Origin of the sequence: Pseudocoprococcus catus, from assembly GCF_019734885.1 — a bacterium.
GTDB lineage: Bacteria > Bacillota > Clostridia > Lachnospirales > Lachnospiraceae > Coprococcus_A > Coprococcus_A catus.
Genome location: NZ_JAAXCM010000031.1, coordinates 1 through 57671, shown reverse-complemented (window position 1 = coordinate 57671; position 57671 = coordinate 1). Strand labels below are relative to the sequence as shown.

The window sequence follows — 57671 nt, the reverse complement described above, 5'->3', positions numbered from 1 at the left end:
GGAGATTCTTTACCAGACAGCCATGGATTATGCCGGACTGACTGGTAAAGAAACCGTTGTAGATGCCTACTGCGGTATCGGAACCATTGGCATCATCGCCGCTGACAAAGCCAAATCCGTTATTGGTGTTGAATTAAATCCAGCCTCTGTGAAAGACGCCAGAAACAATGCCCGTCACAACAATATCGGCAACATTACCTTCTATCAAAATGATGCTGAACGCTTCTTAAACGAAATGCAGGAACAGAATGCCAAGGCAGATGTGATCTTCATGGACCCTCCGAGAGCCGGTTCCACACAATCTTTCATGGCCTCTGCCATCTCCCTGAATCCGGACCGCATTGTTTATATTTCCTGTAATCCGGAAACACTGGCAAGGGATCTGGAATTTTTTAAGAAACATCAGTACACCGCTGAGAAAATTCAGCCCGTGGATATGTTCCCATTCACAACACATATGGAAACCGTGTGCCTCTTAACCTGCAGAAAGCATCTAACAAAAGCTTCATACTAAACAGCAAAATCCCCGAAGGAATTCCTCCGGGGATTTCGTTATTATTGATATATCGTTTATTATTTTGCTGCTGTTTCAACAGTTTCTGTTTCGGAAACCGCTGTTTCAGATGCAGTTGTAGTTTCGCTGGTTGCTGCACTCTCTGTAGCTGCTGCAGTATCTGTCTCAGAAGCTGTCTCTGCTGCAGCCTTTGTCTCATGCAGGTAAGCAACGTGATGTCTGCTGTCCTTAACTTCCAGGTCTGCTGTCAGATTAGACATGTAATCATTCAGCTTGTTGGATGTGATGGTATCTTTGATGTTCACATACCATTCTTCTTTATTATCTCCTACAAAGTAAATGATATGATAGCCATAATCGGATTCTACAATACCTGTATCACCAGGCTTACGGGAAGCATCGAAAATCCAGTCATTGAAGTTTGTAACCATCTGACCTTCTTTAACAGCTTCGTAAAGACCACCATTTGTGTTGGAGCCGGAATCATCACTGTATGTGTTTGCCAGCTCTGCAAAGCTGTCTTCTGTTGCATCACCGTTCTTCCAGTCATCCAGAATCTGCTCAGCTTTAATCTTTGCTGCTGCTTTTGCATCTTCCTTAGCCTGTTCCTGTGCCTCTGCAGATTCAGTCTCTGCTGTTTCTGTTTCACCAGCTGCAGCTGTTTCCGTTTCTGCTGTCTCAGCAGTATCTGTTGAAGCTGTATCTGCACTGATCAGAATCTGTCGAACATCAACGGTCTTTGTATGATCAAGGTATCTGTCTTTGAAGTAAACAACATAATATGCATTATTGGCAGTATCTTCGATCACAGTTGTATCTCCTGCCTGACGATCCGCATCAAATAACCAGTTGGCAACATCTGTCGGACTGATAGAGGATTTCTTCTTGTCTGTATTCAGAGAATCAACGGTTGTATCAGATGCATACTTATCATAAACTTTCTCGAAAGAAGCTTCATCCTTGATCTTGGAAAGCATCTCATCAGCTTTTGCTTTGGCAGCTGCCATTGCTGCTTTCTTCGCTTCTTCTTCAGCCTTGGCTGCGGCTTCGCTTTCTTCCGCACTCATTGTCTCAGATTCCGTTTCTGTCTGAGTTTCTGTCACTGCAGTTTCAGAAGTGCTCTCTGCGGCTGTTTCAGAAATACTTTCAGCAGCTGTTTCTGTCTGGGCCTCTGTTTCAGTCTCAGTCTCTTCTTCCGGCATATCTGCTTCAATCTTGCAGACTCTGTAATCTACAGAATCATAATTGTCCTTGTTCTCATCATAGTAAGTATTGATCTCGTCATCTGTGACTTCGATATCGTCCTTGACATCATTGTAATAAGCAGATGCAAGACCGCTCATCTCTACATATGGTTTGATACCTTCAAGTGTTGCATCACTGCCAAATACAGACTTGCAATATTCATCTTCACTGACTCCCTGCTGCTGGGCATAGGATTTAATGGAAGTGACCATATCGTCATAATCAGAAGATGCATCATACTCAAAACCTTTTTCATTGGCTTCATCTGTCAGTGCGTAAACATTCTTCAGCTGATTGACTGCCTGCTGCTGGAAATAATCATCCCATGTCATTGTATCTGAATACTGCTGCTGATCCAGCGGTTTGGATGTATCCAGACCAAAGTAAGACAGATAACTGCCATATGTGGAAGCAAATGAATTCAGGCTGCTGTAATAATAATAGTCAAATTCAGCTTTCTGAATTTCATGACTGCCTACAGTGATATATGGGCCATGTTTTTCCTGGTAATTGTCATAAAATTTCCATGCTGCGATACATACACAGATGACAACTGCAAGAATACAGCCTGTTTTGATAATCTTCTTCTCTTTCTTAGCCTTACGTTCTTCCTCCTGACGACGCTGCATCTTCAGGTCATACTTTGTCATTTTCTTCTCCGGCTTTGTGTTGTCTGCCGGACTATTGGATTTGTTGTTCTTTTCAGACATATCAACTGCCGCGATGCCCACCGTTCTGGCAGGTACCGCGTCGCTCCTTCCTACTATTAATTTCTAATATTCTTCATAGCTTACTTCTGTCCAGGCCAGCGACAGATTGCTGTTGTCACTGGCGGCATCCTCAAATACCCACATAAGTCTGGAACCATAAGAAGTATTCTCCATACATTCACGATTAATGATCGTGACATGTGTCTCTTCCGTTATATCTGTCAATGCATCATAAAATCCTTCCAGATCATTGCCATAATATTCCGGAAAATCAAACACATCAAATAGGTACTCCTGTGCTGAGGATTCCAAAGCCATATACTTTCCATTTAATGTAATCTCTTTCATCGTCCTGTTCTCCCCTCATTCCGCTATACGGCGTACAGCGCATTAATGGTAATAGAAAACACCCGGGCCGCAGCATCCGGCACCCGGACACAAACATCCGCAAGCCGCATTCAGACATAAAATCTTGCAGCACCAGTCTGAGACATTGATGGTCGGCATGCCATAAGACTGTCCCATATCCTGATACCACTGACCGCCTGATTCCAGCTGACTGAGCAGCTGCCGATACTGCATGTTGTTCGGATCCATCTCCACTGCTTTCCTGGCATGCTCTTTGGCATTGATATTGCTTCCCATCCTTGCATTGGCAAGGGCGCTCAGATAATACCACTGGGCATTGCGGTTGGCAATACTGTCAAGGACATGCAGTGCTTCCGTATAACTTCCGGCATTGATATAATTGGCTGCTGCCCGGAATTTCAAGGAATCCTCATCCTGATACTGGTTCTGCTGATTCTGCTGCTGGCTGCCATAACCGCCATAACCACTGCCATAGCCGCCGAATCCACCGAAACTGCCCCAGAAATCCTGTCCGCCGGCTGAACCACCATAACCGCCGTAGCCCGCGCTGCTCTGTCCTGAAGTTCCACGCTCACGTTCATTGATAATCTGATTGTAAGCAGCCTGAACCTCTTTAAACTTCGCTTCTGCAGCTTCTTTGTTCGGATTATTAATATTCGCATCCGGATGATACTTCCTGCTCAGCTTTCGATATGCTTTTTTAATTTCGTCATTACTGGCATCTCTGCTTACACCAAGTACCTGATAAGGATCTGTCATTCGTTTTCTCCTGCCTTATTTCTTTTATTATAAACTGAGGCAAATTTTGCCCATACACCGGAATAGAGGATATTCCGAAGTATACCTACATCCTGGATGATCGGCAGACGTTCAAAGGCTTTGCAGCATTCCGCCATCTGCATCATCAACATACTCTGACATTCACTGTCAAAGTTCTCATCATCTTTCATCTTTATCAATGGATTGTAGTTCCCGGACTTCTCATCCTTCTCTACATCCTCATAAGCATCCATGAGATAGATAAACTTGCCAAGGAAGAACCCCATCTGTCTGAGATCTGATGACCATGCATCCTCTCTGCAGACAAATACCTCTGCTAACATCTTTCCTGTCAGACAGGCTGCTTCCTCAACATTATCTGAGTGTTTCTTTTCGCACCGGGCAAGGGCTTTCATATAGTCCGCCACTGCCTTGTGCTGTCTTGGATACTTTGCTTTAATTGCTTCATATTGCTTCGAAAGCAGCTGTGCAGCTGCATAGCGAGAAATCCTTCTCTCATCCTGCCAGTCATCCAGTAAATTGTAGTATGCCAGCAGAACATTCATATCTGCACAGTAGGATGAAAAGTCATTCCATCTCTCTGTATGCTGCTTCATAGGATGAACAAGACATCTTCCCGTCTTCTCATGAAGCGGATGTTCATAAACACCATTTAAAAGAATAACAAGAAATGTCATATCATATGTCAGAGTCAGCTGACCGGCCCGTCCGTGACGTCCATGAAGTGCATGGCACAAACCGCAGTAATAAGCGTCATATGCTGCTGATTCTTTAACTTTTAATTCTGACCGATTAACTGTGATATATCCAAACATTTGATTCCTTCCATTGCTGACGGTATTTGATTCCTGTTCATTCCATACTAATTCCAAATAAACAAAATAGCAATTAAATGATTATTATTTTTTTATAAAACTCTGGGAAACAGTTGATGCAGGTATAAAGGCAGGCACACCAGACCTGCCGGTGTGCCCGTGTCAATTCATCTTTAAATTATGACAGTCTTGCCATAAATGCTTCGTTATTAATAATCGCACGTTTGTGGATACCTGTGCCTACAAGGCCTTTCTCATCGTAGACATTCACTTCAAATACAAGCTTCTTGCCATTCACTTCTTTTAAAAGGCTTTCGCATCTGACAGTCATGCCCACTGGTGTTGCTGCAATGTGTTTGATATCAACGGCTACACCAACTGTACCTTCACCTTCTGCAAGATATGGCTGAACGCTTTCTGCACATGTGCCTTCCATCAATGCGATCATGCTTGGTGTCGCATAAACCGGAAGTAAACCACTGCCTACCTTGCTTGCTGTCACTTCATCTGTTACAACAATGCTTTTCTCATTCTTAATTCCTGCTTCCATTTGTAAAGCCTCCTTATGATATTGTCTGCAGATCAGATTATTCGTAATCGTCCTCTTCACTGCTCATATCTTCTTTGGCTTCTGATTCATCAGCATCTTCGTCATCTTCCGCATCCTCATCAGAATCTTCCTTCTCATCTTCAAAGATATCTTCATCATCCACATCAAGAGCAATGTCATAAACATCATTGCCGATTGAAGGCTTATCATCTTCATCATCCGCATCTTCACCGCTTGAAAGGATCTTCACATCACCATTCATCAGTTCATCAACTGCAACTGATAAAGGTTTCTTGTTCTTGTAATCAGGGACAGCAGATTCTGCACCTGCAATAATCTGTCTTGCACGCTTAGCTGCTGCAATAACGATTGAATATCTGCTGCTGACGATTGGCTGTTCGCCTTCTTTTACTTCACTGTTCACAGCATTCATTAATTCCGTATAAGATGGATGTAACATGTATCATTCTCCTTTTCTATATGCCTGCAGGTCTCTCTGCAGTTCCTGAATCTTCGCGCCATTAAACTGGGTTCTCTGGTGTTCTGCATCAATCAGCCGGTGGATTGCTTCCACACAGTTCTCCACTTCATCATTGATCACAACATAATCATACTGATTAATCTTCTCTGCCTCAACACCGGCTGTCGCCAGTCTTGATGCGATCACTTCTTCTGTCTCAGTCTGGCGGCCGCGAAGTCTTCTTTCAAGTTCTTCAATCGACGGTGGTGTCAGAAAAATCAAAATTGCTTCCGGCATTGCTTTCTTTACCGCAAATGCCCCCTGCTGCTCAATCTCAAGGATGACATCATATCCGGCAGCCAGATTCTCTTCCACATACTGACGGGGTGTGCCATAAGAATGTGCAACATACTGCGCATACTCCAGAAAAGCATCGTCTTCAATCATCTGTCGGAACTCTTCATCACTCTTGAAAAAATAATGTACACCGTGCTGCTCACCATTTCTCGGACTGCGTGTCGTTGCAGAAATGGACAGTTTATATTTCTCAGGGTACTTCTCAAGAAGTCTGTGAACAACAGTTCCTTTGCCTGCCCCTGAAAAACCAGAGATAATCGTCAAAATACCTCTCTTCTGATCACTCATCTTCCTCATCCTTTTCCGTATCTATTGTTTGTTCCTGTATCTCCCGGCCCTGGTACCGCCCGGCAATCGTCTCCGGCTGCAGTGCCGACAGCACAACATGATCATCTGTCATGATGATCACTGCCCGGGTCCTGCGTCCCTGCGTTGCATCAATCGCCCGGCCTTCATCCTTTGCGTTCTGCACGATCCGCTTACTGGGTGCAGAATCAGGGCTGATAATGGCCACGATCTTGGATGCATTGACCATATTGCCAAAACCGATATTGATCAATCTGCTCATCGCATTCTCCCTGACTATTCAATATTCTGAATCTGTTCTCTAACCTTCTCAATATCAGTCTTCAGATCAATCGCCGTATTGGAAATCAGAAGATCATTGGCCTTGGATAAAATTGTATTGGCCTCCCTGTTCATCTCCTGAGCGATAAAATCAAGCTTACGTCCGACACTTCCGCCATTGATCAGGGTTGTCCTTGTAGCTTCAATATGACTCTTCAGTCGGACAATCTCCTCGTCCACACACAATTTATCTGCATAAATGGTTGTCTCCATGGCGATCCTGCCCTCATCCACATTCGTATCACCCAGCAATTCTCTGACTTTCTCTTCCAGACGTGCCCGGTAATCCGCAATGATCTGAGGTGAACGTTCTTCAATGTAGGCAACATATTCCAACATACCGTCCAGTTTTGCGATCAGATCCTTCTTCAGCTGCTCGCCTTCTCTGCTTCTCGTCTCCACAAGCCCTTCACAGGCTTTGATAATAGCCTGTTCAAGGAAATGCCACAGCTCATCTTCATCTACAGCCTGCTCCTCAAGGGTAAGAACCTCCGGATAACGTGAAAGTGCAGAAGCCCGGACATCATTATCAATTCCAAAATCTTCTGACATCTGACGAAGAGCATTCATATACTCCGCCGCCAGTTCTTTGTTGTATTTCAGATAGCTTCTGTTCTCAGTATAATCTTCATAAGTAATGAAAACATCAACCTTACCTCTCTGAATATACTTCTTCAACAGAGTACGGATCGCTGATTCAAAGAAGCCAAGCTTCTTCGGCATCTTGATGGTGATATCACAGTATCTGTGATTCACGGACTTCATCTCCACAATGACCTTTCTGTCTTTATCGGCAATCTCACATCGCCCAAAACCAGTCATACTCTTTAACATCTGGTTCACCTGCTCTCATGATATTGCATATGCCATCCTCTTTCTCCGTAGGTTCGGATGGATATATATGGACATATACACTTTATTATAAAACACAAAAAAATACAAGTCAACACAAAAAGCATACCCTCTCTGTACTTTCTGTAAAAGTTCCTTGCCCCGTTCTCTTTAAATATGATATGATATTATCTGAATTGAAAAGAAAGGAAGTACATCAATATGGCTTTAGATGGACTTGTTATATCCAATATCGCATATGAACTCTCGGAGACACTGACGGGAGGACGTATTAATAAAATTTATCAGCCGGAACCGGATGCTCTGATTCTCGGCATTAAGAATAATCGTACCAATTACAAACTGCTGATTTCTGCCAGTGCCTCTCTGCCACTGATTTATCTGACAGATGATACGCCGGCCAATCCGGCTGTAGCGCCGAACTTCTGCATGCTGCTGCGCAAACATATCAACGGCGGCAAAATTCTTTCCATTACCCAGCCCGGACTGGAACGTATCCTGCATTTTCATATTGAACATCTCAATGAGATGGGGGATATCTGTGAGAAAGTACTTATTGTAGAATTGATGGGCAAACACAGCAATATCATTTTCTGTCAACCTGATATGACAATCATTGACAGCATCAAGCATATTTCTGCCAATGTTAGTTCTGTCCGGGAAGTTCTCCCGGGAAGACCGTATTTTATCGCCGAAACACAGCACAAACTGAATCCTCTGGAAATTAATGAAGAAACTTTTATTGGTGAAGTGCTCTCGCAGCCTCTGTCGGTAGGCAAAGCGATTTACACAATGATCACCGGCATCAGTCCGCTCATTGCCGAGGAGCTCTGTTTCCGGGCTTCCATTGATTCCGGTGCCAGCACCAAAGCTTTATCCGAGCTGGAACAGCTACATCTTTACCGAACATTTGAGAAATTAAAAGAAGATATCATTGAGCATCGCTATCAGCCGAACATCGTTTCTGACGAAGGCACGCCGACGGAATTTTCTTCTACACAGCTGACCTGTTACGGTGAACTGCAGGAAGAAGACTTTGACAGCATTTCCGAAGTCCTCCGATATTATTATGCCGCCCGCAATGCGGCTACAAGAATCCGCCAGCGTTCTTCCGACCTTCGACGGATTGTGGCAACAGCCCTTGAGAGATGCCGCAAGAAATATGCCCTTCAGGCCAAACAGCTGAAGGACACCGAGAAGAAGGATAAATACCGGATTTACGGTGAAATGTTAAACACCTACGGCTACAGTCTGGAACCCGGCGCCAAAAGTCTGAAGTGTGTCAACTACTATACCAACGAAGAAATCCAGGTGCCTTTGGATCCACAGTTAAGTGCCCATGAAAACTCTGTCAAATATTTTGACCGCTATGCCAAGTTGAAACGGACATGGGAAGCCCTCTCCGTCCAGATTCAGGAAACAAAAGATGAGCTGGAACATCTGGATTCCATCAGCACAGCCCTTGATATCGCCGTCTCAGAAGATGATTTGATTCAGCTCAAAGAAGAACTGATTCAGTTTGGCTATATCAAACGCCATTATTCCGGCAAAAAGGGCAACAAAAAAGTCCGCATCAACAGCAAACCATTCCACTATATCTCATCAGATGGCTTCCATATGTATGTGGGCAAGAATAACTTCCAGAACGAAGAATTGACCTTCAAATTCGCCACAGGCAACGACTGGTGGTTCCATGCCAAAGGCATCCCGGGCTCCCACGTCATCGTCAAGAGTGAAGGACAGGAGCTCCCGGACCGCACCTTCGAAGAAGCCGGCCGACTGGCCGCTTACTACTCCAAAGGCCGTGACGCGGAAAAAGTCGAAATCGACTACGTCCAGAAAAAACAGGTCAAAAAAACCCCCGGCGGGAAACCAGGCTTTGTTATCTACCATACGAACTATTCATTGCTGATCGACCCGGATATCCGAAACATTCAGCAGGTCAAATAAACCGGCCTTTGACGTTGGACTTCGCGATGGCTATGTAAAATCAGGCACGTTCGCACTGCCCGGCATTGGCAGTGGTACATAAAGTGGTACAAAACACCACTTAAGTACCAGCCATGCCGGAAGCACCTGATTTTACATAGCCATCGCGAAGTCCAACTGTGTATTGGGGCCACTTCTATTATATTTAAAATGCTGAAGATTTCGAATAGGGATTTTAAGAAGCATTTACTAATTAATAGAAAAAGTCCGTCCTCTATTAACTGTTGAAACGCCCCATCATCCAAATCAAGGTGCTTCTATCACGGCCAGTACTTAGGCGTTGTCCTTTAACGCCTTATGTACTGTTGCCAGGTGCTGAAGGTTCAGTGAACCTTCGTTAGCACCGACCGGAGTGGAACGAAGACATAGGCAGTGCGAACGTGCCTGATTTGGACGATGGGGCAGTCAATATTTAATAGAGGACGGACTTTTACCTTTACTGGGCTACGGCATGGCCTTTCTGATAGATCACGTCTACGACTTCTGAAACATATTTCTCACATGTTGCATCGTCCGGTGCTTCTACCATGACACGGATAACCGGTTCTGTACCGCTCTCACGGACAAGGATACGGCCTTCGCTGCCGAGTTTTTCTGTAACAGCATCAACAGCAGCCATGACATCTTTGTCTTCTCTGGCTGTCTTCTTATCTCTAACGCGGACATTCTTCAGCAGCTGAGGATAGATCTTCACAGGTTCTGCCAGCTTACTGAGTGACTGCTTCTCTTCCAGCATCACTTCCATCACCTTGATGGCTGTCAGAATACCGTCACCGGTTGAAGCATATTTGCTGAAAATGATATGACCAGACTGCTCACCGCCGATACGGTGGCCGTTCTGCTGCATATTCTCATAAACGTATTTGTCACCCACATTGGTTTTCTCATAGTTGATACCTGCTTTGTCAAAAGCCTTATAAAGGCCGAGATTTGACATAATAGTTGTAACAACCGTGTTGTTTGTCAACTTGCCGTGTTCTTTCATATAATGGCCGCAGATATAGAGGATCAGATCACCATCAATGACATTGCCATTCTCATCCACAGCAATACATCTGTCTGCATCGCCGTCGAAAGCAAAACCGACATCCAGCTGTTTCTCTTTGACAAAATCCTGAAGAACATGGATATGAGTGGAACCGCAGCCTGTATTGATATTGAATCCATCCGGATGATTATTGATCACATAGGTCTTAGCACCCAATGCATCAAAAACACTCTTGGCAATCATCCACGCACTGCCGTTTGAACAGTCAAGGCCTACGCGCATGCCTCTGTAGGAACGTGTTGCCAGTGTGATGAGATAACCGATATAACGATTTCTTCCTGCTGCATAATCGACTGTGCAGCCAATCTTCTCACCATAAGCCAGCGGTACTTCACCGGATTCACCATCAAGATATGCTTCAATCTCTGCAATGACATCTTCTGCCATCTTCTCACCACGGTCATTGATGAGCTTGATACCATTGTCATAATATGGATTATGGCTGGCCGAGATCATAATACCGCAGTCAAAATCTTCTTCTGTACGAACCACATAAGCCACACTCGGTGTTGTGGTTACGTGAAGCAGATAAACATCTGCACCTGATGCAGTCAGCCCTGCAACCAACGCATATTCAAACATATAACTGCTTCTTCTTGTATCCTTGCCGATGACAACTTTACAGGATTTATCCTTTGCCGCACCGTAATACCAACCGATAAAACGACCTACTTTGAAAGCATGTTCAACGGTCAACTGTTTATTGGCTTCACCTCTGAAGCCATCTGTGCCAAAATATTTACCCATTATGAATTTCTCCTTAACTTCACAACATCTATAATTGTTCAAGACAATTACGAAAATCTAAATATATACAGGTTTATTATAACGCGTTCTGATGATTAATGCAAACAGCTACCATCATCTGACGCATCTAAAACATGTTTATCTGGTAAAATATTTTTCTTTGATAATATCAACAGGCATGTCCTGTCCTGTCCAGATCTTGAAAGCTGCAGCCCCCTGATACAGCAGCATATACAGACCATTAAATGTCGGGCAGCCTTTTTCAGATGCCAGCTTCAAGAGCTTTGTCTGTTCCGGATTATAAATAACATCAGAAACAATTAAAGACTCTCTGAAAACGTCCGTATTCTTAATGAGACACGCGTCCACATTTGGCGCCATGCCGACAGAAGTACCGTTGGTCAGGATATCGCTGGCCGCAATGCTGTCATAAAGTGCCTGCTCATCTGCCAGATCGTGCAATGTCACCTTACAGGATGTCTTCGCTGTGATATTGGCTGTCAGCTTTTCAAGTCGTCCATAGAACTGATCCTTAATATTGAACACCCGAATTTCTTTCAGGCCATCCAGGGCAGCCTGAACACAGATGGCTGTAGCTGCACCGCCGCCGCCAAGAAGTGTCATGGTCTTGCCTGTCAGATCATATCCGGCATCTCTTGCAGCTTCCATATAACCGATACCATCTGTTGTATGGCCTGTCAGCACACCATTGTCATTAACAACCGTATTCACTGCTCCGATCAGTTCCGCTGCAGGCGACAATTTGTCACAATAGGTACACATCAGATTCTTGTCAGGCATTGTCAGATTAAATCCGCGGACACCAAGAACCTTCAGACCTTCTACCGCTGTCTTCAGATTATCTGTACCCACATCAAAAGCAAGATAAGCATAATCCAGTCCCAGCTGTCTGAATGACTCATTGTGCATCATCGGTGAAATACTGTGTGCCACAGGGCTTCCAAGGAGTCCTGTTAATACGGTATGTCCTGTAATTCTGTCTTTCATTTTCTACCTCCAATATCAGACCAGATCCACATGCCGGCAGCGTTGAATTTCCTATCTGCCGCGTGAAAAAAAAGGAGTACGCCAAAACCTGAAAATGTCAGGTCAATGGCGATACTCCCGTCTGTATTCCTACATAAATTCTTCTGAGAACGAGATGAAACACGCTCCGCAAGTTTCACTCGTTATCGCAATATGTCTGCACTCCGTTTCGGTCGTTGCAGAACAAGCGCCACTGGCGCTTAACAACGTCAAAGCCACATGCAGGCATGGGCTTTGACTTATTATTCGCGTAAATTAAACTCTCTTCAGATATTCGCCTGTTCTTGTATCAATCTGGATCTTGTCACCGATCTCAACAAACAGAGGAACATTGATCTGAGCACCAGTTTCAACTGTACATGGCTTTGTAGCACCTGTAGATGTGTTGCCCTTGAAACCTGGTTCTGTCTCTGTTACTTCAAGCTCTACGAAAAGAGGTGGCTCAAGGTCGAAGATCTTGCCTTTGTAAGACATGATCTTAACTGTCATCTCTTCCTTGACAAATTTCATTCTGTCTTCAACTTCTTCATGCGGCATAGCGAACTGGTCGAATGTCTCCTGATCCATAAAGTTGTAAGCTTCACCATCATCGTACAGATACTGTACTTCTTTTCTCTCGATGTAGGCTGTCTCAAATTTTGCTGTAGGGTTGAAAGATTCCTCTCTGATACCACCGTTCATAATTCTCTTATATTTTGTTCTTACAAACGCAGCGCCCTTGCCTGGCTTAACATGCTGGAACTCGATAACCTGACATACATCGTTATCATATTCAAATGTTACGCCATTTCTAAAATCACCTGCAGTAATTGTAGCCATTTAAAAATCCTCCTTAAAATACTCAATTAAATATAGTATATAAAATTATAGCACTTTTTTCAACTATTTTTTCATGGTTTTCTTATAAAAATAAAGAATAACCCATTCCAATCGACGTTTGAGGACAATCTGGATCTCCTCTTTCGGGTTGATGGGCTTCACAAGTATACTGTGAATTCCGACTCTTCTTGCTCCCCAGACATCCGTAAAAAGCTGATCACCGATAAAAACCGTATTGTTTTTGTCAGTGCCTATTTTTTGCATTGCACGCTCATAGCCTTTTTTCCCGGGCTTCCCCGCCTTAAAAATATAAGAAACGCCGATTTTTTCATTAAACATTTTTACTCGGGGTTCTTTGTTATTTGATAATAAACAACAGGAAAAACCTATCTCTTTCAGGTGCCGAAAAAGTGCAATGGCCCGTTCATCTGCCGGCGCGCCATGAGGAACCAATGTATTGTCAATATCAAAGATCAGTCCTCTGCATCCCTCTTTATAAAGTTTTTCATAATCAATGACATAGGCCGAATCCAGCCATTCGTCCGGATAAAATTGTTCTATCATGGTCCATCCTCTGTTTTGCCCTTTGCTTTTTTGGGAAAAGCACTATTTTTCTCCGGGTGCATAAAATAAATAGAAAGCCAGCTAAAGGAGCATTGCCATGCAGTCATTCCCCCAGCCCCTCTCTGCTGCGCAGGAAGCCTCTTACCTCAGGCAATATCAAAACGGTGATATGCATGCCCGTGATATACTCATAGAAAGAAATCTCCGCCTTGTGGCGCATATTGTCAAAAAATATATCCATTCCGGAAAAGAAACGGATGAATTAATCTCTATTGGAATCATTGGGCTTGTCAAGGCCGTCAACACCTATAATTTTGATAAAGGTAGCCGCCTGGCTACTTATGCCGCCCGATGTATCGACAATGAACTGCTGATGCTCATGCGCGGTGACAAAAAGCGTTCCCGGGAGGTCTCTCTCTACGATCCTATCGGAACTGACAAGGAGGGCAACGAGATCACTCTTCTCAGCATTATTGAACACAACAATGAAGATGTTGTCGAACAGCTGGCCCGCAAACAGTCTCTTCAAAAACTGTCAAAGATCATCTCAGAGGTTCTCACTCCCAGGGAATACTTTGTCGTTATCCGGCGTTATGGGCTCTTCGGTCACTCTGAATCCACACAGCGTGAACTGGCCAGTCAGCTGAATATCTCCCGCAGCTATGTCTCCCGCATCGAAAAAAAGGCTCTTGAAAAGCTCCGGCATCATTTAGATTAATCGTCTGTTTTTTCAGCTCTTCGAAGCAGATCCTGATCACTCAATTCAATGCCAAGATCCACATAGATTCTCTGTTTTGGATGCGGGCAGCTTTCCATATCGCTGCCTTCTTCATCACAGATACGCAGTACATTCACAGACAGATCTCTTCCATCCGGCTTCATAACTTCTATTGTCTCCCCAACGGAAAACTTATTGCGCTGTTCAATCCCATACAGGCCTTCACTGTTCTGACCGTTAATAATACCCAGATACGTATATTCTTTGACATAAGTATTGCTGTCATAAATCTGTGTTTCGTGGGTCGGCTTGCCGAAAAAGAAGCCTGTTGTAAACTGTCTGTACGTACATTTTGCAATCTGTTCACGATAATAAGGCAGATTCTCTCTGTAAAGCTTTTCATCTTTAAGATAATCATCAATTGCCTTACGATAAGTACGTGCTACAACCGCCACATAGAGTGCGGTTTTCATACGTCCTTCAATTTTAAAGCTATCAATGCCGGCTTCAATCAGCTCCGGAATATGATCGATCATACAGAGATCCTTTGAATTGAAGATATAGGTGCCTCTTTCATTCTCATACACCGGCAGGTATTCTCCCGGTCTGGATTCTTCCATCACCGCATATTTCCATCTGCAAGGATGGGTACAGGCTCCCTGATTGGCATCTCTTCCTGTAAAATAATTGCTGAGCAGGCATCTGCCTGAGTAGGAAATACACATCGCGCCATGGACAAATGTCTCTATCTCCAGATCATCCGGAATGTGCTTTCTGATATCCGCAATTTCATCCATGGATAACTCTCTGGCAGTTACGACTCTTCTGGCACCCTGCCGGTACCAGAAATTGTAAGTGCCGTAATTCGTATTGTTGGCCTGTGTACTGATGTGTACATCAATTTCAGGAACAATTTCCCTTGCAATATCAAAAACTCCCGGATCAGAGATGATCAATGCATCCGGTTTGATGTCCTTTAACTCTTTAAAGTATTCCCTGACACCATCCAAATCCTGATTATGTGCCAAAATATTGGATGTTACATAGACTTTCACTCCATGAGCATGGGCAAAATCAATGCCCTCTTTCATATCTTCCAGTGAAAAATTCTTGGATTTTGCTCTCAGGCTGAAAACTTCACCGCCGATATATACGGCATCCGCACCAAAAATGACCGCTGTCTTTAACACTTCAAGACTGCTGGCCGGTACTAATAATTCCGGTATTCTCATTGTCAACTTTATCTCCTCTATTCTGTCAGTTTCGTGCTGATGGTCACGCCATCACCCACGGTTAATACAGCTGTTTCAAATTCTTTCATATGCTTTAACTGCCACAGATAATCCCGCATTCTGCTGTAAATGGTACGATTACGTCTTGTTACCGCAAAACGTGATTCAATAATATCTCCATCCTGAAGAACATTATCCGAAACAAGAAGGCCGCCTTTTTTCAGCAGTCTCAGGACTTCCGGAAGGAAATGGATATACTGTCCCTTGGCTGCATCCATAAAAACGAAGTCATATCCCGGTTCAAGACCGGCCATTACTTCCAGTGCATCCCCTTCAATCAGTGTAATGCAGTCTTCTTTGCCGGCCCGACGGATATTCTCTCTGGCAATCGGAATTCTCTTTTCATATTTTTCAACTGTTGTGATCGTCGCCCCGGGTTCAAGACACTCACTCATTAAAATGGCGGAATATCCGACTGCGGTACCAATTTCAAGAATTCTCTGCGGTCTGTTCATACGCAGCAAAATTTTCAGTAAACATCCCGTCTCCTGTCGGATGATCGGGACTCTGTCAGCCCTTGCCTCCCTGCCGATGGCCTCAATGATTTCTGATTCTCCACTATTCAAAGAATGCAGATAGGCTGTCAGTCTTTCATTGACTATCATTATTCTTACCTCAATTTCTCAATTTCTTGCAAGGCAATACAAAGAGCTGTTGCGGAACCGGAGAATTTCCCCGGCTCTGCCACAGCCCTGACCTATTCTGTTGATGTTTCTGCAGTGCCTGCTCCTGCCATAACCGCAAGCATCTGATCCATCGTCATCGATGGACTCAGCTCGTAATTACCAGGCTTAAGCATGCCTTTGTACTGAGACAGTCCAACATGTATTATAAATGCATATTTGTACTTAATAAGGCCTTTCTTTTCAAGAATAGCTGCAATTTCATCGGTACTGGCACCGTCGCTGATCTGAACAGGTACAATTTCCTCGGAGGATGCCGCAACGGGTCTGTCTCCAAAAACTTCATATGCGAAGTCATAGGACCAAGTGATCACACGAACTGCCAAAAGGATCACAAGAATATAAATGATAACATTTAATGCAACGCCAAATGTACCTACGAATAATTTCTTTATCATAACGCTCTCCATTTTACGGAAAATGTCTTTATCTTCTGCATCTCCGGACTGTAATTAAATAATCGGAAGAAAAACTATACTTCCATGATGATCGGAAGGATCATAGGATTTCTCTTTGTCTGCTTCCAGAGGAAATCTCCAAGAGAATCTCTGATCACATTCTTGATCTTGCTCCAATCAGAGATATTGTGGCTGAGACAATCATCCAGGGCATCGCTGACAACTCTTCTGGCATCTTCCATCAGTGATTCGGATTCTCGTACATAAACAAACCCTCTTGATACGATATCCGGACCTGCAAGCAGCTGATTGCTATACCGCTCAAGGGTCAGTACAACGATGAGCAGACCATTCTGAGACAACATCTGTCTGTCTCTTAATACAATATTGCCTACGTCGCCGACACCAAGACCATCCACCATCACACAGCCGTGCGGTACCTGACCGGTAATCTCTGCCTTCTCCTGACCAATCGTCAGTACATCGCCGGACTGCATCAGCATAATATGGTCTTTCTCTACACCCATGGTCTCAGCCAGCTTCGCACCGGCTTTCAGATGTTTGTATTCGCCATGAACCGGAATTGCATATTTCGGCTTTGTCAGTGCATAGATCAGTTTGAGCTCTTCCTGGCAGGCATGACCTGATACATGCGTATCCTGGAAAATGACTTCCGCACCTTTACGGTACAGTTCATTGATAACGTTGGTTACTGCCTTCTCATTGCCCGGAATAGGATTGGAACTGAATACAATGGTATCTCCCGGTTTGATAGAAACCTTGCGGTGTGTATTGGCTGCCATTCTTGACAAAGCCGCCATTGTCTCGCCCTGGCTTCCTGTTGTGATCAGAACAAGCTTATCATCGGGATAATTGCGCATTGTGTCAATATCAATCAATGTATTGTCCGGAATTTTAATATAACCAAGTTCTGAGGCAATGGTAATGATATTCACCATGCTGCGGCCTTCAACAATAACCTTGCGGCCATGCTCATAGGCTGCATTGATAATCTGCTGTACACGGTCCACATTGGATGCAAATGTTGCGATGATAATACGGCTGTTCTTATGATCATCAAAAATACGGCTGATGGTCTTGCCCACTGTTCTCTCAGACTGTGTAAATCCGGGACGCTCTGCATTGGTGCTCTCACAGAGAAGTGCCAGTACACCCTTCTTGCCAAGTTCTGCAAAACGGATCAGGTCGATCATCTCACCAAATACCGGTGTGTAGTCGATCTTAAAGTCACCGGTATGCACAATAATACCTGCCGGTGTATAGATTGCCAGTGCCGCAGCATCTGCGATACTATGATTGGTTTTAATAAATTCAATTCTGAAGCATCCAAGATTGATAGACTGTCCATGTCTGACAACTTTTCTCTTGGTCGTCTTCATCATATTATGTTCTTTTAACTTGTGTTCGATAATACCCATTGTCAGTTTTGTCGCATAGACCGGTGCATTGACACTCTGAAGAACATACGGCAGCGCGCCGATATGGTCTTCATGTCCATGGGTGATCACAAAACCTTTTACTTTCTCTATATTATCTTTCAGATAAGTCACATCCGGGATCACAAGGTCAATACCCAGCATGTCCTCATCCGGAAAGGATAATCCACAGTCAATAACAATAATACTGTCTTCGTATTCGATACAGGTAATATTCATACCTATATGTTCAAGTCCCCCTAAAGGGATGATTTTGATCTTTTCATTTGATACGCCTTTATTTGCTTTCAAAAAACTGCACCTCCGTTAAATCACAGGATTCATACAATATTTCAAAAGAAACAAGACTTGCATCTATTCTGATTTTGCTCCGTCCTTCTTGCGGCATTCCGCACAGTGTCCATAAAGCTTCACTTCATGATTACTGACAACAAATCCCATCGTCTGCTCAATCTTCTGTTCAAGATTATCCAGCAGATCTTCCTGAAATGCAAAAACTTTTCCACAGCTGACACAGATCATATGATGATGGTGATGATGGCTCTTCTGATCCTGATCACCAATCTCATACCGTACATAACCGTCATCCAAATTCAATTTGTCGATGAGGTTCATTTCTGACAGCAGCTGAATATTACGATAGACCGTAGCCAAGCCGATATCCGGCCAGTCCTTTTTCACAAGGTCATAGATTTCCTCAGCCGTCAAATGACACTCCGGCTGAGACAGAAGCACTCTTAATATAGCCATTCGCTGTGAGGTTGTCTTAAGTCCCCTCTCCTTCAGCAGCTTCCTGAACTCCTTTAATTGTTCCTCTATCATGCTTCTTCTGCCTTTCTCCTACTCTGCAATGTCTTGTAACGATCGAAATACATGTATCAATCATTCATACTTTAAATCAATGTCGTCCAGCATCTGTTCGAACACTTTGGAAATGACTTCCAGTTCTGTGCTGTCCTCAACAAACTCATAATAAGCATCTTCGGTCTCAGCCCCGGTTTCCTTCAGAATATAGGCATCTGCCTCATCTTCCTCAGAATCTGTGACCAGCAGATAATTCACATTATTGATCATTGTCTGTTCAATAACCATTAATTCAATATCTTCATCATCGTCTGTTGTTAATGTAATTGTTTTAGTTGACATGTTTCTACTCTCCCCCATATTACACACAAATCGCATGTTGCGTTAATCTTCCGATTCCTTCTGCTGCGCCGAAAAGCTCTGATAATCCAGATATCCCTGCAGGATAAAGGCCGCAGCCATCTTGTCAATATAAGTTTTCCGGTCTTCGCGACGTACATTTCCTTCCATCAATACTCTCTCTGATGCCACAGTACTCATTCGCTCATCCCACAAAACGACTTCAAGTCCTGTTCTGCGCTCAAGCGCTTCCTTAAAAGCCAGCGTCTTCTGAACACGTTCTCCTTCTGTGTCGTTCATATTCTTCGGATAACCAAGCACAATCTTTTCTGCTTCATATTCCCGGATCAAAGCCTCAATACGGGCGTAAGTTTTACGGAGTTTGTTCTCATCCTTGCGAGTAATCGTCTCCAGCCCCTGAGCTGTAAAGCCAAGAGGATCACTTACTGCCACGCCAACAGTCTTTGAGCCATAATCTAACCCTATAATTCTCTGATTCATCATGTTTACTTCAGGTTCACTTCAATATAGTTCTTAAGAAGTTCTTCGAGAAGTTCATCTCTTTCAACCTTCATGATCAGGTATCTTGCATTCTTGTAGCTTGTCACATATGTCGGATCTCCGGACATAATATAACCAACGATCTGGTTCACCGGATTATACCCCTTCTCTGTAAGTGCTATATAGACTGCTTCAAGAATGTCTTTGACCGCAATATCGGTCTCATTGTTCACTTTAAAATATTGTGTATTCTTGTTATCTGCCATTCAATCACATCCCTTCTGTCAGATGGCTGATTATCCAAGGTTACTACTATCTTAATATATATATTCCAAGAATTCAATCAATTCTTTTACAAAACACAAATTCTTCATTTAATTTGCTGTTAATAGTGCCTTTTATCACCATGTTTGGTACTAATCCATCCGATTCGAAGGCACATCGAATATAATTCTTGCTGTGACCGGTCATATATTTTGTCCCGTTAATCTCCGCCTCTTCTTCAATCAAAACAATCTGTTCCTGATCTTCGCAGGCTTCAATGAAATCGTTCTTCATTTTTTCACCCAGCGTGATCAGCTTTTCACTGCGCTCTGTCTGGATCTGAGGATTGATCTGGTCCGGCATGTCTGCCGCCTTCGTTCCGTGTCGCTTGGAATACTTAAATATATGCATATCCGAAAAATGTACTTTGGCAAGAAATTCTTCTGTCCGGGCAAACTCCTCTTCTGTCTCTCCCGGAAAACCAACAATCACATCCGTCGTTAAAGCAGGTCTGTCAAAATACTGTCTCAGCAGCTCGCATTTCTCAAGGTACAGATCCGTTGTATAATGTCTGTTCATCCGTTTCAGAGTAGCATCACAGCCGCTCTGGAGTGACAGGTGAAAATGCGGGCAGATCTGCGGCACTATGCTCAACCGCTTTACAAAATTCTCTGTGATGATTCGCGGTTCCAGAGACCCGAGGCGGATTCTCTCCAAACCATCGATCCCGGATATCGCCTCGATCAAATCAATTAATGCACTGTTCTTAAAGGGACCGTAGTCTTCCTGTGTATCCGATGTATGTTCAAAGTCAAGGCCATAAGAACTGATATGGATACCCGTCAGAACGATCTCCTTATAGCCGTTAGCTGTCAGTGCCTGAACCTCCTGAAGGATGTCTTCCATACTTCTGCTGCGGACGCGTCCTCGTGCATACGGGATAATGCAGTAGGAACAAAACTGATTGCATCCATCCTGGATCTTAATATAGGCACGGGTATGTTCAGATACCGTTTCAATGTGCATTGCCTCATATTCATGATCATGGGCAATATCTGCCACATAAGCATCCCTGTTTTCCGTCTGCCTGTTGTCGCGGATATACTGTTCAACAATTTGTACAACCTGACTTTTCATATTGTTGCCGATGACCAGGTCGATCATTGTATCTTCTTCTAATTGTTCCTTTGCCGCCTGTACATAACAGCCTACAGCAACGATAATGCCTTCCGGATTCTTTTTCTTTGCCCGATGCAACATCTGTCTTGATTTTCTGTCTGCCATATTAGTTACCGTACAGGTATTAATGACATAAACAGACGCCTCCTGAGAAAATTCCTTCACTTCATATCCTTCGGCCTCAAAACTTCCCCGCATGGCATCTGTTTCATATTGATTTACCTTACATCCCAGCGTGCAGAATGCCACTGTTTTCTTCATATTCTTCCTCCGTCTGTTTCATTTTGTAACTGTTCAGAGCAAAGCAAAATTTCAAAAAACAAGTATAAAATGCTTGCATTTTTAAGACTGTTTTTGAAATTTTATTTGGCGGATACGCCACACCGACGAAATGCGTAGCATTTTGGAGGTTGGCTCTGAACAATTACTGCAATTTATAAAATACTCGCCTATTGACTTTTGTCCATTCCGAATGTAGTATAATATTGTAATATAATATTAACCAAAACTAAAGGAGGAACAGCCATGAAAACAGTTCGAGTATGCCTCGATTCCATCGATAAAGTAAAGGGATTTGTCAATGACATCAGCCGATTCAACACAGATTTTGATCTAATCTCCGGTCGTTATGTCATCGATGCCAAGTCAATTATGGGTATCTTCAGCCTTGACCTTTCCAAACCAATCGAACTCACAATCCATGAGAGTGATGAAATGGATGAAATTCTCAAGATTATTCAGCCATACATTGTAGACTAGGCCATCACATAATTCTTCGGACTGCTGATTATCAGCAGTCCTTTTTTGTTTATTCGCAGAGAATCGTCTCTCTCGTCTCAATAGCCGTCTTGAGCAGATCATCAATTACATCCACCAGATGATGTTCTGAACGTTCGATGGCACGGACATTCGGCTTCGTAACCGGATGCTTTGCCACAAATATTGTACAGCAGTCTTCGAACGGCTGAATGGATGTCTCGAAAGCGCCAATCTTCTCTGAAATCTCAACAATATCATTCTTATCAAAGCCAATCACCGGACGATAAACCGGCAGTGTGCAGACAGCATTGGTTGCCCGCAGACTCTGCATAGTCTGACTGGCCACCTGACCGATACTCTCACCGGTGATCAATCCCAAAGAGCCTTCTTCCAGGGCAATATGCTCTGCAATTTTCATCATATAACGACGCATAATGATCGTCAGCTCATCATGCGGGCATTTGTCGTAAATCGCCAGCTGGATATCTGTAAAGTTAATCACATGCAGATTGATCGGTCCGGCATAAGCGGCAACAATCTTCGCAAGGTCAATAACTTTCTGCTTCGCACGTTCACTTGTATATGGCGGTGCATGGAAATAAACCGCATCAATCTTAACACCGCGTTTTGCGATCATATAACCGGCTACAGGGCTGTCAATACCGCCTGATAACAATAATGTAGCCTTTCCATTCGTTCCCACAGGCATACCGCCCGGTCCCGGAATAGAAATGGAATAAATATATGTTCTCTCACGCACTTCAATATTCAGTGCTACATCCGGACTATGGACATCCACTGTCATATCCGGGAATCTGTCCAGCAGATATTCACCCATATCTGCTCCGATCTCCATGGATTTCTTCGGATAACTCTTGTCCGCTCTTCTGGCAAAAACCTTAAAGGATAAATGCTGGTCCGGATAAGTTCTCTCCATATAATCACCAGTTACCTGACACAAATTGCTCCATTCATTGTTGTCACACAAAACAACCGGACAAATGGCAACAATACCAAATACCCTTGAAAGGGCTTTAATCACTTCATCATAATCATAGTCCGTCAGTGCCTCCACATACACGCGGCCCTGTTCCTTTGTTACCTCAAACTGACCGTCTACTTTGCGAAGTGAGAATTTGATCTGATCCATCAGGGCATATTCGAACAGATAACGATTCTTGCCCTTAATGCCGATTTCTCCATACTTGATCAAAAAAGCTTTATACACGTTTGCCTCCTCTTTTTCTTCCGCCAGGCGTATAACGCCTGAGCATCGGCAACAGCCTGCTAAGCTGTGCCATACATTCATCTATTTCTTCTTTTGTTGTATCGAATGAAAAACTAAAGCGTACAGTCGCATCCAGGTATCGTTTTTCAACACCGATCGCCTTTAATGTACCGCTGATTGCCGGATGATTGGATGAGCATGCTGACCCACTGGATACATAGATCTTCGCTTCCTCAAGGGCATGTAAAAGTACCTCCGCACGAATATCCTGAAAGCTGACACTGACCACATGGGGTGCCGCACAGTCCTCCGGATGTTCAGCTGCCGGCTGGTTTAAAGTGCCCCGGCTTCTTCCGCCATTCACAACCGTCCCTTCCAGTTTCTCTATCTCTTCTATAAAATAACTGCGTATCCCGTAAAGATAAGTCAGTTTATTTTCAAAATCTGTATATTCAATTTCTGCAGCTTTCGCCATTCCTGCTACACCGGGTACATTCTCCGTACCGGAGCGCATTCCTTTCTGATGACCGCCGCCAAGAATTAACGGCTGAAGCTTTACTTTGTCCCGTACCCATAAAAATCCGGTGCCCTTCGGGCCATGAATCTTATGACTGCTGACAGATAACATATCAATGCCTATTCTCTTCGGGTGTAAAACAACTTTCCCGAATCCCTGAATCGCATCCACGTGAAATAGTGTGGAAGGATTGCACTCTTTGATGATCGCTGCAGCATCTGCAATAGGTTCAATCGTGCCGATCTCATTGTTCACACACATCATAGACACAAGAATGGTATCCGGTCTGATGGCATCTCTCAGTGCCTGAAGGTCTGCAAGACCATATGCATTCACAGGCAGCCATGTGACCTCAAAACCCATCTGTTCCAAAAACATCATTGGCTGGTATACAGATGCATGTTCCACACGAGTCGTGATCAGATGCCTGCCTGCTCTCTGATTCGCCAGTGCCCCTCCGATAATCGCCAGGTTATTGGATTCTGTTCCGCCCGAAGTAAAAATCAATTCCTTCTCTTCGACTTTCAGAATGCCGGCAAGAATCTCTCTGGCATGACGGATATAACGTTCTGCTTCAACACCCTTCATATGCAGAGAAGAAGGATTGCCGTAGTCTTCTTCCATAATTTTGTTCATCAGCTGTACAACCTCCGGATACACTCTGGTTGTCGCAGCATTATCCATATAAATTTCCATATAAACCTTAATCCTCTTCCAGTTCAAACATCAAAATGGAAAGCATTGTCAGTCCGGCTGTTTCCGTTCTCAGAATTCTGTGCCCAAGGGTAATCGGAACGGCACCTGCCCCTCTGGCTGCTTCAATCTCACTTTCTTCAAATCCGCCTTCAGGTCCTATAAATATACCGATCGAATGCTTGCCGTGAAGTGCACGCACCTGATCTCTTGCATGCTGCATACCCTCTGCCTTCTCATAAGGAATCAATGCCGCATCCAATCCATTGCACATCCTGAGTGCCTTGTCAAAATTCATACACGGTGCAACCTGAGGAATCAGGGCTCTTCCGGCCTGCTTTGCTGCACTTTCAGCAATGCTCTGCCAGCGAAGGCGCTTCTTCTCTTCCTTCTTCGCATCCAGCTTCACAACCGCCCGCTTTGTTGCAACCGGGACAATCTCATAAACACCAAGTTCCACTGCCTTCTGGATGATCAATTCCATCTTATCCGCCTTTGGCAGTCCCTGAAACAGATAAATCTTTGCAGGCAGTTCCACAAAAGAATGCCAGCTGTCAATAATATCCAGACGCACTTCTTCCTTTGTCAATTCTGCAATTTTGCAGAAATAATCCATTCCCTGACCATCGCTGACCGTCACCTCTTCACCCGGTGCCATCCTCAGTACATTCCTGATATGATTGACATCTGTGCCTGTGATCACAATATTCTTATCACTAATCTGATCTGTCCCTACAAAAAATCTAGGCATTCCTGCACTCCCTCCACCTTAAACTGTTCACGTAACCTTATGGCGCTTTTGCCATTATAGCATGAAACGGACTGCATATTCAACCCCGTTTATTTTCTGGCTGTAAATGCAACCCAGTCACCGGAATGTGTCACTTCAAGGATTTCAAAGCCATTAGACAGCAGCGCTTCTCTCACAGCATCTTCCTTTGTATTGATGATGCCGGAGGAAACAAATAATGCCCCCGGCTTCATATTGTCTTTGATCACACCTGAAAGCGGTATAATGACATCTGCAAGGATATTGGCCAGCACAAGATCATACTTCTCATCGCCGCAGGTATGTCTGAAATCCGCATCAGTGATTATATCACCGGCTTTGACATCGTATTTGCTCATATCAATATGGTTGACCTTCGCATTCTCAATAGCAGCTGCAACAGCATTCGGGTCCACATCTGTTGCCATGGCCTCCCCTGCTCCCAGCATCAGGCCGATGATAGATAAAATACCGCTGCCGCAGCCCACATCAAACAGTTTCTGTCCTTTTTGGAGATACTTCTTCATCTGTGTAATGCACAGGCGAGTCGTATGATGCATGCCGGTACCAAAGGCAGTACCCGGATCAAGTTCTACCACAAGGGTATCCTCTGTTGTATCCTCAGGAAGCTTCTCCCATGTCGGTTTGATAATGATCTTGTCATCAACTTTGAACGGTTTCCAGAACTTCTTCCAGTTATTCATCCAATCCACATCTGCCGTTTCGGATTTCTCAATAGATGCCTCACCGATATCCACAAAATCTGCCAGCTCCTTAACCGCTTCTGTTACTTCCTGCAGCGTTTCTGCATGATCTTTCTCCGGCTCGATATAAAATGATACGTAGGCAACACCATCGTCCTCACCCAGATCCGGCAGAATATCAATAAACATTTTCTTCTTATCTTCGTCAGAAAGCGGAATTTTATCCTCAATCTCAATTCCCTCAATACCCATTTCACCTAATGTATAGCTGATCAGATCCACCGCTTCTGTCGTTGTCTTCATACGATATTTATTCCATTTCATATTCTTTGCTCTCCTTTTATATGCAATTATATATTTATACGATCCTATACAAGCTCTATTCTAACGCACAAAAGGGCATTTTGAAATTCCGTTTTACGGAATTCCAAAAGCCCTGTGATATTTTGTTCTGACTTAATCTTCAAAGGTCTCTTTTAATTTCTCTTCGACTTTTTCTTTGAAAGATTTTTTCTTCTTGCCTTCGCTTTCTTCCGGTTTGTATTTGCCCTTCATGGCATCATCAAACTTGCGAAGAAGTTCTTTCTGTTCATTATTCAGTTTCTCAGGCACCTGAACGACCAGTGTCACGTAATGATCACCACGCAGGTTCTTGTTTCTTCTGGAAGGGACACCCCTGCCCTTCAATCTGATACGTGTATCTGTCTGTGTACCAGGACGGATTGTCTGTGTGATCTCGCCATCCAGTGTCTGGATCTTGATATCCCCGCCAAGCGCTGCATCCGCAAACGAAATCGGAACAGTTGAGAAAATATCATAATCCTGACGCTGGAAAATAGGATGACTGTCTACCTGCAGACCGACCAATAAGTCACCTCTTGGCCCGCCGTTCTTACCCGGTTCACCAAAACCTGCGACTCTGACACTGATACCGTTATCAACACCTGCAGGAATTGTCACCTTCAAAGGCTTGCGGATCTTCTTGAAGCCCTGACCTGCACATTTCGGACACTTCTCTTTAACAACTTTACCTGAACCGCCGCATTCCGGACAAGTCTGCACATTACGTACCTGGCCGAAAAGTGACTGCTGTGTATATACAACCTGACCTGATCCATTACACTTCGGACAAGTCTGCGGCTGTGTTCCAGGCTTCGCGCCCGTTCCGTGACATGTTTCACATTCTTCTTTGTAGCCAATCTCGATGTTCTTCTCAACGCCAAAAACCGCTTCCATAAAGCTGATCCGCATGTTGATCTTCACATTGGCACCCTGCATTGGACCATTGTAAGCTCTTCTGCTTCTACTTCCGCCGCCAAAAAGATCGCCAAATATGTCACCGAATATATCGCCCATATCTCCGCCAAAGTCAAATCCGCCAAATCCGCCGGCACCGCCGCCGCCCTGCTCAAAGGCTGCATGGCCAAACTGATCATACTGTCTTCTCTTGTCTGCATCACTTAATACAGCATATGCCTCGGAAGCTTCTTTAAATTTAGCCTCGGCTTCTTTATCTCCAGGATTGGTGTCCGGATGGTATTTCTTCGCTAATTTACGATAGGCCTTCTTCAACTCGGCATCGCTTGCGTTCTTATCTACGCCAAGGACTTCATAATAATCTCTTTTCTCTGCCATCTGAGATTCTCCCTCTATGCTTGGAAATGGCGAAAAGCCAAGTGTTGCCACTTCACTTTTCGCCTTTGTGTTTATTTATTCATTCAGGACTTTCTTACAAGTCTTATCTATTATACGCTAATTTTAGACTTCTGTATAGTCACCATCAACAACATCATCATTGTTGTTCTGGTAGCTCTGCTGACCAGCATCACCCTGAGGACCTGCCTGTGGGCCTGCACCTGCATTAGGGTTCTGAGCTTCATACATCTTTGTGAAGACAGGCTGTGCAACATTCATCAGTCTTTCCTTGCCGGCTTTCAGTTCATCGATTTCAGCATCTGTCATGGATTCGATGTTTGTCTTCTCAATAGCAGCCTTTAAGCTATCGATCTCAGCCTGAACCTTTGCTTTGTCGTCTGCGCTGATCTTGTCGCCAACTTCTTTGAGAGCGTTTTCTGTCTGGAATACCATTGCATCTGCATCGTTTCTTACATCAATGCCCTCTTTACGTTTCTTGTCCTGAGCTTCGTATTCAGCAGCTTCTTTAACAGCCTTATCAATTTCTGCATCGGACAGGTTAGAACCTGCTGTGATTGTGATATGCTGTTCTCTGCCTGTACCAAGGTCTTTGGCAGATACGTTTACGATACCGTTGGCATCAATATCGAATGTAACTTCGATCTGAGGTACACCACGTCTTGCAGGAGCGATACCATCCAACTGGAAACGTCCAAGGCTCTTGTTGTCTTTAGCGAACTGTCTTTCACCCTGTACAACATTGATATCTACAGCAGACTGATTATCTGCAGCTGTTGAGAAGATCTGGCTCTTTCTTGTAGGGATTGTTGTATTTCTCTCGATCAGATGAGTAGCGATACCACCCATTGTCTCGATAGACAGTGTCAGAGGTGTTACATCCAGTAAAAGGATATCTCCGGCACCTGCATCACCTGCAAGCTTACCGCCCTGGATAGAAGCACCGATGGCAACACACTCATCAGGGTTCAGGGATTTGTTCGGCTCTTTGCCTGTTAACTGTCTTACTTTATCCTGTACAGCAGGGATACGTGTAGAACCACCTACAAGAAGTACCTTGCTGATTTCATTCATTTCAAGGCCTGCATCTCTTAATGCATTCTGAACAGGGATAACTGTTCTTTCAACCAGATCATGTGTTAATTCATCGAATTTAGCACGTGTCAGGTTCATATCGAAATGCTTAGGGCCTTCAGCTGTTGCTGTGATGAATGGCAGGTTGATATTCGTTGTTGTTGCGCTTGAAAGCTCTTTCTTAGCTTTTTCAGCTGCTTCACGAAGTCTCTGCATAGCCATCTTATCACCTGAGAGATCTACGCCCTCTGTTCTCTTGAACTCGGAAAGCATGTACTGTGTGATCTTGTTATCAAAATCATCACCGCCAAGTCTTGTATCACCGTTTGTTGCTAATACTTCGATAACGCCATCACCGATTTCAATGATAGATACATCAAATGTACCACCACCAAGGTCGTATACCATGATCTTCTGTTCGTTTTCATTGTCAAGGCCATAAGCAAGTGCTGCTGCTGTAGGCTCGTTGATAATACGTTTTACATCAAGACCTGCGATCTTACCTGCATCCTTTGTTGCCTGTCTCTGAGCATCGTTGAAGTAAGCAGGAACTGTGATAACAGCTTCTGATACCTTTTCACCAAGATAGCTTTCTGCATCTGCTTTCAGTTTCTGAAGAATCATAGCTGAAATTTCCTGTGGGGAATATTTCTTGTCATCAATTGTTACTCTGTAGTCAGAACCCATATGTCTCTTAATAGAAGAGATTGTGTGATCTGCATTTGTAACTGCCTGACGCTTTGCAGGTTCACCGACAAGTCTTTCGCCTGTCTTTGTGAAAGCAACAACAGATGGTGTTGTTCTTGCGCCTTCTGTATTGGCGATAACTACAGGTTTACCACCCTCCATAACTGATACACATGAATTTGTTGTTCCTAAATCGATACCAATGATTTTACTCATAATAATTACCTCCTAAAATAAACTAAAAATCTATATAAATGAAACTTGTTGTCTTATTCTTATTCAGCCACCATAACCATGCTGTGTCTGAGGACTTTGTCCTTGTACTTGTAGCCCTTCTGAAGCTCCTGAATCACGATACCGGATTCATATTCATCACTTGGCTGCTGCATAACCGCATTGTGAAGCATCGGATCAAATTCCTTGCCCTGGGCCTCGATTACTGTTACGCCTTCATCCTCAAGCACCTTGGTCAGCTGCTTGTAGATCATCTCAATACCCTGCGCAAATGAAGATTCCTTATCTGCATCTGTCATAGCTCCGAGACCTCTTTCAAAATTATCAACCACCGGAAGGATCTTCAGAATGAAATCAGAAGCACCAATTTCATAATTCTGTTTCTTCTCCTTGTCAGTACGTTTTCTATAATTATCAAACTCTGCCATCTGGCGAACCAGACGGTCTTTGAGTTCTTCGATCTCTGCGTCTTTCTTATCCTTCTTATCTTTCTTGAAGAACTTTGACTTCTTCTCCGGTGTCTCTTCCGCTGATTCTTTCTCTTCAGCTTCAGGTGTTTCGGAAGTCTCTTTCTCTTCGGCTGCTGCCTCTGTCGTTTCTTCCTTCTCTTCAACCGGCTGTTCTAAATCTTTCTCTTTATTCTGATTCTCTGCCAAAGCCTGTCACCTCTTATTCTTTCTTGTCTTTCTTAAATATTGTATCCAGCTGTGTCATCACTGTCTCCAGATTATTCACAACCTTCTTATAATCCATTCGCTTCGGTCCGATAATACCTATCGTTCCCTGAACGCCTTCTTCCAATTCATAAGTTGCTGTAACGATACTGCAGTCTTTCATGGATTGAACCGGTGATTCCGATCCGATATAAACCTGAATGCCATGCTTATTCTCATCATTCTCACCTGCTGTAATCAGTTCATTGAGACCCTGCTTCTCTTCCAGCGTATATAAAAGCTGTCCTGCCTTCTCTCTGTCTGCCAGCTCCGGATACTTCAGAAGATTCGTCGTACCGCTTGTGTAAATCTCGGTATCATCCTCCTCCTGAATCGCCTCAACAATCGTATCAATCAGATCACCGATAATCTTACGGTGTCCCTGTGCCTGCCGCTTCATTGTCTGAAGCAGTTCCATGTTGATTTCCTGAAGGCTCAGCCCCTGAAGATAAGTGTTCAGCAGAAGATTCAGTTTCACAACTTCCTCTTCTTCAACGAGCTCATCCACAGTCAAAATCTTGTTCTTGATGATGTTGCCTTCCAGCATCATCACCGCCAGAATCTGCTCTTCATTCACCCTTGTCAGCTGAATGAACTTAAGCTTGTTCTTCTGGCTCTGGGGTGCTGTGATCAACGAAGCATAATTCGTATTCGTCGCCAGCAGCTTCACCACCTGTTTCAGAACCTGTTCGAGCTTGTCGACCTTCTGAACCATCATCTCATTCTGTCTCACAACCTCTTCGGACTTAACCTTCATCAGATTGTCAACATAGAAACGATAGCCCTTATCAGAAGGAATACGTCCTGCCGATGTATGCGGCTGTAAAATGTATCCCATCTCTTCCAGATCCGACATCTCATTTCTGATTGTTGCTGAACTGAGCTTCAAATCGGTGAATCTGGAAATAGTTCTCGACCCTACCGGCTCACCTGTTTCCAGATAAGTCTGTATAATCGCATTCAAAATCTTAATCTTACGCTCATCCAGTTCCATCGATTTCTCACTCCCTTTCATTGTTAGCACTCATCGTGTTGGAGTGCTAACATCTTCTGTATACAAAAATATCACCATAGCCACCTTTTGTCAAGTGGAAAATGATGATTTTTTTGTTTTTTTCAAAAATTGTTCTTTTTTATAGAAGAAAATCCGACAAGATCCAATTGCTGACATCCATTCCCGATTCTGTAAATGCCAGTCTGCCCTTTTCTTCATGATAAGTAAGGAAACCCTCCGATACATATTGTCTGATGATATCGCCGTAAATATTCATCATACTCTCTCCGAATTTTTCCTTAAAAGTTTGATCTGATACACCCAAAGTGCAGCGAAGCCCAAGAAACATGGTCTCCTCTATCTGAGCTTTCCTGTCCAAAATCTCTTCCTGACAATAGGCAAAATCCTGCATATACCGCGAGATATCCGAGGTATTTGAAAAGCGTCTTTCGCCCACCATACTGGCTGCCCCCAATCCAAGGCCCAGATAATCCTTCCGGCGCCAGTACATCAGATTATGATGGCATTCAAAACCCTTTCTGGCATAATTGGAGACTTCATATCGTTCATAACCCCGTTCTGCCAGAATCCGCTTTGTCAGATGATACATTTCACGCTCACTGTCCTCATCCGGCAGTGCGGGAAACCCGGTCTTTTCCTTCATCACTAATCCGCTGTCAGTCTCTCTGCTGTCTTCATCCGGCAATGCCGGTATTGCTGCTTTCCCCTGCCGACCGGCTCCACCGTCAGCAATAATGCCCTCCACATCCGCTTCGCCACTCCGATCGTCACCATAAAGCTTCCAGAAAGGTGTGCCCTCTTCAATGATCAGACTGTATGCGGATAAATGTTCCGGTTCCAGTGCTGCCGCTTTTTTCAGTGTATCCAGCCAGGAATCTGTTGTCTGTCCCGGCAGTGCTGACATCAGATCAATATTGATATTCTCAAAACCCGCTTTCCTGGCTGCCTGATAATTATCCAAAAACTGTTTCGCTGTATGAATACGTCCCAGATATTTTAATTCTTCATCATTCATGGACTGCAGGCCGAAGCTGAGTCTGTTAATGCCTGCCGCCCGATAAATCTTGAGGGTTTCAGCATCTGTGGTACCGGGATTGCATTCCATGGTCCACTCACCGGAAGGAGAAACATGAAAGGCCGTTCTGACTGTATCCAGTAATTCTGTCAGCTGCTGTCCTGTCATCAGCGAAGGCGTGCCCCCTCCGATAAATAATGTTTCTATACTATAATCCTGATATTTCTCACCCCTGACTATGATTTCCTTCTTTAATCTCTGCAAATAAGCCTCCCGTCCGGCTTCATCTGATGGAAAAGAGAGAAAATCACAATACCTGCACTTCCGCACACAAAACGGAAAATGCAGGTATAAACCAAGGGGACCTCTGTTCATGTCCGCCATATTATTTTTCATCAAGCTTGAGAACACTCATAAAGGCCTTCTGAGGAATCTCCACATTACCTACCTGACGCATTCTCTTCTTACCTTCCTTCTGTTTCTCAAGGAGCTTACGCTTACGTGAAATATCACCGCCGTAACACTTGGCAAGAACATCCTTTCTCATGGCTCTGACAGTTTCACGGGCAATGATCTTGCTTCCGATAGCCGCCTGGATCGGGATTTCAAAGAGCTGTCTCGGGATCTCTTCCTTCAGCTTCTCGCACATCTTACGGCCGCGCTCATAAGCAGAACCTTCAAAGACAATAAATGACAGGGCATCCACATTCTCTCTGTTAACCAGAATATCCAGTTTGCAGAGTTCTGAACGTTCGTAGCCTTTTAATTCATAATCAAATGAAGCATAACCTCTGGAGCGCGATTTCAATGCATCAAAGAAATCATAGATGATCTCATTCAGCGGCAGCTCATACTTCATCAGTGCTCTTGTTGTTTCAATATATTCCATGCCAAGATAGACGCCGCGGCGTTCCTGACAGAGATCCATGATCGGACCGATAAACTCTGTTGTCACCATGATCTCTGCAGACACAATCGGCTCTTCCATATATTCGATTTCTGAAGGATCCGGCATGTTGGACGGATTCGTCAACTCAATCATCTCACCGTTTGTCTTGTGGATCCTGTAAACAACCGAAGGAGCGGTTGTGACGAGGTCCAGATTGTACTCTCTTTCCAGACGTTCCTGAATGATCTCCAGATGGAGAAGTCCAAGGAAACCGCATCGGAAACCAAAGCCCAGTGCAATGGATGTCTCCGGTTCATAATATAAGGAAGCATCATTCAGCTGAAGCTTCTCCAGGGCATCTCTCAAATCCGGATACTTGGCACCATCTGCCGGATAGAGTCCACAGTAAACCATCGGATTCACCTTCTTGTAGCCTGGAAGCGGTTCTGCACATGGATTCTCCGCATCTGTAATGGTATCACCGACTCTTGTCTCCTTCAGATTCTTAATGCTGGCTGTCATGTAGCCGACCATACCTGCAGACAGTTCATCACATGGAATATACTGGCCTGCACCAAAATAACCAACTTCCACAGTTTCAAATTCTGCACCGGTGGCCATCATCCGTACCTTCGTGCCTTTGGCGATCTTGCCTTCACGCACTCTGAAAAAAACAATGACACCCTTATAAGGATCATAAACCGAGTCAAAGATCAAGGCCTTCAACGGTGCATTCTCATCTCCTGTCGGTGCCGGGATCTTCACAATGATCTGCTCCAGAACATCTTCTATATTAAGACCGTTCTTTGCAGAAATCCTCGGCGCGTCCTCCGCCTCAATACCAATAACATCTTCAATTTCACTGACAACTCTGTCAGGATCCGCACTTGGAAGATCGATCTTGTTGATAACCGGCATAACATCCAGATCGTGATCCAGTGCCAAATAGACATTGGCCAGTGTCTGTGCCTCAACACCCTGCGCTGCATCCACCACAAGGATCGCACCGTCACAGGCTGCCAGGCTTCGTGACACTTCATAATTGAAATCTACATGTCCCGGAGTATCAATCAGGTTATAAATATATTCTTCACCATCTTTGGCTTTGTATACAATACGCACAGCCTGAGACTTGATTGTAATACCACGTTCACGTTCAAGCTCCATGTTGTCAAGTACCTGTGCCTGCATCTCACGGCTGGTCAGAGTACCTGTCTTCTCAATAATACGGTCTGCCAGTGTTGATTTGCCGTGATCGATGTGGGCAATGATACAAAAGTTTCTAATTTTACTCTGATCTATATGCACTTTACATTCCTCCTGCTTTTTCACTGGAATAAGTATAGCATACACAGCCAAAAATGTACAACAGGTTATTTTCCCGAAAGCGGCAGCATTGTTTTTCTGAAGCTGCCTGTACTATTTTCCCGAAAGTACCGCATACAGGATATCTGCCAGCGGTTCCATGGCATTTTTTGCCTCTGCAACAGTATTGTTCTGGGCTCCCACCTCCACTAACAGGGAACGAGGCTTAAAATGTAGATTATATCGATAGGCCCTCAGATAAATATGCCGCACAAGTTCCGGGAAATAGGCTTTTGCTTTCAACTGCAGTTGGAGACTGAAGGCCAGATTGTCCGAGAGATTCGGATTTTGTGCAAAATTATTCTCATTGCCCTCCGAATTTCTGCACATGCCATTCAAAAACATGATCTGTGCGGTCTCTTTTCCATTGATTTCCGTCGCCAGATGAACATGATCCGGCACACCGTCTCTATGTAAATCAATCGTCACTTCTATGGAAGGATTTTCTTCCAGAATGTTCCGGACTGCCACTGCCGCCTGGGAATACGCCATATTCCGGTCCTCCTTGCCATCCTGCATATCATAAACAGACAGATCATGATAAACCGCCACATGATATTTTTCTTCCAATACTTTTTTTAATTGTTCACCCACACCCACAACGGTATCCGAAGTATTGCCCGCTTCACTGTCTGCATACCCCTCCTGTGAATGCGTATGATAGATCAGTATTTTCGGTGCTTCCCCCTGCAGATCAATCGTCATATCTTTTTCTAACAAATCGCCGCCATTGATCAAGGTGCTGTCTGCCGATGTTGTGGGATCCACTGTATAAAAATGTTCCAGCAAAAAGTCCGGATCCATCAGTGCTTTTTCAGAATATATTTCCCCTGTCGGCACCCCGGCAAGGGTTTCCACATATTCAGTGCCTGTCTCACTTTCTGCCGTATTTGTTTTACTCTCCGCCTCTGCCGCCCTGACAGCTTCTGAGTTCTCCCCGGCCATATCCTCCAAAAGTGCCGCTGAATTTTCTTCCGCAACTGCTTCAAGATCTTCCGGTGACGGCACATATTCTGACCGGATCAGTTTGTGCGTTCTCCGCATATGATAAGCCGCCGCCGGATTTGCCTGATCAACAGCTGTCTGAAACATTCTGTATGAAATTCTTTTTCCCATCTCATGCCAATCCCATTGTACATTTCCTCCCAAACCCGACAGCTGTAAAATAATATCAGCTGCCAGTAATCCGATCATGATCCAGGCGCCCATACGTATGAATCCTGTCCTCTTTCTTTTCATATCTTAATACCCGCCCCCTTACTGCCAGCCGGTCACCTGCGTTGTCCACTTCTATACAGTATATTCACCTTCGAATAAATTAGACTCTGTCAAATCTGATGACACAGAGAATTCAACGCTTCCGATATGGTATAACTGATCCGTCTGACAGCTTCGTCAATATCCTTCGGCGTTACAAACAGGTTTGTCATCTGTGGTTCCATCAGTTCCCGCATCAGCATATAGTTTTCTTCATGTGTAAACTGTTCTGTCACCTTCACCGCTTTTTTCAGCATTTCATTCTGATTCAGGACACCCATCAGAGATTCCATCGTATCCGCCACAATCGTTGCCGCATCGATCACTGTCGGCATTCCGATGGCTATAACTGGAATGCCCAGTGTTTTTTGCGTCAGTTCATAACGTTTATTGCCAATCCCCGCACCGGGATGAATACCGGTATCTGTCAGCTGAATCGTGGTCACCAGTCTGCGGATACTTCTGGCTGCCAAAGCATCCACAGCGATCAGCACATCCGGTTGGATCTCCCTCACCAGACCATGCAGGATTTCAGCTGTTTCCATACCGGTTTGCGACATAACCCCCGGAATAACCGCACAGACATTTCCCATATCTTTCACAACCGCCGAATCCCTGCCATACTTTTCAATTAAATGCCGTGTAATAAAAAGATGCTCCACCACAAGGGGTCCCAGAGCATCCGGTGTGATCTCACGATTACCAATGCCCGCCACAAGCACTTTTTTGTCTTTGAAATCCGGTAGCAGTTTTTGCAGCTGACGCATCAACACCTCTGTTGCCGCCTGATGATAATCATCATCTCTATCCGGCAAATGCACCGCCTCAACCGTAATATACCGTCCCATCGGTTTACCGATCACCTTCTCCCCCTCCTCATCCACAATCTTCACATCCATCACCTTGATGCGGTGCTCCGACTCAACCCCCTCATCAAACTCAACCCCCGGCAGCTGCCGGCCATCATGCTCACTGCTGTTGTAAAAGCGCTCCGCATACTCAATCACAAGATCACTGCGCATACTCTCATTCATAAAATCCATACTATTCTCCTATCTGATGCCATATCTCATCATAACTGTCCCGTATACTACTAATTTTTTACACATTTTTGGTTTTTATGCTTGACAAATCTTGTTTTCTCCTATATCATATAGAGGTATGTTTACATTAGACGTCCGTGTCCGGGTTAATGCATAACACATCTATAAAATGATTATCGTTTGGAGGTGTACGAATTGGCTAATATCAAATCTGCAAAGAAGAGAGTCCTTGTTAATCAGACAAAGGCTTTAAGAAACAAAATGATTAAATCAGGTGTTAAGACAGCTGTTAAGAAAGTAGATGCTGCTATCGCTGCTGGTGATAAGGAAGCTGCTAAGGCTGCTTTATTAAGCGCAACAAGCATCATCGACAAGGCAACATCCAAGGGTGTTTACCACAAGAACACTTCTTCCAGAAAGATCGGAAGAATGACAGTTGCTGTTAATAAGATGAACTAATATCTGTAAAGATAAACGCAAGAGAAGTGTACAAACCCTCAGTACACTTCTTTTTTCATATTCAGGTCCAAAAGTCCCCTGCCACCAGATTCCTTCATTTTCAGGATATCCGATGTCAGGGGACTTATTCCTTAGCAGCATATTATGCTCTGCTGTATTTTTGTATCATCATCTCCACCGCAAGACGGTCTGTAATCCTTCCGGTCTTCACTGCTTCTTCCAGTTCCGTACCATCTTCCACCGCCTGTCTGAGTGCCGACAGTTCAAAATGTCTTCCCAGGGAAATATTCCGTTTGACAATAAAGTCACGAATGGCTGTCTTTTCAGCAATAGCCGATGCCGGATAGCCCTGAACAGCAAGATCCCGAATCTCATACAATGTATTAAACTGTTTGATGATCAAATAGAGAATGCGCATCGGCGGCTCCTTCAAAGTCACCAGATCATCGTATAACTGCATTGCCTGCCTCTGGTTCTTCTCGGCCACAGCCCGGATCATGTCAAAAATCTTGTTCTCCACAAATACACAGCAAACTGCATCCACATCTGCCTTCTCGATCACCTGACGCTGTCCAACATAACAGATCAGCTTCTCCATCTCCTGCCGCATGCCATTCATATCATGCTCCACAATCTGAAGAAAGTACTGCAGTGTCTGTTCCTGAATGAGTTTATTCTCCTTTTTCACCATACCGGCCAGCCACAAAATCAGCTGTTTGTCCCCCGGCATGGTCAGATTTGCCGCATATCCCGCAGCCGAAACCGCCTTAAAAAGCTTATTGCGCTTATCGACTTCTGATTCCACAAATAAAATGCAGGTTGTTTCCGGAATCTGTTTCATATACTCTGTCAGCGTATCATGTCCGGATGCCACAAAAAATCCGCTGTTTTCTACAATGATCAATCTGTAGTCACTGAAAAAAGGAACCGTGTCAGCCAGAGCTGTCAATTCCTTTTCATCGATTCCCTTTCCTTCAAAACAAGAAAGGTTCATGGTATCGCCATCGCTGATCATTGCCTGCTTCAGACGATCCCTGTACTGATTGCGCAGATACGCTTCATCGCCATATAATAAATAAACATTCTTAAATGTTTTCTTCTTTAAATGTTCGTTTAAAGTCTTCATAAAAGCCTCCATTTGTCAACTGCTATGAGTGTATCACATTCTTCCGCCTTATTTCAACCATGTCTTAAGAAGAAACCTTCCTTTTTTATATGGCATAATGACTGCTCCCGCATCCATGGTTATCACAATCTGCATATGTGCCGCACTTAGACGTTCCAGAGTTTCCGGTGCCGGATGCCCGTAACGATTTCCTTTCCCACAAGAAATCACTGCCAGTTTCGCATCTGTATTTTTCAAAAACACCTCACTGCTGGAATATTTTGAACCATGATGGGCTACTTTCAGCACATCTGTCCCTTTCAATTTTCCTGGTTCCACTTCATTTTCCACTTCGCCGGTGAGATCCCCGGTCAGAAGAAAAGCCGTTTCACCAGCCTTTATCCGAAGCACCATGGACTGATCATTGATATTATCTGTTTTCACTTCTTTCCCCGGATAAAGGCATTCAAAATTCCAATCTCCGCTTTCCCAGCAGCTGCCCTGACTGACATAGATAACATCCGCACCATTTTCTGTGGCAAGAGCAGCCAGTTCCCGGCTTGTCTCGTCTGTCTTTGAAATTTCTGTCATCACCAGATGACGGATCTTTTTTGCCAGAAGCAATTCGCGGATCCCGGAAATATGATCCGCATCACTGTGGGTGATACAGGCATAATCAACATCTTCCTCTCCATAATAGTTCAAAAAAGGCAGAATTCTGTATTTCCCCACCTCATTGACATTGGAACTGCCGCCATCGACCAACCATGTAGTGCCATTTGTCGTTCTTAGGAATATCCCATCCCCCTGTCCCACATCTATAAAAGCGATCATCGGAGAAAGTTTTCTGTATGGTATAAAAATAAACAGACACATTACAATCAGCAGCAGCCGTCCCTTTTCAGCAATTTCTCCCCTTGTAAAACGTATCCACCATTTATGCTCCGGCAATGACATCAATACAAACCCGATCAGTATCCCATAATAGATGAAAATCCAGGAAACCGGCGGCACACCTGTCCGCCAGACAGCCAAAGGGAACCGAAGCATTTTTTCACAGAGCATTCTATTCATCTGTAAAATGAAGTGGATGCTGCCGCCTCCAAAGGCTGCTGCTGCATTCGAAAACAGACTTAGCGCACCGGATAAAAGTGCCATAGGTACAAAGATATCCATCAGTGGCAGAACAACCAGATTAAGAAAAAAACTGATCAGAGGTATTGTGCCGTAGCTGCCGGCCGTTAACGGAATGGTTCCGATGGTAACAGCTGCAGACGGTCCGATATAACGGATCGCTTTTTCAATCATCTCTCTCCTGCTCATTCTGATCCCCATAGATTTTCTCAAATGCTGCCTTTTATAATTATCCTCCTTGGCAAACTGCCATGGGATACACCGCTCCATGGCAGGCCAAAGCACGCCGATGGACAATACTGCCGCGAAGGAAAACCACACCCCGGACTGCATCAGCGTGAGCGGCTGCGTAACAAAAAGGATCAGTGCAGCCAGACTGATGGCTGATAGAAAATCATAGGAACGTCCGAGATAGACCGCCCCCATCCGGACAATAAACATAATCACTGCCCGCTCTGTGGATGCCCCAAAGCCTGTCAGCAAACCGTAGCTCAGTACAATAAATGCCGACAAGCAGGCACTGCCCTTCAATCCTGCACCTGTTTTCTTCAGTAGTGAAAAAATACCCATACCGATAATAGAAATATGCAGACCGGAAATAGCCAGGATATGCACGATTCCGGCCTGTACATACAACTGCTCCGTCTCCTCATCCATTTCTGACTTATCACCCACCAAAACAGCTTTCACAACCCCCGCATCCTTCTCATCCAGAAACAAACTGTAGCGTTCTGACCAGAAAACCCGCAATTTCTGAAGCAGCCGCCTGTAGGAATGTCCCTTACTCACCACCTCCATCTGATCCGGCCGCATCAGATAGCTGATACCTTTGCCATAATAATAAGATCTCGGATCAAATTGCCCCGGATTCGATGCTCTCTCCGGTTTCTGCAAAATACCTCTGACCTCGATGCCATCTCCAACCTGTACGGCTTCCCGGTCCTTATCCGCATAAACAAGCACTCTTGTTTTGATATCGTCAATCTCAACATTCGATAAAGTCACTGCATAACTTTTTTCTTTTTCTTCACATTGCCAAACAATCCCTCTCAGAACAGCATACTGATTTTCACTTGTATCATCTCTGATCTCCTGCATTGAATGACTGAATATGACAAATCCCGACACGAAAAAAACAGGCAGAAACCAGAACAGCCACATTCCTGTCCATGACTGTCTGACCCTGCCTGTTATCCACATGCAAAAAGCAATTCCTGCTATTCCATAAAAAATATTCTGACCGTCGGCTGCCCATGCAGCCCCCAGCGTATATGCGACCCCAACCCAAACAAGAGGTCTTGGCATATCTCTAATTCTCCCATCTACTGTACTATCAGATCCGGTTTGGCCGTCATCTCATTCATCAGAACAACACCATCCGGCTCTTCTTCTATCAGTTTGCCATCTACAGTTATTCTGACCCGCTCAACATCTTTCAGCTCTGTCAGTGAGTTGACAATACCATACACATTCAAACGAAAATTCTGACCGTCTATTTTGTTCAGAAATTCCTTGCTGAAATCTACACTGCATAAACTGCCGCTCACACTGATACTCTTCAGCTGTGTATCCTTTGATACAACAGATCTGTATTTTTCGGAAGGATATCCCTGCATCAGTGTTCTGACAACAACCTCTGCCTGTGATTCAGAACTCGGATATCGAATCGTCTGATAAGTTCTCACCAGCCCGCTGCCATCTGAAGAGACGTAATAAAGACAGAATCTTGCCTCATCAAGATCCCCCTGACTTCCGCCGACTTCAGAAACATAATCCGAATTCTTCATACGCAGCACATTGCCGGCATCATCCGTCAGCCAACCGCCGTCAATACTGAAAGAAACATAATCGATAATGCCGCCGAACTGTGTCATCGTCTCAACAATTGCCGTCCGCACCAGCATCTCTGTTGCCTTCGGCATCTGAGCGTATTCCTTTGAGAAAAACAGAGATAAGGTTCTGCTGTCTTTGTCATAATTATATTGCTGCACCTTCACTGATGAATTGAAGACTTCTTTGTAATTCTTATCGTCCGGTGTCTTGGAAAGTGCCTCCATACACTCACTGATAATACCATCTTCCGTTGTGGAACTGAGCTGGTACGCAAAGGCCTTAATCCTCGTCTCATCGTTGTTGATATAATAAATATTGTAGCCTGTTCCCGTGTCTGCATCATCTTTGCCAGTCTGATCGGCCGACAAATGATGCATATTCTGACATCCTCCGCTGATCAGCATGACCATCACCAGCAGGAGTACCGCCATCCGGCGTTTTATTTTCCTCATTTCATCTCTCCTTACTGCTTGATATAGGTCAGCGGTATTCTGACAGAGAAAGTTGTTCCCTCGTCCACCTTGCTGGCTACCTTGATGGCACCATGATGCATCTGGATAATGTTCTTGGTAATGGACAGTCCCAGACCTGTTCCGCCGGTTTCTCTCGATCTGGCTTTATCAACTCTGTAGAAGCGTTCAAATATCTTATCCTGGTATTCCTCCGGGATACCAATACCTGAATCATCCACCGTCACATAGAAAAACTTGTGATCCGCATCAAGGGTCACCTGAACCCAACCGCCTGCCACATTGTACTTGATAGCATTCTCCACCAGATTAGACAAAGCCAGCGTCAGCTTCACTTCATCGCATTCTGCTGTCACCGGTCTGTAGCTTTCAAGAACCAGCTCAATATTCCGCTTAGAGGCAATCGGTTTCAGACGCTTCAGAATTGATTCAAGCAGATCATTGATGTTCACCGAAGCAATATTCAGATCCGCCTCCGTCTTATCCATCTTCACCAGCGACAACAGATCGTTAATGATCGTGTTCTCACGGTCAATTTCTTCCCCAATATCCTGCATGAACTCACGATAAAGCTCCACCGGAGCATCCGGCTGCATGTTCAGGGAATCCGCGAGTACCTTCATGGAAGTCAGCGGTGTCTTCAATTCATGGGAGACATTGGATACAAACTCCTGCCGCGAACTCTCCAGTTCCTGTAAACGATTCAGCATGGTATTAAATGCTTCGGATATCTGTTCAACTTCCGAAAAACCCGTCAAATTCACTTTCTCATCAAAAAAGCCATCTGAAATCCTGTTAATAGAATTTGCCATATCTTTAAATGGCTTCGTAAAGCTTCTGGCCATTACAAGGGACATAAAAATAAGAACAAGGCCGATGCCGATGACAACAAATGTCACTGTCTTCGTAATGGTGTCGCAGGTCTCCGTGAGATCTTTGCAGGAAACATAGAAAAGAATCATTCCCCTGATCTCACCCTTGTCATCCTCATTGCCATCTCTGATGACATAGGTCAGCCACACTTCATCCGACGCCTTGTCATAATAAGACTGTTCATTGTTCTGAAGTGCATTCACTACCTGTTCCGACACCAGTTTCTTCCCTGTCAGCATGCCATAGGTATCCATCCGGACATCAAAATCATCATTGGTCACTATGATGCGTCCGTCATAAAGACCTGAAAACTGCTCAATCTCTCCATCGATCACATCCGAATCTCCACCCTCCAGATAATCCGTCTGAAGCATCTCCTCCGCGATCAATGCGCCGTAATTACGCACAAGATCAATTCGATTCGTCCGGATGTGATCCATCATATACTTAATGTAAAAACTCTGTAAAAACAGAATCGGAATGATCGCCAGGGCGATCATTGCAAACAGGAGCTTGACATGCATGCTCCTGAAAATTATTCTGAACTTTTTCTTACTTCTGGAAGAAATAACCAACACCCCATTTTGTATGTATATATTTTGGCTCGCTCGGGCTGGCCTCAATCTTCTCTCTCAGTCTTCTGACATGGACATCCACCGTCCGGACATCCCCCGGATAGTCATAGCCCCATACCAGATTCAGAAGATTCTCCCTGTTGAAAACCTTATTCGGATTCGTGATCAGAAGCTCAAGAAGGTCAAATTCCTTGGCCGTCAGATTCACTTCACGCTCACCGATAAAGACTCTTCTGCTGTCCAGATCAATACGCATATCACCCGAAACAATTGTACGCTCTGCAGGCTGTTCCTGCTTTCTCCCCTTTGTACGGCGGATAATCGCTTTAATACGTGCTTTGATCTCCAAAATATTAAATGGTTTTGTTACATAATCATCCGCACCGTATTCAAGGCCAAGGATCTTGTCCATATCGTCGCCTTTGGCCGTCAGCATAATGATCGGTACATCCGACTTCTCCCTGATCATCTGACACACTTCAAAGCCATTTAATTCAGGAAGCATCACATCCAACAGAATAATGTCATAATCATTCTGCATGGCCAGTTCATAGGCTTCCTTTCCATCATAAGCAGCCGTTACTTCCATCCCATCCTGTTCCAGACTGAATTTGATGCCCTTGACAATCAGTTTCTCATCATCTACAACCAAAACCTTATTCGCCATATCTCACACCTCAATTTACACAAATCAGCGACTGGATCTGTCCGAAAACTCCCTCTTTAATTCCCGGAACATTCCTCAGATCTTCTATAGAAGAAAAATTGCCATTGGCTTCACGGTAGGCTACAATGGCATTGGCCTTCGCCTGACCGATTCCCGGCAGTGTCTGAAGCTGCTCCGCAGTCGCTGTATTAATATTCACAAGTCCATTGGACGTTTTATCTTCTGTATACTGTGCCGAAAGGACAGTCTCTCCCTCTGCCGGAACATAAATCCTCTGTCCGTCTGCCAGCGGATCCGCCAGATTCAACTGCTGCAGATCTGCATCCTCCAGTGCACCGCCGGCCGCCTTAATAGCCTCATAAAGCCTTGTACCGGCTGCCAAAGCATAGACATCCGGCTTTTCGACATGCCCGCAAATATAAACATATATCGTCTCCGGTTCTGTACTCACACTTTCCGTCTCTTTTGTATCCTCTCCCGATACCATACTGGAAGATTCATTCTCTGATTCTGTCTCCTCCGCTGTCTCCCACTGAACATCCGATGCCTTTCTTCCATCATAGAAAAAAAGAACACCTGCTGCAATCACAAAGGCCACCGTCAACATCATCTTAAGATTCTTCAGTTTACGCATATCTCTCCTTCCCCGGAGAGAACAGATATACAAAAGTCACACTTTTAATTGTACAAAATAACCTGTGGGATTACAAGCGTTTTACGACTTTATTTTGATTTTATTTTCGTACCTCCTGCTGCCCCTGCCTGTAAAACTTTATTTCCACTTCACAATGATAATACCGATGATCGACAATCCAAGTCCCAAAAACTTTGACCACTGAAATTCTGTCTTTTCTACCCCAAAAAGGCCAAAAAGTTCAATAAGATACGCCACCGCTATCTGGGAAACAACAATCAGCTGTACCGCTCTGGCCGGGCCCAACCGGTTCATACTGACGATCACCGTGAGGGTGATAAATGCACCGATCACACCGCCAAGAAGCATATATTTCGGACTGACATCCATCAAAGCCGTCACACTGCTCCTGTCTCTGATGAGCCAGGCTGCAATACAGACGGTCAGTGCAGACAGCTGTACCCAGCCTGTACTGACCCACAGACTGGTCTGCTTCGTCACTTCGGTATTCATAACACCCTGAATGCTCATTAAAGCTCCGGATATCAACGCTACAATCCATCCAACCATATCAACAACCGCCTTTTCCTGTTTATAACTGACGATAAGTCCCTGCACATCTTTCATGTGTATCGACTCACTCCTGTTGATATAGTATAGAACATTCAGCCTTTTTTATGTATGCTTTGCTTTATACTTTTGTTAAAATCTCCCCGGTCCACAACAAGATGATAGCCCACAGATGCCATACGATTCTCCATACAGCCTCTGCACTCCGCCGCCTCATCCCCGGTACAGATCTTATTGTCATACAGTTCATACTGTTTGCGGTTGGCCACCGGCGAAAGATTAGGCATCACCACATTGCATCCCGCCAGCATTCCCTGTTCACGCCCAGTGGCCTTAATCGTACCGAGTGCCGTTGTCGCAGGCAAAAGCACATTCGGAAACATTACTCTGAGAACTGAAAGCAGGAAAATCGTCAGATCATAGCTGCCCTTTTCTTCATTGGCAAATGGTGTCTCATGATGGGGCAGAAACGGCCCGATGCCGATCATCTCAGGCTGCAGTTCCTGCAGAAAAATCAAATCCTCTGCCAGACATTCAAATGTCTGACCGGGGGCACCCACCATAAAACCGGCACCCACCTGATACCCCAGCTCTTTGAGGGTATAAAGGCATGCCTTGCGGTTGGCAAGAGACATCTCCTCCGGATGCAGTTTGCGGTAATGGGCCTCATTGGCGGTCTCATGACGGAGCAGATATCTGTCTGCACCGGCTTCCTTTAATCGTTGATAGCTTTCACGTGAACGCTCACCGATGGACAAAGTAATAGCACACTCAGGATAGGCTGCTCTTATACTCCGGACAATATCCTCCATCCTGTCATCATTAAACCAAGGATCCTCGCCGCCCTGAAGTACAAAGGTCCTGTAGCCGAGACGATAACCGCCCTCACAGCAGGATAAAATCTCATCCTTCGTCAGCCTGTACCGCTCCAAATGATGATTATCCCGTCTAATGCCGCAATAATAACAATTATTCTTACAATAATTTGTAAACTCAATCAATCCGCGGATATAAACATCATGCCCGTAATACTTTTCCCGAAGACGCACCGCCTCTTTACGAAGTATTTCCCGATCCTCTGCACTGGTATTTGACAGCAATTCCACAAACTCTTCTTTGGACAAAATTCTATTTTGGATTAATTTTTCAACTAACTTCATATCTAAAACCCCGTTTAATTTCAAAATTCGCTTTTCCTACAAGTATACCATGAAAAGGGCGAAATAACCAGACGAGGGACATGTATACATAAAGGATATGAACATTTCAATCTTTTCTTGAAGTTTGTAAAACTATCCAGGCATCTGCCAGATTGACAAAACCTCCATATTGACTATTAAGTAAACAAGGGTATACTGATTTTTGTAGAAATAAACAGGGAGGATTTACAATGTCACTTTTAACGTCTGCTGTCTCTATGACAAAAGCTATGGTCCGGATTGACAGTACCGACCCGGGTACTTATGAAAAAGCCATGGCTGACTGGATCGAACAGCAATTATCTGATTTACCTAATGTTATCATTACCAGAAAGGAGGTCCTGCCGGGCCGTCCGAATCTGATGGCAGAGATTTCAGGACCCGGGGAGCTTCCGGCTCTGGTTATGATCTGCCATATGGATACCGTCGTCATCGGGGATGGATGGACCATGCCGCCTTTTGAAGCCATTGAAAAGGACGGCAGGATCTATGGCCGCGGTGCCTGCGATATGAAATCCGGTCTGGCCTGCTGCCTGTCCGCTTTTATCATGGCTGCCAGAACACTCCAGACTTCTGGCCAGACTCCAAAAAGGAGCCTCAAACTCATCTGTTCCATAGATGAGGAAGACTTTATGCGCGGTTCAGAAGCCTGCATAAGGTCAGGCTGGATCACTTCCAAAGACTGGGTCATTGATGCAGAACCGACAAATGGCCAGATCCAGATGGCACATAAAGGCCGTACGTGGTATGAAATTGATGTGGAAGGCCATACGGCCCACGCCAGCACACCATGGAAAGGTGCCGATGCTATCGCTGCTATGGCAGAAATTATCAGCACGCTTCGTCAGAACATCCTTGACGCCCCTTCCCATCCGGATATGGGGATTTCAACCGTCACATTCGGTCAGATCACCGGCGGCTATCGTCCTTATGTTGTACCGGATCACTGCAAACTGTGGATCGATATGCGTCTCGTGCCACCTTTAAGCACCGCCAAAACAACGAAATTCGTACAAAGTGCGATCCGACTGGCAGAGGAAAAGGTGACCGGTGTCAAAGCTTCTTACACCATCACCGGTGACCGTCCGCCCATCGAAATGAACCCGGACTCTCCGCTTCTGGCGGAACTAAAAAAAGCCTGCCATCATGTGACAGGCCTGCAGCCGGAAGTCAGCTGCTTTACCGGTTATACAGATACTGCTGTCATCGCAGGACAACTTCATAATCGAAACTGTATGTCCTACGGCCCGGGCTGCCTTGAAGCCGCCCATCAGCCGGACGAATGGGTAGTGATCGATGATATTCTCCGCTGTGAGAAGGTTTATCATCAGCTCATCGCTTCTAATATACTGTAAAATATTGTATAAAAATGAAAGAACGAGATGAAACATGCCTTGTCGGTTTGGTTTCATCTCGTTTTCTCATCATGCGTCTGTTTATTTGGTTCTATTTTGCCGACCTGACGCCGCTATTTGGGATACCAGGCAGTCAGACAGCCTTTCTCATCAAAAGTTACCAGACTGCCTTCATCCAGATGGCGGTCATAAAGCATCTGATCCGACGCCCTGACGATATGTCTCTCGCCATTCTCATCCTCCAGCCAGACACTGTCCATGGCCTCTTCTCCATCCGGTCTGCCTTCGCAGCCATAATCTGCCTCATCAATTCGAACAATTTTATAACGTTTCATTTGTATCACCTCTTGATGTCTAAACTTATATTATCCATACATATGCTGATGCATATATTTTTCTTTTGTGGCCAGTCCGCCCCTTATGTGCCGTTCCGCCTTATTGACATCCAGCACTTTTCTGGTTTCTGATGCCAGAGACGGATTAATCTCTTCCAATCGCTCCGTAACGTCCTTATGTACTGTTGACTTCGATATGCCAAACTGCCTGGCCGTCTGCCGCACCGTTGACTTTGTTTCAATTATGTAACAGGCCAGCTCCACTGCACGCTCCTCGATATAATCTTTCACGGAAATCCTCCGAAGAAGCTGTTTTTACAGTGTATGTCTATTCGAAGGACAAAAGACCATTGATTAGAAGTTCGGTGATTTTTAATCCAAAAGGTATTGACACTTTTAAGATAACCCTTTAGAATATCATCAAGAAACGAAGTTTACTACCGTGTAGCAATATTATTGTTCAGACGGGCTGCTCGTTTCTTTTTTTGTTCTTATCAAATCATAATAAATACAGTTTTCCTTAAGTCCACTACTATGGCCAGAAATTATCAATTACTTTTGAAAATCTATTACTTCATCTCCAGCTCAACAGGACAATGATCAGAACCAAATATCTCCTGATGAATAGATGCCGATACCAGGCGGTCTTTCAATGCCTCTGACACGATAAAATAATCAATGCGCCATCCGGCATTGTTCTTACGTGCATTAAAACGATAAGACCACCAGGAATACTCTCCTGTTTTATCCGGATAAAAATATCTGAAAGTATCGATAAATCCCGCGGAAAGCAGCTCTGTCATCTTGGCACGTTCCTCATCCGAAAAGCCGGCATTCTTTCGGTTCGTCTTTGGATTCTTAAGGTCAATTTCTTCATGTGCAACATTCAGATCACCGCAAAGCACAACCGGTTTCCTCTGCTCAAGCTTCTTCAGATAAGCTCTGACAGCATCTTCCCACTCCATCCGATACGGAAGTCTCGCCAGTCCTTCCTTTGAATTCGGCGTATAAACATTCACAAGATAAAACGACTCATATTCCAAAGTAATCATACGGCCTTCTGTATCATGTTTCTCAATATCCATACCGTAAGTCACATTCAAAGGCTTAATACGGGTAAATACAGCTGTTCCGGAATAGCCTTTCCTTTCCGCATAATTCCAGTACTGCTCATATCCCGGCAGATCAAGTTCAATCTGTCCCGCCTGCAGCTTCGTCTCCTGAAGGCAGAAAATATCCGCATCCAGTTCATTAAAAATATCCGCAAAGCCTTTGCCCACAACCGCGCGAAGGCCATTCACATTCCATGAAATTAACTTCACTTTTGTCTCCTCCTCATCCATCAGTTTTCATTTCACGTCCATTTTATTGTAGTATGTTTTTGGAGGATTGACAAGCCGCCTCTTTTATTCCATCTTTACTTCCATTCAATTTGCACGTCATAATCAGATAACATTCCAGAAATCACCGTTTCTGCATTTTCCCTGGCAATATCCAAAATACCCTTTTCGATCGCTTGGGCTTCCATTTTATCTTTCAAATCCTTTTGTGCATCGTTCAGGTCTTCAACAGTAATCGGATTAAAAATGTTATTTGATTCATCCAGTTTTTCAAATGAATCATTATCAATTTCTATCCCTGTGATCTCTACATCAGGTAATTTGATGATAATCGTATCTTCATCCTGTGATACATCGGCCTTCGTCAAATCCTTGATTCCGGCTTTGACAATGCCGTCGTATTGCACGATAAAACTTTTTTCAGTGAATGGAATCTTCCAGTCTTTAAATGTTTTAGAATCTGCTTTCGTGATCACATCCGTACACAAATAACTTCCGGTATTCAATTCTGCCGCTACTTCAAGTTTCTCTTTTACGACATCGACACTGCTCACAGTTTCATGTCCGACCCCACCAAAAATATTGCCCACGAAATGCTTATAGGCCAAATATCCTCCGCCTGCTATCAGTGCAATAATGATGATTAAAGATAAAATTTTTACAGTTACTCCTTTTAAAACATCCTTCATTTTCATTTCCTCTCTTGTGCTAGTGGTAGTTTCTAATACTACGCCGTTTTCTTTTTTCGATAATTCAATTATAAAATACATCAAGAACCAAATACATCCTACATTCCGTGGATTATGTATTGCTATTCCCCTATCTTTGTGAAACCATTAGAAACTTATCTGCCATATTTCTCACACCATCCATTGCTTTCAAACATTATATCTTCATCCTATATATCTACGATAGCTCCACTTTCCGACTCTTTTCATTTTCTTCTTCCATATGTAATTGACTTAAATCCTCATGGATTCTCTTGATTCTTTTAATTTGTTCAAGATAATTCTGATGATTTTTCTTATCACATGGCAAAGCTTCAATCATCCCGCAATCCTCAATATACTGAACCCATTTCCTTTGCACCTCCAAATTCTGAATTTCTCCCTCAATCACCTTCATTCGTTGTTCAAGGTAGAGGTTTCTTTCCTTCTTCGGCACTGCAAAAATCTCTTTAATTTCCCGCAATTGAAAGCCCATTTCCTTGTACCACAGGATTTCCCAGAGCTTCTTCATATCATTTTCATCATACAAACGATAATTTTCTTTCGAGCGTTTTGCCCTAAGCAAACCTTCATCATCATAGTACTGCAATGCCCGCTTGCTTATACCGGACAATTTACTGACTTCTTCTATTCTTTTCAACACGTTCTTTTCCTCTCCGTAATTTTGAGCATACGCTATAACGCTTACGTGACAGCAAGCCCTTTTACGGAACTCCTTCCTTTTGTATTTCATATAAGAACGTGTAAATTTTGCGATTTGCTATTTTTCAAGCCAGCAGAAAACGCCTGATTCTTGGCAACGCATTTTGAAGGCCGAAAACAAAAACACTCAAAATATTCTTCTTGCCGTATTCGTCTGATATTGATATTCCGAGCATACAAAAAAGGCCGGTTTCCCGACCTTTTATATTAGATAGCAAGCAGACCAGTCAGCATTATGCTTCCTTCATTTTCTCGACCACTACTTTACATCTCTTTTTGTAAAAAGCGATGCCGTAAAACATCATATCATAGCGGCCATCATTTTTCAGGTACTCAAAATACCTTCGATCTCTGATTTGTTTGATTGCTCTTTCACAGGCTTTATCTAACCCTGATGCTTCCTTTGAATACTTAAGTTCAAAGATAATACCATCATCCGGATTTTGCGGTTCAATGATAATATCCGCGAATCCTTCGCCGGCTTCCACATTTGACTTAACCACCCAATCTGTGTTTCCTGTCAGCATTCCTGCTAGGAAAGTGTGATAGGAGTTTTCCTTTTCAGGTGCCTTTGTATCAAAAACACTGATTGTATTACTTAGTGTCCGATTTAAATACTGTTCTATCTCTTCTGCGTTTCCATCCTCAACAGCTTTCCAAAAAGAGGTCATCTGCTCCGCATTATCTGCAATTTTCTGTTTAAACCATTCCTGTATCTGTGAAATGTAAACGGTTCTGACCTCTTTATTGGGAATGACCAGTTTATAGGCTCCTTGTTCTGTCATACCAACCTGTGTCAAATATCCAGTTGTAAACAAAACACTCCAAATGTTATCTATACTCTTATCAATCTCATCGTATGTCAAATCAAGCCGAAGAGACTTTTCAATTGGTTCACCTGCAATCAAGCGTTCAATTTCGTTCTGCGTTGTTCTATTAACTATGGAAACGAATCGTTTAACCAAAGCATTACCACTGCTATTTATCCAATAACATTTTGGTTCAGCTTCCGGTGTATCGCAAAGATCGTCCACCCGATTGATCACATCCCAAGGACAGTAAATATCGGCATCTCCGAAACGATATCCATCGTACCATTCCTTCATCGATGCCAGATGCGTTTCCAACTGGTAATCTTTCAGCATTTTTTCGACTTCATCTTCTGTAAAACCAAACTGTTCATCAAAACGTAAATCCGTTATAGAAAAAATCTTAAAATTGTTCAGACCTGTAAAAATGCTTTCTTTCGAGACACGCAGACAACCGGTCAGAACCGCAAACTGCAAAAATTCGTTTGTTTTAAGAGCTTCTCCAAACAGCGAACGAATCATCACTATCATTTCTCTATAGTAATCGTTTTGATACGCCTTATCCAGGGGCACATCATATTCATCAATAAGGATGATTACCTTCTGCCCATAATGACGGTACAACAGCTCCGACAATGTCTGAAGTGCTGACTCCAGCGTATCTTCGTCCATTACGTATTTTCCGTCCTGCATTCGGATAAGTGCACCATATCTTTGTTTTTCATTATCGGTTAACTTGTCACTGTTTTTCAAAAAGTTGAATCGCTCTGCCTCAAGTGCAATATATTTCAATAATTTGTTTTTTGCTCTTTCAAAGGTCAATCCATCCACACCTTTAAGGGTAAGCGACACAACCGGGAACTTTCCCATATATTCCTCACAAAGATCACTTCTTTGCGAGATGTGAAGTCCCTCAAATAAAGTCTTATCCGTTCCAGTTTCAAAAAAATAACGGAGCATACTCATATTTAAGGTCTTCCCAAAACGGCGAGGCCTTGTAAAAAGATTTACCTTTCCCCAGCTGTCAAGAAGCTGTTCGATTAGTCCTGTCTTATCAATGTAGTAAAAATCCTTTCGGCGAATTTCTCGAAAATCTTCGATTCCAACCGGAAGTTTCAGCTTATCTGCCATATCTCTTCACTCCTTTCTGGAGCTATTCCTCAAATATGAGAATACAACTCGCCTATTGTACTTTGATTTTACCATCTGGTATGATAAATAGCAAGTTGATACCGTAGATGGATCGTATTCAGCACAGAGCATCTTGTGAATTCTGGATGCCAGGTGGATGACCACCTCCTTTGGGGCATGAGAAAAGCCCATCTGCACAGAACAGACAGACGAAAAACAATTTGAAATTTACAATTCTGTCGTTGCTAAGAGGCCGAAAAAGAGCTATACTTAAATTGAGAAATTATGCTCAAAGGAGGACATCAAATGAAAGCACATAAATATTGGTCACTCGGCGCACTTGCCTGTATGGCAGGATGCTTCTACACAGGCTGCAAGAAGCTGATGCAGGCACACAAGTATTTTGCTTGCGGCTCCCTGGTCTGCATGGGCATGGCAATCTACTCCGGTCATAAGATTGCACCGAAGAAGAAAGCTGAAAAGCCTGAAAAAAAATAAGAACAAAAAAGAAGCCCACCAGCGGGCCTTGTAGGGATCTACACGGTACGCCAGTGGGCTAGATATGTTTTATACTGCCTCTGCTGGAATTTGGTTCTGCTGTCATCGCAATGTTGTATTTTTCGCTAAGAACTTTTTTCTTCTCATGCGGAACATTCCATTCTTTTTTCACTGGCTTTTCAGACACCAATAAGCATCCTCGATAAAACTCATAAACTCCGCGCTGGCACTCTCGATCAGGCATCTTCCATCCACGGCTTTCAACTTTTCCATAACCATTTCTGCCAGTGCATCCCCACGCTCTCTCATCGTTACCGCCGCAATCGTGCCCCTACCATAATAAAAAAGAACAGAAGTTTATTTTCCTATTGACTTCTACAACTTCTTATTGTATCATAAGAACACAAGTTCGTGAACTGTTGTTCTTAGTATATAGGAACAGTCGTTCCTTGTCAAGTAGGCTTTACAAAAAATTGCTGTTTCTCACCGGCAACTTTCCCTTTCGGCCAAAAACAGCAAAATATCCCACATGGAGGCATTCCATGAAGAATTGCTCTAAATGTTACGATTAAACATGGAGGTGACTGCTTATGACAAAAGAACGAGTCTATGTAAAGGTATCCTCCGACTTTGATTCTACAGGCTATATGCAGCCGACATCGATCACCTGGTCGGATGGACGTACCTTCCCAATCGAAACAGTGCGGGACTTCCGCCCCGCCGGGACTGCTGACAACGGTTATTCCGGTGACTGTTTCACTGTGCTCATCCAGGGGCAGGAAAAGCACCTGTTCTTTGAGCACCTCGATCCACGCTTCAACGGACGGTTAGGCCGATGGTTCGTCGAGAGAGCCGAACATTAACAGCATTATTATGAGAACGCAGTTAGAAAGGAGGAAATTGCAGGATGCAACTCACCTATCTTGCCATAGATCTTAAAAGCTATTACGCGAGTGCAGAATGTGCCGCTCGACACCTCGACCCGCTTACTACAAATCTGGTCGTGGCAGATTCCTCCCGCACTGAGAAAACTATCTGTCTCGCTGTGTCTCCTTCCCTGAAATCATATGGCATTCCGAGTCGCGCCAGACTGTTCGAGGTCGTGCAGAAGGTCAAAGAGGTCAATGCGAATCGGTTAAGGGAAGCGATACGACTAAGAAAAGCTGTGTATAAGGACGGTAAACCATCCTTTTCCTCTGCCTCCTACAATTCCTTATCCCTTGCCGCCGACCCGTCACTCGAACTCTCTTACCTTGTTGCACCGCCTCGGATGGCATACTATGAAAAGGTGTCACGGCAGATTTACGGCATCTATCTGAAATACATTGCACCAGAGGACATTGTCGTTTACAGTATCGACGAGGTGTTCATCGATGCCACCTCGTACTTATCCCACTACAACATGACCGCACACGACCTTGCCATGACAATGATACGGGAAGTGCTGTATACGACTGGCATCACCGCCACCGCCGGGATCGGTACGAATCTATATCTGGCGAAGCTGGCAATGGACATCACTGCCAAACACGCTGCGCCTGACAAGGACGGAGTCCGCATCGCTGAGCTGGATGAAGAGAGCTTCCGCTATCTCCTCTGGGACCACAAGCCGCTCACAGACTTCTGGATGACTGGTCCCGGCACCGTCAAGCGGCTAGAAAAGCACGGCATCCATACGATGGGCGAGCTGGCCTATTTCAGTACCGTCAATCAGGATATCTTATATAAGGAATTCGGTGTTGATGCTGAACTGCTGATTGACCATGCCTGGGGGCTGGAACCCTGCGGTATGAAAGAAATCAAAGCCTACAAGCCCAACACTAACAGCATCTCCGAGGGACAGGTGCTCTCCTGCCCTTACCCATATGACAAAGCCAGAATCATTGTCATGGAGATGGCTGACAGCCTGGTATTACAATTAACGGACAAAGGACTGGTAACGGATAGCCTGACACTGGATGTGGGCTATGACCGGGAAAACTGCGACAGCGGCAAATACAAAGGTTCGGTACACATCGACCACTACGGCCGCACCGTTCCGAAGGGTGCTCACGGCAGCACGAAGCTGGATAATCCGACCAACCTCGGCAGTATCCTGATCTCTGCCACAACTGAGCTGTTCGAGAGAATAGCTGATAAAACACTGACCGTGAGACGGATCACAATCGCCGCCAACCGTGTGGTCAAAGACGAGGGATTCTTCCAAGTCGACCTATTCACGGACACAACTAAGCTGGAAAAAGAGAAAAAGCTGCAGAATGCGATGCTGGGACTCAAGAAGAAATTCGGCAAGAACGCCGTACTAAAAGGAACCAACTATCTGGACGGAGCCACGATGAGGGAAAGAAACAAGACTATTGGCGGTCATAAAGCCGAGTAGGGAGGGAGAACATGGATTACAAGAACACACCGGAAGGCAGATCCGTCCAAAGTAAGTATGGCCAAATACTCCATGCCTCCCGCCCGGAGCCGCCACATAATCATCCCCGTATGCCGATATCCAATCGAGCTAAAATCTTCTCTCCGTTTGCCGCCTTGCGAGGCTATGAGGATGAGATTGCTTCTGAAGGCAGAGATCATCTCAAAGGAAACAGAATCGAGCTGTCTGAAGAAGGCAAGGAAGTGCTGAGCCAAAAGATCAGCCAGCTTCGGAAGGGACAAGAAATCACAATAAAATATTTCACGGACGGCTACTATGAGAATGCGACCGGAGTACTGGATGCTGTGGATGTGATAAACAAAGAACTACGAATTAACACAGGATTTATAAATGATACCGGCAAAGAGCTGCCGACCATTATTGCATTTGAAGACATATTAGAGATTGGGGTGAATATGACTTGAACTACTACTTTTGCGACGCCTGCCGCTACTGCTTCTCTGCTGAGAAACTACCTGACCGCTGCCCAGACTGCGGAGCACAAATATATAAAGAGAATCCAGCGGTACGCCTAGCAAGTAAAACGGAAATAGCAGAATTGCTTAGAACACGGAAAGAAGAGATAAGAGGGAAAGCTTATGAATAATATTTCTGAAATTACTCGCCAAGACATTTTGGATATTATCAAAGATGGTTTCATTGTTCATCTGGATGAGCCAACCTATGACAACAATGCTGGCAATTACATAACGGAATATCCTGTTAAAATTCCTTATTACGGACGCATAGATGAGATTTCATTTTTGTCAAGAATTTATGACTTAGAAAAAATGCCTTCTAAAGATAGTAGATACAGAAATGCACTCGGAGATATTAGTTGCCATCTTCGGTTTGGTGACTATGACGATGATTGTTGGTTTTTCTCTGATGATCGCTTCAATCTACGACATGGTGATGGCGATGAACCTCTATTGAAATTCTTGTGTGAAATGTTGCACCCCGCGGTACGAAATGAAAAATCAGATTGGAAACGGTATCTTGATAAGTTCAATGAATTACTCCGAACTGATGGGTACGAATTATATCCAGCGCAACATATTTCTGGGAGAGATGTATATAGGGCAAGAAATTATATAGAACCTACTCAACCCTGTTTCCCTGATAGTCTTTTTACCGAGCGCTACAAGAAGCTGATAGTATATGGTCAGGGACAGCCTATTGATAATATTAGCGGTTCTGTAGACTTAAACGCCAAAAAACACATTTGCAAAATCATGTTAGAATTTAGGGAGCCTATGCGCTACCAACCTAATCGTTATGATAGCTGGACAGAAAATACCGATGCTTTAGAACAAGCTGTCCGACGCTTAAATGAACACCTTGAAATTCCCGTGGTGGATCTCCGTGCTTTGAATATTTCCCCATGTTCTGATTATGAAATTTTAGTCGCACATTTTACACCATTCCTATTTGATATAATTGAACTTCAATATGATGAGTTATCCTCCCGAGAAAAAACCGCTTTTCAAGCAGAAATCAATACATCGTTACAAAGCGATAATGTGTCATTTAAGCTCAATGATAGCGGGCTTATAGAACAGTTGGCCGTGCATGAGGTACTAACTTCTGACATTATTGCTTTGAGTGCACAAATTCAAGAGCCGGGATTGAGAGAACTATTTGACCTTGCCATTGAAAAACATATGCAGCCTAACCTTCAATCGCACAAAGATGCGGTTGAAAAACTATGGGATGTATTAGAACGACTAAAGACATACTATGCAGATTTAGACAAAAGGCAATCCGCAGACAAAATAATTGAAGATATGGCCTGCGGTCAAGATGCCTATAAGACATTGTTTTCTGCTGAGTTTAAGGAATTGACTACTATCGGTAACAATTTTCGCATTAGACATCACGAAACAAACAAAATCGACATTGTTGATATACGACACTATGACTATTTTTTTAACCGCTGTCTGGCGCTGATTGCATTGGCACTTCAATATCTACAGTAATATAATTGACTGTGCTATATAAAACGCCGCCTATTGTGAAGTGAACCCCTTTTGTTAGACAAAAATGTAAGTCTAATGAAAGGGGTTATTTCTATGTCTGGAAGAAAAATGTA

At 44.1% G+C, this 57671-nt stretch carries 59 protein-coding genes and 1 pseudogene (1 of these 60 running past the window's edge); 11 read left to right on the top strand and 49 right to left on the bottom strand.

Features of this window, described 5'->3' with window-relative positions:
* Positions 1 to 514: the end of a 23S rRNA (uracil(1939)-C(5))-methyltransferase RlmD gene (gene rlmD, locus HED67_RS08255; RefSeq protein ID WP_221718028.1), read on the top strand. Its footprint begins 854 nt before the window's first position; 514 of the gene's 1368 nt are visible here — the last part of the coding sequence; its start codon lies off the left edge, out of view; the stop codon is at positions 512 to 514.
* Positions 515 to 573: 59 nt separating this feature from the next.
* On the opposite strand, the gene HED67_RS08250 is transcribed toward rlmD, so the two are convergent.
* From HED67_RS08250 to HED67_RS08210, 9 genes and pseudogenes are all read right to left on the bottom strand, one after another.
* Entirely contained in the window at positions 574 to 2469 is a 1896-nt protein-coding gene (locus HED67_RS08250; RefSeq protein ID WP_221718027.1) for a peptidylprolyl isomerase, read from the bottom strand.
* A 63-nt stretch (positions 2470 to 2532) separates the two neighbouring features.
* Positions 2533 to 2817, bottom strand: a complete 285-nt coding sequence (locus HED67_RS08245; protein ID WP_178438808.1) for a barstar family protein — start codon at positions 2815 to 2817, stop codon at positions 2533 to 2535.
* A 42-nt stretch (positions 2818 to 2859) separates the two neighbouring features.
* Positions 2860 to 3597: a DnaJ domain-containing protein gene (locus HED67_RS08240; protein WP_178438805.1), complete on the bottom strand. Its 738-nt coding sequence runs from the start codon at positions 3595 to 3597 to the stop codon at positions 2860 to 2862.
* A complete protein-coding gene (locus HED67_RS08235; protein WP_178438801.1) occupies positions 3594 to 4433 on the bottom strand; it encodes a DUF5685 family protein in 840 nt (279 codons plus the stop codon). The genes HED67_RS08240 and HED67_RS08235 overlap by 4 nt, the downstream gene beginning before the upstream one ends.
* Before the next feature lie 178 nt (positions 4434 to 4611).
* Positions 4612 to 4983 (bottom strand): thioesterase family protein, encoded by a 372-nt coding sequence (locus HED67_RS08230; protein WP_178438798.1) that lies wholly within the window; start codon positions 4981 to 4983, stop codon positions 4612 to 4614.
* A 208-nt stretch (positions 4984 to 5191) separates the two neighbouring features.
* Positions 5192 to 5443: pseudogene (gene rpoZ, locus HED67_RS17535) on the bottom strand (DNA-directed RNA polymerase subunit omega); the annotation flags it as partial.
* Positions 5444 to 5446: 3 nt separating this feature from the next.
* On the bottom strand, positions 5447 to 6088 hold the full coding sequence (gene gmk, locus HED67_RS08220; RefSeq protein WP_178438792.1) for a guanylate kinase: 642 nt from the start codon (positions 6086 to 6088) through the stop codon (positions 5447 to 5449).
* Entirely contained in the window at positions 6081 to 6368 is a 288-nt protein-coding gene (locus tag HED67_RS08215) for a DUF370 domain-containing protein (protein ID WP_178438789.1), read from the bottom strand. The genes gmk and HED67_RS08215 overlap by 8 nt, the downstream gene beginning before the upstream one ends.
* 14 nt (positions 6369 to 6382) lie before the next feature.
* The gene (locus tag HED67_RS08210; protein WP_221718026.1) at positions 6383 to 7261 is read right to left on the bottom strand and encodes a YicC/YloC family endoribonuclease; all 879 of its coding nucleotides are present in this window, start codon (positions 7259 to 7261) and stop codon (positions 6383 to 6385) included.
* 219 nt (positions 7262 to 7480) lie between these two features.
* Here HED67_RS08210 and HED67_RS08205 point away from each other — a divergent pair, with 219 nt between their 5' ends.
* Positions 7481 to 9229, top strand: coding sequence for an Rqc2 family fibronectin-binding protein (locus HED67_RS08205; RefSeq protein ID WP_221718025.1), 1749 nt, complete (start codon positions 7481 to 7483; stop codon positions 9227 to 9229).
* 475 nt (positions 9230 to 9704) lie between these two features.
* On the opposite strand, the gene glmM is transcribed toward HED67_RS08205, so the two are convergent.
* The 4 genes from glmM to HED67_RS08185 form a co-directional block, all read right to left on the bottom strand.
* Positions 9705 to 11063, bottom strand: coding sequence for a phosphoglucosamine mutase (gene glmM / locus HED67_RS08200; RefSeq protein WP_221718024.1), 1359 nt, complete (start codon positions 11061 to 11063; stop codon positions 9705 to 9707).
* Between the two features lie 138 nt (positions 11064 to 11201).
* Positions 11202 to 12071 (bottom strand): shikimate dehydrogenase, encoded by an 870-nt coding sequence (aroE, locus tag HED67_RS08195; RefSeq protein WP_215631501.1) that lies wholly within the window; start codon positions 12069 to 12071, stop codon positions 11202 to 11204.
* A gap of 294 nt (positions 12072 to 12365) precedes the next feature.
* Positions 12366 to 12929 carry an elongation factor P gene (efp, locus tag HED67_RS08190; protein WP_015514585.1) on the bottom strand — a complete coding sequence of 188 codons (564 nt, stop codon included), beginning with the start codon at positions 12927 to 12929 and terminating at the stop codon, positions 12366 to 12368.
* Between the two features lie 63 nt (positions 12930 to 12992).
* Entirely contained in the window at positions 12993 to 13493 is a 501-nt protein-coding gene (locus HED67_RS08185) for a YqeG family HAD IIIA-type phosphatase (protein WP_178438774.1), read from the bottom strand.
* Between the two features lie 97 nt (positions 13494 to 13590).
* On the opposite strand from HED67_RS08185, the gene sigK reads away from it, so the two are divergent.
* Complete coding sequence (gene sigK, locus HED67_RS08180) at positions 13591 to 14211, top strand: RNA polymerase sporulation sigma factor SigK (protein ID WP_178438771.1); 621 nt, start codon at positions 13591 to 13593, stop codon at positions 14209 to 14211.
* Here the strand turns inward: sigK and HED67_RS08175 are convergent.
* The 9 genes from HED67_RS08175 to mtaB all read right to left on the bottom strand — a co-directional run bounded on the left by HED67_RS08175 (position 14208) and on the right by mtaB (position 21389).
* Positions 14208 to 15443 (bottom strand): peptidase U32 family protein, encoded by a 1236-nt coding sequence (locus HED67_RS08175; protein WP_221718067.1) that lies wholly within the window; start codon positions 15441 to 15443, stop codon positions 14208 to 14210. The two genes, sigK and HED67_RS08175, sit on opposite strands and share 4 nt — an antisense overlap.
* A gap of 17 nt (positions 15444 to 15460) precedes the next feature.
* Positions 15461 to 16108 carry an O-methyltransferase gene (locus tag HED67_RS08170; protein ID WP_221718023.1) on the bottom strand — a complete coding sequence of 216 codons (648 nt, stop codon included), beginning with the start codon at positions 16106 to 16108 and terminating at the stop codon, positions 15461 to 15463.
* Between the two features lie 92 nt (positions 16109 to 16200).
* Positions 16201 to 16584 (bottom strand): endolytic transglycosylase MltG, encoded by a 384-nt coding sequence (locus HED67_RS08165; protein WP_178438762.1) that lies wholly within the window; start codon positions 16582 to 16584, stop codon positions 16201 to 16203.
* A 74-nt stretch (positions 16585 to 16658) separates the two neighbouring features.
* Positions 16659 to 18332, bottom strand: coding sequence for a ribonuclease J (locus HED67_RS08160; protein WP_246612158.1), 1674 nt, complete (start codon positions 18330 to 18332; stop codon positions 16659 to 16661).
* 63 nt (positions 18333 to 18395) lie between these two features.
* Complete coding sequence (locus HED67_RS08155; protein ID WP_178438758.1) at positions 18396 to 18863, bottom strand: Fur family transcriptional regulator; 468 nt, start codon at positions 18861 to 18863, stop codon at positions 18396 to 18398.
* Positions 18864 to 18923: 60 nt separating this feature from the next.
* Positions 18924 to 19187 carry a DUF1292 domain-containing protein gene (locus HED67_RS08150; RefSeq protein ID WP_178438755.1) on the bottom strand — a complete coding sequence of 88 codons (264 nt, stop codon included), beginning with the start codon at positions 19185 to 19187 and terminating at the stop codon, positions 18924 to 18926.
* Between the two features lie 42 nt (positions 19188 to 19229).
* Positions 19230 to 19685, bottom strand: a complete 456-nt coding sequence (ruvX, locus tag HED67_RS08145; RefSeq protein ID WP_178438919.1) for a Holliday junction resolvase RuvX — start codon at positions 19683 to 19685, stop codon at positions 19230 to 19232.
* 5 nt (positions 19686 to 19690) lie between these two features.
* Complete coding sequence (locus HED67_RS08140; protein ID WP_117527427.1) at positions 19691 to 19951, bottom strand: IreB family regulatory phosphoprotein; 261 nt, start codon at positions 19949 to 19951, stop codon at positions 19691 to 19693.
* Positions 19952 to 20024: 73 nt separating this feature from the next.
* Positions 20025 to 21389, bottom strand: coding sequence for a tRNA (N(6)-L-threonylcarbamoyladenosine(37)-C(2))-methylthiotransferase MtaB (gene mtaB, locus HED67_RS08135; protein ID WP_221718022.1), 1365 nt, complete (start codon positions 21387 to 21389; stop codon positions 20025 to 20027).
* Positions 21390 to 21653: 264 nt separating this feature from the next.
* Between mtaB and HED67_RS08130 the strand changes: the two genes are divergently transcribed.
* Positions 21654 to 21887, top strand: a complete 234-nt coding sequence (locus HED67_RS08130; protein ID WP_178438743.1) for an HPr family phosphocarrier protein — start codon at positions 21654 to 21656, stop codon at positions 21885 to 21887.
* A gap of 49 nt (positions 21888 to 21936) precedes the next feature.
* Here the strand turns inward: HED67_RS08130 and thiI are convergent, their stop codons facing one another.
* The 12 genes from thiI to gpr all read right to left on the bottom strand — a co-directional run bounded on the left by thiI (position 21937) and on the right by gpr (position 36743).
* Positions 21937 to 23115, bottom strand: coding sequence for a tRNA uracil 4-sulfurtransferase ThiI (thiI, locus tag HED67_RS08125; protein ID WP_260702729.1), 1179 nt, complete (start codon positions 23113 to 23115; stop codon positions 21937 to 21939).
* The gene (locus HED67_RS08120) at positions 23108 to 24328 is read right to left on the bottom strand and encodes a cysteine desulfurase family protein (protein WP_221718020.1); all 1221 of its coding nucleotides are present in this window, start codon (positions 24326 to 24328) and stop codon (positions 23108 to 23110) included. Before HED67_RS08120 ends, thiI begins: the two co-directional genes overlap by 8 nt.
* Before the next feature lie 7 nt (positions 24329 to 24335).
* A complete protein-coding gene (locus HED67_RS08115) occupies positions 24336 to 25076 on the bottom strand; it encodes a 16S rRNA (uracil(1498)-N(3))-methyltransferase (RefSeq protein WP_178438734.1) in 741 nt (246 codons plus the stop codon).
* A gap of 89 nt (positions 25077 to 25165) precedes the next feature.
* Entirely contained in the window at positions 25166 to 26122 is a 957-nt protein-coding gene (gene prmA, locus HED67_RS08110) for a 50S ribosomal protein L11 methyltransferase (protein WP_178438731.1), read from the bottom strand.
* Between the two features lie 132 nt (positions 26123 to 26254).
* The gene (gene dnaJ / locus HED67_RS08105; protein WP_178438728.1) at positions 26255 to 27433 is read right to left on the bottom strand and encodes a molecular chaperone DnaJ; all 1179 of its coding nucleotides are present in this window, start codon (positions 27431 to 27433) and stop codon (positions 26255 to 26257) included.
* A gap of 123 nt (positions 27434 to 27556) precedes the next feature.
* A complete protein-coding gene (gene dnaK / locus HED67_RS08100; RefSeq protein ID WP_221718019.1) occupies positions 27557 to 29428 on the bottom strand; it encodes a molecular chaperone DnaK in 1872 nt (623 codons plus the stop codon).
* Between the two features lie 59 nt (positions 29429 to 29487).
* Positions 29488 to 30102 carry a nucleotide exchange factor GrpE gene (grpE, locus tag HED67_RS08095; protein ID WP_178438722.1) on the bottom strand — a complete coding sequence of 205 codons (615 nt, stop codon included), beginning with the start codon at positions 30100 to 30102 and terminating at the stop codon, positions 29488 to 29490.
* 13 nt (positions 30103 to 30115) lie between these two features.
* Positions 30116 to 31153 (bottom strand): heat-inducible transcriptional repressor HrcA, encoded by a 1038-nt coding sequence (hrcA, locus tag HED67_RS08090; protein WP_215689548.1) that lies wholly within the window; start codon positions 31151 to 31153, stop codon positions 30116 to 30118.
* 139 nt (positions 31154 to 31292) lie between these two features.
* Positions 31293 to 32564 (bottom strand): radical SAM family heme chaperone HemW, encoded by a 1272-nt coding sequence (hemW, locus tag HED67_RS08085; protein ID WP_246612164.1) that lies wholly within the window; start codon positions 32562 to 32564, stop codon positions 31293 to 31295.
* A 10-nt stretch (positions 32565 to 32574) separates the two neighbouring features.
* The gene (lepA, locus tag HED67_RS08080) at positions 32575 to 34386 is read right to left on the bottom strand and encodes a translation elongation factor 4 (protein ID WP_215631511.1); all 1812 of its coding nucleotides are present in this window, start codon (positions 34384 to 34386) and stop codon (positions 32575 to 32577) included.
* 111 nt (positions 34387 to 34497) lie between these two features.
* Entirely contained in the window at positions 34498 to 35682 is a 1185-nt protein-coding gene (gene spoIIP / locus HED67_RS08075) for a stage II sporulation protein P (RefSeq protein ID WP_221718018.1), read from the bottom strand.
* 89 nt (positions 35683 to 35771) lie between these two features.
* Positions 35772 to 36743: a GPR endopeptidase gene (gene gpr, locus HED67_RS08070; protein ID WP_330656566.1), complete on the bottom strand. Its 972-nt coding sequence runs from the start codon at positions 36741 to 36743 to the stop codon at positions 35772 to 35774.
* Positions 36744 to 36938: 195 nt separating this feature from the next.
* On the opposite strand from gpr, the gene rpsT reads away from it, so the two are divergent.
* Positions 36939 to 37202 carry a 30S ribosomal protein S20 gene (gene rpsT / locus HED67_RS08065; RefSeq protein ID WP_178441425.1) on the top strand — a complete coding sequence of 88 codons (264 nt, stop codon included), beginning with the start codon at positions 36939 to 36941 and terminating at the stop codon, positions 37200 to 37202.
* Positions 37203 to 37344: 142 nt separating this feature from the next.
* On the opposite strand, the gene holA is transcribed toward rpsT, so the two are convergent.
* The 8 genes from holA to hydE all read right to left on the bottom strand — a co-directional run bounded on the left by holA (position 37345) and on the right by hydE (position 46223).
* Positions 37345 to 38328 carry a DNA polymerase III subunit delta gene (gene holA / locus HED67_RS08060; RefSeq protein ID WP_178441426.1) on the bottom strand — a complete coding sequence of 328 codons (984 nt, stop codon included), beginning with the start codon at positions 38326 to 38328 and terminating at the stop codon, positions 37345 to 37347.
* 48 nt (positions 38329 to 38376) lie between these two features.
* Positions 38377 to 40746 carry a DNA internalization-related competence protein ComEC/Rec2 gene (locus HED67_RS08055; RefSeq protein WP_221718017.1) on the bottom strand — a complete coding sequence of 790 codons (2370 nt, stop codon included), beginning with the start codon at positions 40744 to 40746 and terminating at the stop codon, positions 38377 to 38379.
* 17 nt (positions 40747 to 40763) lie between these two features.
* Positions 40764 to 41726 (bottom strand): GerMN domain-containing protein, encoded by a 963-nt coding sequence (locus HED67_RS08050; RefSeq protein ID WP_221718016.1) that lies wholly within the window; start codon positions 41724 to 41726, stop codon positions 40764 to 40766.
* 11 nt (positions 41727 to 41737) lie between these two features.
* Positions 41738 to 43141 carry a sensor histidine kinase gene (locus HED67_RS08045; protein ID WP_221718015.1) on the bottom strand — a complete coding sequence of 468 codons (1404 nt, stop codon included), beginning with the start codon at positions 43139 to 43141 and terminating at the stop codon, positions 41738 to 41740.
* Between the two features lie 28 nt (positions 43142 to 43169).
* On the bottom strand, positions 43170 to 43859 hold the full coding sequence (locus HED67_RS08040; RefSeq protein ID WP_178441429.1) for a response regulator transcription factor: 690 nt from the start codon (positions 43857 to 43859) through the stop codon (positions 43170 to 43172).
* A gap of 10 nt (positions 43860 to 43869) precedes the next feature.
* Complete coding sequence (locus HED67_RS08035; RefSeq protein ID WP_221718014.1) at positions 43870 to 44493, bottom strand: helix-hairpin-helix domain-containing protein; 624 nt, start codon at positions 44491 to 44493, stop codon at positions 43870 to 43872.
* Positions 44494 to 44631: 138 nt separating this feature from the next.
* Positions 44632 to 45063: a DMT family transporter gene (locus HED67_RS08030; RefSeq protein WP_221718064.1), complete on the bottom strand. Its 432-nt coding sequence runs from the start codon at positions 45061 to 45063 to the stop codon at positions 44632 to 44634.
* A 95-nt stretch (positions 45064 to 45158) separates the two neighbouring features.
* Positions 45159 to 46223: a [FeFe] hydrogenase H-cluster radical SAM maturase HydE gene (gene hydE / locus HED67_RS08025; RefSeq protein ID WP_221718013.1), complete on the bottom strand. Its 1065-nt coding sequence runs from the start codon at positions 46221 to 46223 to the stop codon at positions 45159 to 45161.
* Positions 46224 to 46453: 230 nt separating this feature from the next.
* Between hydE and HED67_RS08020 the strand changes: the two genes are divergently transcribed.
* The gene (locus HED67_RS08020; protein WP_221718012.1) at positions 46454 to 47617 is read left to right on the top strand and encodes a M20 family metallopeptidase; all 1164 of its coding nucleotides are present in this window, start codon (positions 46454 to 46456) and stop codon (positions 47615 to 47617) included.
* 113 nt (positions 47618 to 47730) lie between these two features.
* Here the strand turns inward: HED67_RS08020 and HED67_RS08015 are convergent, their stop codons facing one another.
* From HED67_RS08015 to HED67_RS07990, 6 genes are all read right to left on the bottom strand, one after another.
* Complete coding sequence (locus tag HED67_RS08015) at positions 47731 to 47952, bottom strand: hypothetical protein (RefSeq protein WP_221718011.1); 222 nt, start codon at positions 47950 to 47952, stop codon at positions 47731 to 47733.
* A gap of 30 nt (positions 47953 to 47982) precedes the next feature.
* On the bottom strand, positions 47983 to 48243 hold the full coding sequence (gene spoIIID, locus HED67_RS08010) for a sporulation transcriptional regulator SpoIIID (protein WP_178441415.1): 261 nt from the start codon (positions 48241 to 48243) through the stop codon (positions 47983 to 47985).
* A gap of 278 nt (positions 48244 to 48521) precedes the next feature.
* Positions 48522 to 49295 carry an exodeoxyribonuclease III gene (locus tag HED67_RS08005; protein ID WP_246612157.1) on the bottom strand — a complete coding sequence of 258 codons (774 nt, stop codon included), beginning with the start codon at positions 49293 to 49295 and terminating at the stop codon, positions 48522 to 48524.
* 74 nt (positions 49296 to 49369) lie between these two features.
* Positions 49370 to 50062, bottom strand: a complete 693-nt coding sequence (locus tag HED67_RS08000) for a DUF4230 domain-containing protein (RefSeq protein WP_221718009.1) — start codon at positions 50060 to 50062, stop codon at positions 49370 to 49372.
* A 136-nt stretch (positions 50063 to 50198) separates the two neighbouring features.
* Positions 50199 to 50663: a MerR family transcriptional regulator gene (locus tag HED67_RS07995; RefSeq protein WP_221718008.1), complete on the bottom strand. Its 465-nt coding sequence runs from the start codon at positions 50661 to 50663 to the stop codon at positions 50199 to 50201.
* A gap of 292 nt (positions 50664 to 50955) precedes the next feature.
* The gene (locus tag HED67_RS07990) at positions 50956 to 52662 is read right to left on the bottom strand and encodes an AAA family ATPase (protein WP_221718007.1); all 1707 of its coding nucleotides are present in this window, start codon (positions 52660 to 52662) and stop codon (positions 50956 to 50958) included.
* 306 nt (positions 52663 to 52968) lie between these two features.
* Here HED67_RS07990 and HED67_RS07985 point away from each other — a divergent pair, with 306 nt between their 5' ends.
* Positions 52969 to 53160: a DUF6219 family protein gene (locus HED67_RS07985; protein WP_178441420.1), complete on the top strand. Its 192-nt coding sequence runs from the start codon at positions 52969 to 52971 to the stop codon at positions 53158 to 53160.
* Between the two features lie 168 nt (positions 53161 to 53328).
* On the opposite strand, the gene HED67_RS07980 is transcribed toward HED67_RS07985, so the two are convergent.
* The gene (locus HED67_RS07980; RefSeq protein WP_178441421.1) at positions 53329 to 53469 is read right to left on the bottom strand and encodes a hypothetical protein; all 141 of its coding nucleotides are present in this window, start codon (positions 53467 to 53469) and stop codon (positions 53329 to 53331) included.
* Between the two features lie 281 nt (positions 53470 to 53750).
* Between HED67_RS07980 and HED67_RS07975 the strand changes: the two genes are divergently transcribed.
* From HED67_RS07975 to HED67_RS07960, 4 genes are all read left to right on the top strand, one after another.
* On the top strand, positions 53751 to 54023 hold the full coding sequence (locus tag HED67_RS07975) for a hypothetical protein (RefSeq protein ID WP_221718006.1): 273 nt from the start codon (positions 53751 to 53753) through the stop codon (positions 54021 to 54023).
* Between the two features lie 44 nt (positions 54024 to 54067).
* Entirely contained in the window at positions 54068 to 55540 is a 1473-nt protein-coding gene (locus HED67_RS07970) for a Y-family DNA polymerase (protein WP_221718005.1), read from the top strand.
* A gap of 11 nt (positions 55541 to 55551) precedes the next feature.
* Positions 55552 to 56004, top strand: coding sequence for a YolD-like family protein (locus HED67_RS07965; protein WP_221718004.1), 453 nt, complete (start codon positions 55552 to 55554; stop codon positions 56002 to 56004).
* A gap of 174 nt (positions 56005 to 56178) precedes the next feature.
* Complete coding sequence (locus HED67_RS07960) at positions 56179 to 57558, top strand: AbiJ-related protein (RefSeq protein ID WP_221718003.1); 1380 nt, start codon at positions 56179 to 56181, stop codon at positions 57556 to 57558.
* Positions 57559 to 57671 lie beyond the last annotated feature (113 nt).

Bases quoted from the DNA above. Each gene is read 5' to 3' on its own strand.
- HED67_RS08175 (WP_221718067.1), bottom strand. From the start codon at position 15,443: ATGAGAATACCGGAATTATTAGTACCGGCCAGCAGTCTTGAAGTGTTA.
- hydE (WP_221718013.1), bottom strand. From the start codon at position 46,223: ATGAAGTTAGTTGAAAAATTAATCCAAAATAGAATTTTGTCCAAAGAA.
- HED67_RS08215 (WP_178438789.1), bottom strand. From the start codon at position 6,368: ATGAGCAGATTGATCAATATCGGTTTTGGCAATATGGTCAATGCATCC.
- HED67_RS07975 (WP_221718006.1), top strand. From the start codon at position 53,751: ATGACAAAAGAACGAGTCTATGTAAAGGTATCCTCCGACTTTGATTCT.
- HED67_RS08250 (WP_221718027.1), bottom strand. From the start codon at position 2,469: ATGTCTGAAAAGAACAACAAATCCAATAGTCCGGCAGACAACACAAAG.
- HED67_RS07980 (WP_178441421.1), bottom strand. From the start codon at position 53,469: ATGAGAGAGCGTGGGGATGCACTGGCAGAAATGGTTATGGAAAAGTTG.
- spoIIP (WP_221718018.1), bottom strand. From the start codon at position 35,682: ATGAAAAGAAAGAGGACAGGATTCATACGTATGGGCGCCTGGATCATG.
- HED67_RS08005 (WP_246612157.1), bottom strand. From the start codon at position 49,295: ATGGATGAGGAGGAGACAAAAGTGAAGTTAATTTCATGGAATGTGAAT.
- HED67_RS08165 (WP_178438762.1), bottom strand. From the start codon at position 16,584: ATGATAAAGAAATTATTCGTAGGTACATTTGGCGTTGCATTAAATGTT.
- gmk (WP_178438792.1), bottom strand. From the start codon at position 6,088: ATGAGTGATCAGAAGAGAGGTATTTTGACGATTATCTCTGGTTTTTCA.
- HED67_RS08140 (WP_117527427.1), bottom strand. From the start codon at position 19,951: ATGGCAGATAACAAGAATACACAATATTTTAAAGTGAACAATGAGACC.
- HED67_RS07970 (WP_221718005.1), top strand. From the start codon at position 54,068: ATGCAACTCACCTATCTTGCCATAGATCTTAAAAGCTATTACGCGAGT.
- HED67_RS07990 (WP_221718007.1), bottom strand. From the start codon at position 52,662: ATGGCAGATAAGCTGAAACTTCCGGTTGGAATCGAAGATTTTCGAGAA.
- HED67_RS08000 (WP_221718009.1), bottom strand. From the start codon at position 50,062: ATGTATTTTATAATTGAATTATCGAAAAAAGAAAACGGCGTAGTATTA.
- HED67_RS08210 (WP_221718026.1), bottom strand. From the start codon at position 7,261: ATGTTAAAGAGTATGACTGGTTTTGGGCGATGTGAGATTGCCGATAAA.
- ruvX (WP_178438919.1), bottom strand. From the start codon at position 19,685: ATGAATCAGAGAATTATAGGGTTAGATTATGGCTCAAAGACTGTTGGC.
- HED67_RS08185 (WP_178438774.1), bottom strand. From the start codon at position 13,493: ATGATAGAACAATTTTATCCGGACGAATGGCTGGATTCGGCCTATGTC.
- HED67_RS08120 (WP_221718020.1), bottom strand. From the start codon at position 24,328: ATGGAAATTTATATGGATAATGCTGCGACAACCAGAGTGTATCCGGAG.
- hemW (WP_246612164.1), bottom strand. From the start codon at position 32,564: ATGAACAGAGGTCCCCTTGGTTTATACCTGCATTTTCCGTTTTGTGTG.
- HED67_RS08045 (WP_221718015.1), bottom strand. From the start codon at position 43,141: ATGCATGTCAAGCTCCTGTTTGCAATGATCGCCCTGGCGATCATTCCG.
- HED67_RS08015 (WP_221718011.1), bottom strand. From the start codon at position 47,952: ATGAAACGTTATAAAATTGTTCGAATTGATGAGGCAGATTATGGCTGC.
- HED67_RS08150 (WP_178438755.1), bottom strand. From the start codon at position 19,187: ATGTCAACTAAAACAATTACATTAACAACAGACGATGATGAAGATATT.
- HED67_RS07965 (WP_221718004.1), top strand. From the start codon at position 55,552: ATGGATTACAAGAACACACCGGAAGGCAGATCCGTCCAAAGTAAGTAT.
- HED67_RS08240 (WP_178438805.1), bottom strand. From the start codon at position 3,597: ATGACAGATCCTTATCAGGTACTTGGTGTAAGCAGAGATGCCAGTAAT.
- HED67_RS08230 (WP_178438798.1), bottom strand. From the start codon at position 4,983: ATGGAAGCAGGAATTAAGAATGAGAAAAGCATTGTTGTAACAGATGAA.
- HED67_RS07960 (WP_221718003.1), top strand. From the start codon at position 56,179: ATGAATAATATTTCTGAAATTACTCGCCAAGACATTTTGGATATTATC.
- dnaK (WP_221718019.1), bottom strand. From the start codon at position 29,428: ATGAGTAAAATCATTGGTATCGATTTAGGAACAACAAATTCATGTGTA.
- glmM (WP_221718024.1), bottom strand. From the start codon at position 11,063: ATGGGTAAATATTTTGGCACAGATGGCTTCAGAGGTGAAGCCAATAAA.
- hrcA (WP_215689548.1), bottom strand. From the start codon at position 31,153: ATGGAACTGGATGAGCGTAAGATTAAGATTTTGAATGCGATTATACAG.
- HED67_RS08040 (WP_178441429.1), bottom strand. From the start codon at position 43,859: ATGGCGAATAAGGTTTTGGTTGTAGATGATGAGAAACTGATTGTCAAG.
- HED67_RS07985 (WP_178441420.1), top strand. From the start codon at position 52,969: ATGAAAGCACATAAATATTGGTCACTCGGCGCACTTGCCTGTATGGCA.
- holA (WP_178441426.1), bottom strand. From the start codon at position 38,328: ATGAAGACTTTAAACGAACATTTAAAGAAGAAAACATTTAAGAATGTT.
- aroE (WP_215631501.1), bottom strand. From the start codon at position 12,071: ATGAAAGACAGAATTACAGGACATACCGTATTAACAGGACTCCTTGGA.
- HED67_RS08205 (WP_221718025.1), top strand. From the start codon at position 7,481: ATGGCTTTAGATGGACTTGTTATATCCAATATCGCATATGAACTCTCG.
- HED67_RS08050 (WP_221718016.1), bottom strand. From the start codon at position 41,726: ATGAGGAAAATAAAACGCCGGATGGCGGTACTCCTGCTGGTGATGGTC.
- HED67_RS08020 (WP_221718012.1), top strand. From the start codon at position 46,454: ATGTCACTTTTAACGTCTGCTGTCTCTATGACAAAAGCTATGGTCCGG.
- HED67_RS08030 (WP_221718064.1), bottom strand. From the start codon at position 45,063: ATGGTTGGATGGATTGTAGCGTTGATATCCGGAGCTTTAATGAGCATT.
- HED67_RS08055 (WP_221718017.1), bottom strand. From the start codon at position 40,746: ATGCCAAGACCTCTTGTTTGGGTTGGGGTCGCATATACGCTGGGGGCT.
- prmA (WP_178438731.1), bottom strand. From the start codon at position 26,122: ATGAAATGGAATAAATATCGTATGAAGACAACGACAGAAGCGGTGGAT.
- mtaB (WP_221718022.1), bottom strand. From the start codon at position 21,389: ATGAAGAAAACAGTGGCATTCTGCACGCTGGGATGTAAGGTAAATCAA.
- HED67_RS08035 (WP_221718014.1), bottom strand. From the start codon at position 44,493: ATGCGTAAACTGAAGAATCTTAAGATGATGTTGACGGTGGCCTTTGTG.
- HED67_RS08170 (WP_221718023.1), bottom strand. From the start codon at position 16,108: ATGATAGTCAATGAAAGACTGACAGCCTATCTGCATTCTTTGAATAGT.
- HED67_RS08130 (WP_178438743.1), top strand. From the start codon at position 21,654: ATGAAAACAGTTCGAGTATGCCTCGATTCCATCGATAAAGTAAAGGGA.
- HED67_RS08155 (WP_178438758.1), bottom strand. From the start codon at position 18,863: ATGATAGAGGAACAATTAAAGGAGTTCAGGAAGCTGCTGAAGGAGAGG.
- gpr (WP_330656566.1), bottom strand. From the start codon at position 36,743: ATGGATTTTATGAATGAGAGTATGCGCAGTGATCTTGTGATTGAGTAT.
- HED67_RS08245 (WP_178438808.1), bottom strand. From the start codon at position 2,817: ATGAAAGAGATTACATTAAATGGAAAGTATATGGCTTTGGAATCCTCA.
- sigK (WP_178438771.1), top strand. From the start codon at position 13,591: ATGCAGTCATTCCCCCAGCCCCTCTCTGCTGCGCAGGAAGCCTCTTAC.
- HED67_RS08115 (WP_178438734.1), bottom strand. From the start codon at position 25,076: ATGCCTAGATTTTTTGTAGGGACAGATCAGATTAGTGATAAGAATATT.
- HED67_RS08235 (WP_178438801.1), bottom strand. From the start codon at position 4,433: ATGTTTGGATATATCACAGTTAATCGGTCAGAATTAAAAGTTAAAGAA.
- dnaJ (WP_178438728.1), bottom strand. From the start codon at position 27,433: ATGGCAGAGAAAAGAGATTATTATGAAGTCCTTGGCGTAGATAAGAAC.
- efp (WP_015514585.1), bottom strand. From the start codon at position 12,929: ATGGCTACAATTACTGCAGGTGATTTTAGAAATGGCGTAACATTTGAA.